The organism is Arthrobacter sp. EM1 (assembly GCF_029964055.1).
Classification (GTDB): domain Bacteria; phylum Actinomycetota; class Actinomycetes; order Actinomycetales; family Micrococcaceae; genus Arthrobacter.
In genome coordinates this window covers 690,094-747,764 of sequence record NZ_CP124836.1, presented here as the reverse complement: position 1 = coordinate 747,764, position 57,671 = coordinate 690,094, and the positions used below count along the sequence as shown (strand labels likewise).

The 57,671-nt window shown below is 66.3% G+C and carries 30 protein-coding genes, 1 tRNA gene and 1 pseudogene (2 of these 32 only partly in view); 8 read left to right on the top strand and 24 right to left on the bottom strand.

Features of this window, described 5'->3' with window-relative positions:
* A protein-coding gene (locus QI450_RS03335; RefSeq protein ID WP_226776250.1) for an O-antigen ligase family protein crosses the window boundary here: on the bottom strand, positions 1-1,085 show its 5' portion. The gene continues 223 nt to the left of window position 1, outside the view; only the first 1,085 of its 1,308 coding nucleotides appear in the window; it begins with the start codon at positions 1,083-1,085; its stop codon lies beyond the left edge, outside the window.
* A gap of 331 nt (positions 1,086-1,416) precedes the next feature.
* Here QI450_RS03335 and QI450_RS03330 point away from each other — a divergent pair, with 331 nt between their 5' ends.
* Complete coding sequence (locus QI450_RS03330) at positions 1,417-2,946, top strand: polysaccharide biosynthesis tyrosine autokinase (RefSeq protein ID WP_226776249.1); 1,530 nt, start codon at positions 1,417-1,419, stop codon at positions 2,944-2,946.
* Positions 2,947-3,297: 351 nt separating this feature from the next.
* Positions 3,298-13,833 carry a malectin domain-containing carbohydrate-binding protein gene (locus QI450_RS03325; RefSeq protein WP_282468100.1) on the top strand — a complete coding sequence of 3,512 codons (10,536 nt, stop codon included), beginning with the start codon at positions 3,298-3,300 and terminating at the stop codon, positions 13,831-13,833.
* A gap of 92 nt (positions 13,834-13,925) precedes the next feature.
* Here QI450_RS03325 and QI450_RS03320 read toward each other — a convergent pair whose 3' ends face one another.
* The 15 genes from QI450_RS03320 to QI450_RS03250 form a co-directional block, all read right to left on the bottom strand.
* Entirely contained in the window at positions 13,926-16,580 is a 2,655-nt protein-coding gene (locus QI450_RS03320) for an AAA family ATPase (RefSeq protein WP_282468099.1), read from the bottom strand.
* A 64-nt stretch (positions 16,581-16,644) separates the two neighbouring features.
* Positions 16,645-19,377, bottom strand: coding sequence for a LuxR family transcriptional regulator (locus QI450_RS03315; RefSeq protein ID WP_226773583.1), 2,733 nt, complete (start codon positions 19,375-19,377; stop codon positions 16,645-16,647).
* Between the two features lie 212 nt (positions 19,378-19,589).
* The gene (locus QI450_RS03310; protein ID WP_226773584.1) at positions 19,590-21,179 is read right to left on the bottom strand and encodes a sugar transferase; all 1,590 of its coding nucleotides are present in this window, start codon (positions 21,177-21,179) and stop codon (positions 19,590-19,592) included.
* 619 nt (positions 21,180-21,798) lie between these two features.
* Positions 21,799-24,510, bottom strand: a complete 2,712-nt coding sequence (locus QI450_RS03305) for a LuxR C-terminal-related transcriptional regulator (RefSeq protein WP_348994526.1) — start codon at positions 24,508-24,510, stop codon at positions 21,799-21,801.
* A complete protein-coding gene (locus tag QI450_RS03300) occupies positions 24,488-27,226 on the bottom strand; it encodes a LuxR C-terminal-related transcriptional regulator (protein ID WP_226773585.1) in 2,739 nt (912 codons plus the stop codon). The genes QI450_RS03305 and QI450_RS03300 overlap by 23 nt, the downstream gene beginning before the upstream one ends.
* A 180-nt stretch (positions 27,227-27,406) precedes the next feature.
* Positions 27,407-27,994 (bottom strand): aminoacyl-tRNA hydrolase, encoded by a 588-nt coding sequence (gene pth / locus QI450_RS03295; protein ID WP_226773586.1) that lies wholly within the window; start codon positions 27,992-27,994, stop codon positions 27,407-27,409.
* Positions 27,995-28,109: 115 nt separating this feature from the next.
* The gene (locus QI450_RS03290; protein WP_226773587.1) at positions 28,110-28,706 is read right to left on the bottom strand and encodes a 50S ribosomal protein L25/general stress protein Ctc; all 597 of its coding nucleotides are present in this window, start codon (positions 28,704-28,706) and stop codon (positions 28,110-28,112) included.
* Between the two features lie 258 nt (positions 28,707-28,964).
* Positions 28,965-29,945, bottom strand: coding sequence for a ribose-phosphate diphosphokinase (locus QI450_RS03285; RefSeq protein ID WP_226773588.1), 981 nt, complete (start codon positions 29,943-29,945; stop codon positions 28,965-28,967).
* Positions 29,946-29,950: 5 nt separating this feature from the next.
* A complete protein-coding gene (gene glmU / locus QI450_RS03280) occupies positions 29,951-31,441 on the bottom strand; it encodes a bifunctional UDP-N-acetylglucosamine diphosphorylase/glucosamine-1-phosphate N-acetyltransferase GlmU (protein ID WP_226773589.1) in 1,491 nt (496 codons plus the stop codon).
* A 212-nt stretch (positions 31,442-31,653) separates the two neighbouring features.
* Positions 31,654-31,725, bottom strand: a tRNA-Gln gene (locus QI450_RS03275).
* 320 nt (positions 31,726-32,045) lie between these two features.
* On the bottom strand, positions 32,046-33,875 hold the full coding sequence (locus QI450_RS03270; RefSeq protein WP_226773590.1) for an ABC-F family ATP-binding cassette domain-containing protein: 1,830 nt from the start codon (positions 33,873-33,875) through the stop codon (positions 32,046-32,048).
* Positions 33,876-33,974: 99 nt separating this feature from the next.
* Positions 33,975-34,937 carry a 4-(cytidine 5'-diphospho)-2-C-methyl-D-erythritol kinase gene (locus QI450_RS03265; protein WP_226773591.1) on the bottom strand — a complete coding sequence of 321 codons (963 nt, stop codon included), beginning with the start codon at positions 34,935-34,937 and terminating at the stop codon, positions 33,975-33,977.
* Between the two features lie 98 nt (positions 34,938-35,035).
* Complete coding sequence (rsmA, locus tag QI450_RS03260) at positions 35,036-35,875, bottom strand: 16S rRNA (adenine(1518)-N(6)/adenine(1519)-N(6))-dimethyltransferase RsmA (protein WP_226773618.1); 840 nt, start codon at positions 35,873-35,875, stop codon at positions 35,036-35,038.
* A gap of 232 nt (positions 35,876-36,107) precedes the next feature.
* Entirely contained in the window at positions 36,108-37,304 is a 1,197-nt protein-coding gene (locus QI450_RS03255) for a resuscitation-promoting factor (protein WP_253033368.1), read from the bottom strand.
* Between the two features lie 282 nt (positions 37,305-37,586).
* Positions 37,587-38,474, bottom strand: coding sequence for a TatD family hydrolase (locus QI450_RS03250; RefSeq protein ID WP_226773593.1), 888 nt, complete (start codon positions 38,472-38,474; stop codon positions 37,587-37,589).
* Positions 38,475-38,762: 288 nt separating this feature from the next.
* On the opposite strand from QI450_RS03250, the gene QI450_RS03245 reads away from it, so the two are divergent.
* The 3 genes from QI450_RS03245 to QI450_RS03235 are packed head-to-tail and all read left to right on the top strand — an operon-like array spanning position 38,763 to position 44,021.
* Entirely contained in the window at positions 38,763-39,863 is a 1,101-nt protein-coding gene (locus QI450_RS03245) for a MoxR family ATPase (RefSeq protein ID WP_226773594.1), read from the top strand.
* 13 nt (positions 39,864-39,876) lie between these two features.
* On the top strand, positions 39,877-41,391 hold the full coding sequence (locus QI450_RS03240; protein ID WP_226773595.1) for a DUF58 domain-containing protein: 1,515 nt from the start codon (positions 39,877-39,879) through the stop codon (positions 41,389-41,391).
* Positions 41,388-44,021, top strand: a complete 2,634-nt coding sequence (locus tag QI450_RS03235) for a DUF3488 and transglutaminase-like domain-containing protein (RefSeq protein ID WP_226773596.1) — start codon at positions 41,388-41,390, stop codon at positions 44,019-44,021. The genes QI450_RS03240 and QI450_RS03235 overlap by 4 nt, the downstream gene beginning before the upstream one ends.
* 25 nt (positions 44,022-44,046) lie before the next feature.
* Here QI450_RS03235 and QI450_RS03230 read toward each other — a convergent pair whose 3' ends face one another.
* Together QI450_RS03230 and rsmI are read right to left on the bottom strand one after the other, a co-directional pair.
* Positions 44,047-45,546 carry an NAD-dependent succinate-semialdehyde dehydrogenase gene (locus QI450_RS03230; RefSeq protein WP_226773597.1) on the bottom strand — a complete coding sequence of 500 codons (1,500 nt, stop codon included), beginning with the start codon at positions 45,544-45,546 and terminating at the stop codon, positions 44,047-44,049.
* Between the two features lie 191 nt (positions 45,547-45,737).
* Positions 45,738-46,559 carry a 16S rRNA (cytidine(1402)-2'-O)-methyltransferase gene (gene rsmI / locus QI450_RS03225; RefSeq protein WP_226773619.1) on the bottom strand — a complete coding sequence of 274 codons (822 nt, stop codon included), beginning with the start codon at positions 46,557-46,559 and terminating at the stop codon, positions 45,738-45,740.
* Between the two features lie 226 nt (positions 46,560-46,785).
* On the opposite strand from rsmI, the gene QI450_RS03220 reads away from it, so the two are divergent.
* Positions 46,786-48,498: a phospholipid carrier-dependent glycosyltransferase gene (locus QI450_RS03220; protein ID WP_226773598.1), complete on the top strand. Its 1,713-nt coding sequence runs from the start codon at positions 46,786-46,788 to the stop codon at positions 48,496-48,498.
* 58 nt (positions 48,499-48,556) lie between these two features.
* Positions 48,557-50,386, top strand: a complete 1,830-nt coding sequence (locus QI450_RS03215) for an AMP-dependent synthetase/ligase (protein WP_226773620.1) — start codon at positions 48,557-48,559, stop codon at positions 50,384-50,386.
* Positions 50,387-50,832: 446 nt separating this feature from the next.
* On the opposite strand, the pseudogene QI450_RS03210 reads toward QI450_RS03215, so the two are convergent.
* The 6 genes and pseudogenes from QI450_RS03210 to QI450_RS03185 form a co-directional block, all read right to left on the bottom strand.
* Positions 50,833-51,891: pseudogene (locus QI450_RS03210) on the bottom strand (TIGR01906 family membrane protein); the annotation flags it as partial.
* 183 nt (positions 51,892-52,074) lie between these two features.
* On the bottom strand, positions 52,075-53,274 hold the full coding sequence (locus tag QI450_RS03205) for an Ig-like domain-containing protein (RefSeq protein ID WP_226773621.1): 1,200 nt from the start codon (positions 53,272-53,274) through the stop codon (positions 52,075-52,077).
* 148 nt (positions 53,275-53,422) lie between these two features.
* Positions 53,423-54,649, bottom strand: coding sequence for an Ig-like domain-containing protein (locus tag QI450_RS03200; protein WP_226773599.1), 1,227 nt, complete (start codon positions 54,647-54,649; stop codon positions 53,423-53,425).
* 172 nt (positions 54,650-54,821) lie between these two features.
* A complete protein-coding gene (gene ahcY, locus QI450_RS03195) occupies positions 54,822-56,300 on the bottom strand; it encodes an adenosylhomocysteinase (RefSeq protein WP_226773600.1) in 1,479 nt (492 codons plus the stop codon).
* 123 nt (positions 56,301-56,423) lie between these two features.
* Positions 56,424-56,687, bottom strand: a complete 264-nt coding sequence (locus QI450_RS03190) for a Trm112 family protein (RefSeq protein WP_226773601.1) — start codon at positions 56,685-56,687, stop codon at positions 56,424-56,426.
* Positions 56,688-56,769: 82 nt separating this feature from the next.
* Positions 56,770-57,159: a DUF3499 domain-containing protein gene (locus tag QI450_RS03185; RefSeq protein WP_226773602.1), complete on the bottom strand. Its 390-nt coding sequence runs from the start codon at positions 57,157-57,159 to the stop codon at positions 56,770-56,772.
* A gap of 105 nt (positions 57,160-57,264) precedes the next feature.
* On the opposite strand from QI450_RS03185, the gene QI450_RS03180 reads away from it, so the two are divergent.
* A protein-coding gene (locus QI450_RS03180; RefSeq protein WP_226773603.1) for a metallopeptidase family protein crosses the window boundary here: on the top strand, positions 57,265-57,671 show its 5' portion. 130 nt of this gene lie beyond the right edge of the window; only the first 407 of its 537 coding nucleotides appear in the window; the start codon lies at positions 57,265-57,267; its stop codon lies off the right edge, out of view.

The following is a 57,671-nucleotide window of genomic DNA, read 5'->3' as shown; positions in this document are numbered from 1 at the left end:
ATCAGGTGGGCCGCAACAACGAGCAGCACGAGCACAAGGGACGCCCAGCCCAGCTCGACGGCCAGCTGCACGTAGGCATTGTGCGCGCCAAGATTGTTTCCGATCCTCAGCGATATTTCACCCCAGCCGATGCCGGTGGCTTCGTTGCCTTCGAGCAGCCGCAACGCACGCTGCCACTGGCCCAAGCGCCACGCGCCAGAGTTGGAGGCCGCAGCCGGCCCGGCCGCCGTCTGGCTGACAAAGTCCAGCCTGCTCAGCAGCGTCTGGCCAACGGTGGCCACAAAGACGCTCAAGACCAGCAGCCCGGCCATCAGCCGCTTGATGTTTCGGGCCAGGAGAATGCCGGCGGCTCCGAAGAGCATCATGGTCGCCGTGATGCTCCCCGTCGTGAGCACGGCTCCGCCGGCCATCAGGAGATATCCGACCCGCCAGGTGTTGAGCTTCTGGGACAGCACATAGAGGATGGACAGGGAGAGCGCGTAGGCCGCAAAGTTGGGATGGCCGAAAAGTCCGCCGTACCGAAGACCGGTGTTTTCGGTGTCCTTGAACGGATGAGGGTACCCAATCAGTGGCTGGGAAAACACCGTGAGGGCACCGACGGTCATAATTCCCAGGAAGATTCGCAGGTTGGCCGCTGAACTGCGCGGAGAATCGCTCGCCACCCAAGGCACGGCAGCCAGCGAAATGAACCGCAGGCAGGCCTCCCAGTTCGGTGACCCGTTAAGATTCCCGGTCACGAAGATGGCCGCGGCGAGAACCAGGGGAAGCACTGACCAGCGGTTAAAGGGCAGCTGGCGCCGGATGAGGGCAAGGATGGCGACCAGGCCGAGTCCGGCAATCACCATCACGTTGTCCAGGCTCACCGTTCCCAGCTTGAAGGTGGATGTCAGCAGCGGCCCAACGAGCAGCAGGAGCAGCGCCACCGGCTGCGGATATCGCAGGGTGAGCACCAGGGCCGCGAGGCCGGCAGGGATCACCAGGACGGTCACGTCCCAGACAGCCGCCCACGACAAAAGGACAACCGCGGCGAAAGCGGCGGCAACAGCCGCCGCACCCCTTACGTCAGTGATTCTGCGGGTCAGCACGACGACCGCGAGAGTATAGGAATCATGTGGTGTCGCTACCCCCCGGGCCGACTTATTCGCAGCAGAAACGGAACTTGTTAAGACCCTAGCGTCGGACCGCCGGCACAGCCATGAGTAGTTCGGCTGGTTTCTACTTGTTAGCGGACAAAACCACTACCTGTTTGTTGGCCCAACTCCCTGCTTTGTCCGGATTCCATTGCCACCTCGCTGGGCCTGCGGATAGGTTCTGAACATGCAGGTGCCGCACTCGCGACCGCCCCTCAGGGCGGCGGCCGAAGGTCTTCGCGGAGACACAACTGGTCTCGAAAAATCATCGACTTGAGGGGGAAAATTGGAATTAGGCGATTACGGTCGGCATTTGCGCCGCAACTGGATACTCATCCTGGTGTGCATTTCCTTAGGCTTGCTGTCTGCAGGTGCCGCCTCCGCGGCGATGGCACCGGTGTACAAGTCCACCACCAAGCTGTTCGTGGCGATTCAGAATTCCGGGTCCGTTTCAGAACTGCAGCAGGGAAACAACTTCAGCCAACAGCGCGTGCAGTCGTACGCCATCACCGCCGCGACGCCGCTTGTCCTGCAGCCGGTGGTCGACAGCCTGGCCCTTCCCATGAGCGCCGCCGAGCTCGGTTCCAAGGTGGCCATCACGGCAGAGCTGAACACTGTTGTCCTGACCATCACGGCCAGCGATGAATCCCCGGAACGCGCCACGGCAATTGCCCGTGGGGTAGGACAAAGCCTGATTGAAGCCGTTGATACCCTCGAGACGGCTGCTGACAACGGAAAATCGCCGTTGAAGCTTACGGTGGTGACACCAGCCGATATTCCGTCCGAGCCGGCTTCACCGAACACACGCCTGAATCTCGCCATCGGCTTTATTGTCGGGTTGGCCCTCGGGATCGGACTCGCCGTCCTCCGAACGATATTGGACACGAAGATCCGCGGCGAAGCCGATGTCCGCCGCATCAGCGACCTGCCGGTCCTTGGCGGAGTTCCTTTCGACAATACGGCCAGCAAAAAGCCCCTCATCGCCGCAACCGCGGGAAGTTCACCGCGGGCCGAGTCATTCCGGCAATTGCGGACCAACCTGCAATTTACCCACGTCAGCAATAAGTCCAAGACGGTGCTCGTGACCTCATCGGTGCCCGGGGAAGGCAAAACCAGCACCAGCCTCAACTTGGGCATGACCATGGCTCAGAGCGGCCAGTCCGTGGTCGTCGTCGACGCCGACCTCCGCCGTCCACGGCTGGCCGGCTATCTCGGTATGGAGCACGCAGCTGGCCTGACAACCGCATTGATCGGCAAAGCCCGGCTCGATGATCTCCTGCAGCCCTACGGTGAACACGGGCTGCATGTGCTCACATCCGGCCAGATCCCGCCGAACCCGAGCGAGTTGCTCGGCTCGGACGCCATGAAGGAGATCCTCCAGGAACTGGAGGCACGGTTCGACGTTGTGATTATCGACGCTCCCCCCCTGCTCCCGGTGACCGACGCCGCAGTTCTGTCGCAGGAAGTGGGTGGTGTGCTCCTTGTGGTCGGCGCCCGGAAAGCGCGTATAGCCGACGTGAAAAAGGCAATTTCTTCCCTGCAGATGGTCAATGCGGGCGTGCTGGGGGTAGTGCTGAACCGGATGCCGTCGAAGGGGCCGGATGCCCACCGTTACGGCTACGGAACCTATGGGCCAACACCCCGCACGCTCAGGGCCGCCGCTCGAAAGGAACGCCGGCGCAGCAAGGAAGCCGCCGCGGCGGCCCGTGCGCCAAGGCCGGTAAACGTGCCCGCACCCGGCACACCGCCGCAGGACACTATTCCAGTCCTGGTTGATGGCCAGCGGCGCGGAGCCAGGGCGGGCCGTACATCCTGAGACGGCGCCCTGTCCGACCCCCTGAAAGGGGCTGACCGGCACTAGCCGGTTGGCCCTTTTTCGTGCGCCCTTTTACTGCAGGGGACCGTGTATTACCTAGGTAGCTTCGTGATGCTACTTGCTTCAAAAAGCTCCTTACGTGTCTTTTCCAGCGGGTATGTTCAGCCGTCCGCAGGCCTGAGAGATTGTTGAAGTGAAGTGGGCCACGAATCGGCTGCAGTGACGTCAATGACGCCGGAAAACACACTGCCAGCCTTCCTAAAGCCGCTCTGCAGAGGTCTCGATTACTAGGATGGCCCGCCGCGCCTCGCGCCGGCCGGCCAACGAATGTTTTGTGGGGAAGGACAGCCTGTGTCTAGAAAAGCCGTCAATGCCGTGGACCCGCGGACCCGTGGGTGGCTCCACCGAGGAACCGCAGTTATCGCCACCACCGCAGTCCTCGCGGCGACGCTTTCAGCGACTACCGCGAGTGCAGCCCCGACGGCTGTGTACCCCGCCGATCCCGCACAGTGGGACAGCTCGCCTTACTCTCCGCTGCCCCCAAACGGGGTCGCTGCGGCCGGCAACACCGTATCCCTGGACTTCGCGGGGATATCAGGCGGCCTGCAGACCCCCGACGGCGCCGGGACCGGTTTTACGTCCGTGCTTCCCTCGGCTGCCACAGGCAGCACACCCTACTTCGCCCGTGAAAACCTCGCCACCGCGAACGGCGCCCTCAACGTCGTCGCCACACCGGGAACGGTGTCAGGAGCCGCGAACGACCAGGACAACGCGCTGGGCGTAGGACTCAAACTGACCACGAGGACACTTCGGCTATCCACCACTGTGATCAGTCCCGCGGATCTTGCCGGTGGCGCCCAGCTCGGCCTATGGTTCGGTCCGAACGACGATAACCTCGCGACCCTGATGTTGGGCGGCGGAGGAACAGCCGGCGAGCGCCGAATCGAGCTCAAGCGCGAACGGAACGGCGTGTCCGAGCCCGCCACCACGGCTGCGCCGACGTCCGCGGATCTGGTATCAGTCGGCACCAGCCAGAACCTCATCGGGAACCGTCCGGTTCAGCTGACCCTGGACGTGAACCCTGCCGAGAACTCCCTGATCGCCGCCTATCAGATCGGCGCTGACGCACCCGTTCCGGTGGGACGGCTGGACCTGCCGGCAAATTTCATCGACGGTTCCGCCCTCAAGCCGTCGCCCCTGACGGACGTCGCAACTTTCGCCGGGATCCTGGCCAGCCGGGGCGCGTTGCCCGCGTCCACCCCCATGACGGCAGTGTTCCAGGACTTCGCCTCGGCTGAACTGCCCGCAGCGGCCGCAACGCCGACCACCACCGCCACGCCGACGCCGACCGCAACGCCGACCACCACCGCCACGCCGACGCCGACCGCAACGCCGACCACCACCGCCACGCCGACGCCGACCGCAACGCCCACCACCACCGCCACGCCGACGCCGACCGCAACGCCGACCACCACCGCCTCGCCGGTGCCGACGCCGACGCCGACGATCAGCTCCACCCCTGTGCCAGAACCGGCCGCCGCCACCGCCGTGAACAACAGCTCGTGCCTCGCAGGCGAATGGCAGGTGCAGTATTTCATCGGTACCTCGTTGTCCGGGTCCCCGGTTCGCGCGGATTGTGATGCCGACATTGGCTTCAATTTCACCGCCGGCTCCGGACCTGCCGGCGTTGGTCCCGAGCAATACTCGGCCCGCTGGGCCAAGACGATCACCTCCGGTGCCGGGACCTACAGCTTCACCACCCGGGCCGACGACGGACTTCGACTGATAGTTGACGGCCGGACGATCGTTGACCAGTGGGTTCAGCAGTCCGCCTCTGCAGTCAAAACCACCGATGTTGTCCTGGCCGACGGTCCGCACCTGGTGACCGTGGAGTACTTCCAGGCCTACGGTGACGCTCTGATCTCTGTGGGCTACTCCAAGGACGGGGTGGACAGCGAGGCTCCCATTGCGCCAACGGAGCTCGTCGCCACCGGTGGGTCCGCTGGCGTCGATCTGGCCTGGACAGCCAGCCGCTCCCGCGACGTCACGGGCTACCGGGTCTTCCGGGCCACCAGCAGCGGCGTCGACCTGAAGGGACTGCCGCTGACCGGGACGGAAACCCTTGCAGGCACTTCCTTCAGCGACGTCTCCGCCGTTTCGGGGACGACCTACTATTACGCGGTGACCGCCGTTGACGGCGCCGGGAATGTCTCCGCGGGTTCGAACGAAGCAGCCGGACAGCGGACATCGTCGGCCCGTGCCACGATCCAGGCCCTGGACGTTACTCCGCCACCGGCGCCGGCGGCGCTTTCAGCGGTTTCCGGCGACACAAAAGTAACGCTGAGCTGGACCGCTTCCGCCGCCGCGGACCTTGCCGGTTACCGTGTCTACCGTTCGCTGCAGCCGGTCGTTGGCGATACCGGCTCCCTCCTGTCCGGCTCGGCGCTCGTCACGGGCACGGGCTACACGGACACCACCGCCACTAACGGGACCACGTATTTCTACGTGGTCACTGCCGTGGACCTGTCGGCGAACGAATCCGGCCCCTCCAATGAGGCCCACGCCGTTCCGGTGGTACCCAACACGACCAATATCAAGGTCGACTTCACCACCACATCAGGCCTTCCGGCACCCGGCTACGCCGCTGACTGGGGCGAATCCTTCGGTCCGCGCACCGGACCCAACCAGGGCACGGGCTTGACCTACGGCTGGAAGACCCCGGACGGAAATCCCTTGAGCCTGGTCGGCAATGGCCGTGACAGGGGCCGGGTAGGCATCGACGACCGGCTCGATTCCATCCTGCACATGCAGTACGGCGACGACCCAGGCACTAACGGTGTCAAAACCGAAGGCGTCTGGGAAGCCTCGGTACCGGACGGACTTTACCGGGTGACGATCGCGGCCGGGGACATGGCGTTCGCGGCAGGGTACAACTCCGTTCATGCCCTCAACGTCGAGGCGGGCGTCGGCATTGAGAAGTTCCAAGGCACAGCCGGTCAGGAGTACCAGACCACGACCGTCGTCGTCGGTGTTTGGGACGGCGCCCTCACCGTGACCGCCGCGGGCGGAACCAACACGAAGATCGCCTACATCGATATCGTCGGCATCGAGCGGGCGCCCCATGTTGACACGATGCGCCCGGACAACCGCTCAACCGGGCAGGATCCCACCGACGGCGTATCGGCAACCATCCGCGTCCCCTACGCCGGCGTGGGTGTGGATGCCACAACACTGCCCGGCAACGTGCACCTCTACGAAACATCCACCGGCGTCGAGGTGCCGTCATCGACCGGAACCTCCGGTGGCAATGATGTGATTTCCACCCAGGCAAGCAGCCCATTAAAGGCCAACACAAGCTACCGCTTCGTCGTGACCGGCAACGTCAAGGACAACTACGGTGCCGCATTCGTCCCTTTCACTTCTGTCTTCACCACCGGTTCCGGTGGAACGAGTACCGGGGCGAACTACTCACCCCTGACCGGGGTGTCCTTTGACAAGGTCGAACAGCCGGTGGCGGCAGGGAAATACTGGTCATCGATGGCGTTCGGCCCGGACGGCAAAATGTATGCGTCCACCATCGGACAGGGCCTCTTCCGGTTCACGGTTGCAGCCGACGGATCCCTCTCCAACATGGAGAGCCTGGGTTACGCGGGCCGTGCCATCATCGGCCTGGTCTTCGACAAAACCGGAACGGCAGCCAGCCCGAAGCTGTGGATCACGTCAACCAGTGCCAACACCTTCAACGAACAAGGTGAATGGATTTCGGGCGTCAGCATGCTCTCCGGGGCCTCGCTGCAGACCGAGTCCAAGGTCTTCACGGGTCTCCCCCGTTCCCAGGCTGACCACCTCACCAACTCGATGGCGTATGGCCCGGACGGGCGGCTGTACTTTATGCAGGGATCCAACCAAGGCGCCGGCGACCTGGACAACTCCTGGGGCCAGCGAGGCGAGAAACTGCTCACAGCGGCCACTCTGGTCTTCGACCCGGCCGACCCGGCCGTGCAGCAGGCCATCTCCACCGCGACGCCGATCAGCGTGCAGACCTCCGGAGGGGGAACCTACAACCCCTACGCGGCAGGTGCGCCACTGAAGATCTATGCCACCGGCATACGCAACGCCTACGACCTGGTGTGGCACTCCAACGGCCACTTGTACGTGCCCACGAACGGAACCGCCGGCGGCGCAAACTCCCCCGGTGTCATCAAGAACTCCAACGGCACGTACACCAGGGTGGCGGCGGCCGGGATTCCCGGATTCAGCTCCGTCAACGGTCTGGACGTAACCTCCCAGTGCCTGCGCCGGGGATACACCGGCGGCTCGGTTCCCGCGATCGGCAACCAGCCCACCCAGCGCGACTTCCTCTTCGACGTCGTGCAGGGAGGCTACTATGGCCATCCCAACCCGGAACGCTGTGAGTGGGTCCTGAACGAAGGCAACGACCCGGCGAATCCGCCGGTGTCCCCCGGCCAGGGCGGCACTAAATACCCCTCCGGCACCAAAGCCGACCCAAACTACCGGGGTTTCGCCTATGACCTCGGCTTCAACAAGTCGCCCAACGGGTCCATCGAGTACAAGAGCAGCTCCTTCGGCGGCCAGCTCAAAGGCCGGCTTATTGTGACCCGGTTCTCCAACAACAATGACCTCTTGTTTATGCAGGTGGACCCCGCCACCGGCAAGGTCCTCGGCGAACAGACCTCACTGGGAATCACCGGGGTTCCCAACTCCGCAATCGGCAACGTCGACGGCTTCAACGACCCCCTGGAAGTCGTGGAAGATCCCAAAACCGGCAACCTGTACGTCAACCAGTACGACCGCAGCGGCAGTAACCAGGCCATGTTCCTGCTTCGGGTACCGGCCGGCCAGCAAGCCGCGCCGCTCACCTCTTCGGCGCCCGAGATGGTCTTCTCGGCGGTCAAGAGCACCACGGGAGCCACGAAGTCCGTCACCATCACCAACACCGGGTCCGCTCCCGCGGCCTTGGGCACCAGCATCGCCGGGGCCAACCCGGGCGAGTTCACCACCACAGGCGGGAACGGGACCACGCTGGCTCCAGGCGCCACCGTCACCATCCAGGCGACCTTCAAACCAGGTACCACCGTCGGACAGCGCTCAGCGGTCCTTCGCATCACAGCCGGTGGCAACGCACTCGACGTCGGACTCTATGGCCTGACGATGAACGGCATTGAGGGGCTGAACGAACCAACCCTCCAGGACGTCGTCGGGACCCTCGGGTACAAAATCAACGTAGGCTGGAGCAACCTCGAAGGCGGCACCCAGGCCATTGCCAAGGGTGACGAGCTGCTGGAGCCGCTGTTCGTCAAGTCCGGCACCGGAGCCGTCTCAATGACGCCCCTGGCCCAGTACGCCCCCAAGGAAGACCTCCCGTTCGGTTGGTACACCGGGGATGGACGGCCCGCAGAGCTGCACAAGCTCGGCTCGATCGATACCGCCGGCTATCAGTCACTGCTTCCGCCGTCCTCGCCCGGAACGGTGAAGACTTTCGATCCGGGAAACCAGAGCTTCGGGCTGTACTACTACTCCAACGCATTCCTGCGGACCGGCTACACGGAGGACCGGCTCAACACCGGCGGCGTGGCCCACCGCGCCCGGGTGTACCCGGCGAAAGACCGCGCCGGAGTGGCCATCGCCAACAGCTACATTGTGGCTTTCGAGGACGCCAGCAACGGCGACTTCCAGGACTACGTTTTCCTGGTCACTGGTCTGCGTCCCGCCACCGCCGCTCCGGTCGGTAGCGGAGCCTTCAAGGTCAACTTCTCCAATCTGGCGGCCGGTCTGCCCACCGGGTACCTCCGCGACTTCGGTGAGCCGTTTGGCCCCCGGACCCGCACCGACCAAGGCACGGGCCTCAGCTACGGCTGGAAGAGCCAGGCGACAGGTTCCCCGATCGACCTTTCCACGGCCGGGACTGCGGGTCCCGGGAACGGCCGGCTTCGCAGCACCACCCAGCCGGACCTGCGCCTGAACACCTTGATGCATATGCAGTCGGCGGACCTGGCAGCCTTCAACGGCCTGTCCACCTACGCCTTCTGGGAGGCGGCGGTCCCCAACGGCGACTACGACGTGACGGTGGCTGTCGGAGATGCTGCACCGCAGACGGCGCCGGAGTTGCATTCCATCAATCTGGAAGGCAAAAAGGTCATCGACCGCTTCGCCCCGTCCGGTGCCGCAGGCAGCGACACCCGGCACAACACCGCTGTGACCCGGGTGACTGTGACCGACGGTTTTCTGACCGTTGACGCCCTCGGCGGTACCAACACCAAGATTGATTACATCGATGTCGTTCCGGCCCCTACCGATCCCGGTGGCGATCCGACGGTCGGCGCCCAGGTCAAGGTGAATTTCCAGACTGCCGGTGCTCCGACGCCGGCCGGCTGGACCGCTGATACCGGAGCAGCCTTCCAGGCCCAGCGAAAGTTCGGCTGGCTGGTCGGCACAACGCCCACTGACCGGAGCGCCGCCACCCGGTACCGGACTGCGGCCACACCCGGAATCGCATACCCGTCGGATCCGCTGCTGCAGTCGCTGAACACGATGGGCCCCGCAAGCAACGTGACAACCGGGATATGGGAGTACGAGCTCCCAAATGGCACCTACACGGTGGCAGTCTCGGCCGGCGACGCCGGCTACCTTGACTCGACGCACGGGATTGCTGCCGAAGGGCAGCCGCTGATCGCCACTTTCGTTCCCACCGGAACATCGCCTTTCCAGACCGGATCACGGCAGATTACCGTCGCAGACGGCAAGTTGACCTTGTCCTCCAGCGGCACTAACTCCAAGATCAACTGGGTGTCGATCAAGGGTCCGGGCCTGGACACCCAGCCGGCCACAGTTCCCACGGCCGCGTACAACTTCACCTTGCCGGGAGCCATCACCCCCAGCGGGTGGACCGCCGACACCGGTGGGATGTACGACGCCCGCGGCTTCGGCTGGCTGGTCAACGGCACCCCGACGGACCGCACGCTGGAAGCAAGAAACCGCACGACCGCGGCTGCAGGGATCACCTTTCCCTCGGATCCGCTGCTGCAGTCACTGATTCAGATGCAGACGGCCAGCAAGGGCGGCACCGATGGCGTGTGGCAGCGCGCGGTTCCCAACGGCAGTTACGAAGTCAGTGCCTCCGTCGGCGACGCGGGCTATCTTGACTCCACACATGCCTTGAATGTCGAAGGCACCGCACTCGTTGCACCGTTCACCCCCAGCGGCACGGCTCCCTTCAAAACGGGCACCACCACCGTAAACGTCACCGACGGTATGCTCACCCTTTCCCCGGCCGGAACCAACACCAAGATCAACTGGGTCACCATCAAGGGCGCCAACCTGCTGAACCCGGTGATCTCGGTGACGGTCAACGGGCAAACCCTTGCCGGTGACTACGCCGGGGGCCAGGCGACTGTTTCCCTGGGTGGACAAGCTTCCGCCGGTTCCCAGATCACCACACTGAGCTACGCAGTCGACGGCGCACCAGCCGCCGGCTACAGCGCTCCGTTTAGCATCGGCAACGGTACCCACACCCTGGTGGTTACCGCCGTCGACGATGCCGGCCGGACCTCAACCCGCAGCGCGTCCTTCGTGGTCCAAAATGTCGGCGGGACGCTGACACTCAGCAATACGCAGGCAACCCGCCGGGCCGGACAGCCCGTCCCCGGCTTCTACGACGACTGGCTCGTGATGCACCGGCTCAACAGCGGAGTCGTCCAGCATAAGGTGACGGACTCCGCCACGGTAGCCCTGAGCAACACCGGTGACAAGGATCTGGTCATCACCAAAGTGGCGATCACCGGAACCGGGGCCAGCGGATTCGTCCTCGCCGCACCCCCGGTATTGCCCCTGGTCATCGGTCCCGGCGGCTCAGCGCCGTTGACGGCGCAGTTCACGGAAACCGCCGGAAGCAAGGGAGTCCGTGTCGCCCAGCTGGAGATCAGCTCCAGCGACACCGTGTCCGCCGTCAAGACCGTCCAGCTGCGCGGCATCTTTATGACTGCACCCGAAGGAACGAACGAACTGACGCTATCCCAGATCAGCCAGGCCTTTGGGATCACCACCGCCTACGGGACCCTCGCGCCGGGCGCCCAGATTCCTAACTCTGCACTGAACGGAGACGAAGTCCGTTCCCCGTTCTGGAAGCGCGCGGACAGCACCAAAGCCGTGACCGTCCGTCAATTGGCGTCCTTCCATGGCTGCTGCAGTTCCGGCGAGAGGATCGACATTGACGGCACAGCCGCTGACGCCAGCGGGCTGTACGCCCAAACCATCCTGCCGCTCAACCTCGGGGTGACCGGTCCGCTCGAGTTCGATGCGAATCCGGCGGGCGCGTTCCCCCTCAAAATCGCGGGCCAGTCGACCAATAACAGCAATTACCTTGCCGTCAAGACCTGGCCGGTCAGGGACAGGGCAGGCCAGCTGGTCCCCGGATCCTACGTTGTAGCCCAGGACTACATGTACTCGGCGAACGACTGCACCGCGGGTTCAGCCAACTGCGACTACCAAGACAACGTTTATCTCATCACTAACATCATCCCCGCCGGTGCTCCGGACACCACGGCCCCGGCGGCCCCCGCCGGGCTGAGCGCAACCGCCGGGACCAACACCGTGAACCTGGCCTGGACCGCCGGGACCGAACCGGACCTCGCCGGATACCACGTCGAACGCGCCACCACCGCAGCCGGCCCCTGGAACCGCCTGACCGGAACCACCCCCACCACCGGGACCACCTACACCGACACCACACCCCCGGCCAACACAACCCTGCTCTACCGCATCATCGCCATCGACACCTCCGCCAACGCCTCGGCCCCCTCGGCCACCGCAACGGCCACCACCACAACCCCCGCCACCCAACAACCCATCCGCATCAACGCCGGCGGACCAGCCCTCACCACCGGGGGCGTGAACTGGCTCGCCGACACCTACTTCACCGGCGGAAAGTCCTACACCAACCCCCAAGTGACCGCCATCGCCGCAACCACCGATGACCCGCTCTTCCTCAGCGAACACAGCGGCGCCGGCGGCTTCAGCTACGCCATCCCCGTCCAACCCGGCAACTACACCGTCAAACTCCACTTCGCCGAAATCTGGCACGGAGCCACCGGCGGCGGACCCGGCGGACCCGGACAACGCGTCTTCAACGTCAACCTCGAAGGCGGCACCCCCGAAATCACCAACCTCGACCTCAACGCCACCGTCGCCCCGATGACAGCCCACACCATCACCCAACAACTGAACATCACCGACGGCACCCTCAACCTCGACTTCACCGCCACCACCGACGAACCAAAAATCTCCGCCATCGAAATCATCCCCGCCGGTGCTCCGGACACCACGGCCCCGGCGGCCCCAGCCGGGCTGAGCGCAACCGCCGGGACCAACACCGTGAACCTGGCCTGGACCGCCGGGACCGAACCGGACCTCGCCGGATACCACGTCGAACGCGCCACCACCGCAGCCGGCCCCTGGAACCGCCTGACCGGAACCACCCCCACCACCGGGACCACCTACACCGACACCACACCCCCGGCCAACACAACCCTGCTCTACCGCATCATCGCCATCGACACCTCCGCCAACGCCTCGGCCCCCTCGGCCACCGCAACGGCCACCACCACAACCCCCGCCACCCAACAACCCATCCGCATCAACGCCGGCGGACCAGCCCTCACCACCGGGGGCGTGAACTGGCTCGCCGACACCTACTTCACCGGCGGAAAGTCCTACACCAACCCCCAAGTGACCGCCATCGCCGCAACCACCGATGACCCGCTCTTCCTCAGCGAACACAGCGGCGCCGGCGGCTTCAGCTACGCCATCCCCGTCCAACCCGGCAACTACACCGTCAAACTCCACTTCGCCGAAATCTGGCACGGAGCCACCGGCGGCGGACCCGGCGGACCCGGACAACGCGTCTTCAACGTCAACCTCGAAGGCGGCACCCCCGAAATCACCAACCTCGACCTCAACGCCACCGTCGCCCCGATGACAGCCCACACCATCACCCAACAACTGAACATCACCGACGGCACCCTCAACCTCGACTTCACCGCCACCACCGACGAACCAAAAATCTCCGCCATCGAAATCATCCCCGCCGGTGCTCCGGACACCACGGCCCCGGCGGCCCCAGCCGGGCTGAGCGCAACCGCCGGGACCAACACCGTGAACCTGGCCTGGACCGCCGGGACCGAACCGGACCTCGCCGGATACCACGTCGAACGCGCCACCACCGCAGCCGGCCCCTGGAACCGCCTGACCGGAACCACCCCCACCACCGGGACCACCTACACCGACACCACACCCCCGGCCAACACAACCCTGCTCTACCGCATCATCGCCATCGACACCTCCGCCAACGCCTCGGCCCCCTCGGCCACCGCAACGGCCACCACCACAACCCCCGCCACCCAACAACCCATCCGCATCAACGCCGGCGGACCAGCCCTCACCACCGGGGGCGTGAACTGGCTCGCCGACACCTACTTCACCGGCGGAAAGTCCTACACCAACCCCCAAGTGACCGCCATCGCCGCAACCACCGATGACCCGCTCTTCCTCAGCGAACACAGCGGCGCCGGCGGCTTCAGCTACGCCATCCCCGTCCAACCCGGCAACTACACCGTCAAACTCCACTTCGCCGAAATCTGGCACGGAGCCACCGGCGGCGGACCCGGCGGACCCGGACAACGCGTCTTCAACGTCAACCTCGAAGGCGGCACCCCCGAAATCACCAACCTCGACCTCAACGCCACCGTCGCCCCGATGACAGCCCACACCATCACCCAACAACTGAACATCACCGACGGCACCCTCAACCTCGACTTCACCGCCACCACCGACGAACCAAAAATCTCCGCCATCGAAATCATCCCCGCCTGAAACCCGGCAGTAGTAGCGCCGGGTCTGCACGACAGCGCAGCAGGTGCCGCCCTTGGCGGCACCTGCTGCGCTGTCGTTCGCGCCAAGCCGGTTTATCGCGGAACGGAGCCCGGGCCCGGAAGATCGAGAGGCCGGCTGACGCCGAGCCGGGCGAAGATCCTGTACAGATGCCGTTCGATGCTGCGCTCCGAGACCCGAAGCAACGCAGCAATCTCGGCATTGCTGGCGCCGCCGGAGACCAGGCCACGGATCTCGGATTCGCGGGCCGTCAGGGCCGGGGCAGGCTCGGGATCGACGAACCCCAGCTGCGGGGACATCCCCAGAGCCGCCAACCGTTGCTGGACCTGTGCCCGGACAGCAGGCAGGCGGCGATGGTCCGCTTCCTGCGTCAGGCACCATTCGGCCTGCTGCGCGGATTCGAGCGCCAGACGCAGGTAGCCTGCGGCCAAGGCGGCATCGCCGGTCCTCATCAAGCCGGTCGCATCGGACCCTGCAACCGCGCGCGCAAAATCATGCACCAGAGCAGACTCCGGCCCGTCAACTGCGCTGCTGCATATGGCGAGGGCGGCAGCGCCTGGGATATCGCCCGGGACCAGCGCCAGCCTCCGTATTTCCGTTTCGATCCCGCGCAGGCCCTGGCCGCGGGCCAGCTCCGCCAGGGCCGTCAGGGTACTTTGGCTATCCCGTCTGGCAAGAGTGCCGGCGGCGACCGTGGAATACGCTTCGACGAGGAGTCGCAGGACCAGTGGTTCGCCGCCGGGAAGCCGTCGGAACGCCGCCAAATGTTCGTGGCCGGCGTCCCGGTCCCCTGCCGCGGCAGCCGCATATGACGCGACCGAGTAGACGAAGCAGCGCAACTGCCAGGGATCCGCTACCTTGAGTTCTTCTGCGGCGAGTGACATAGCTGCCAGGGCCTCAGGCATCCGGCCTTGTCGGATCATCGAGAATCCACGCATCGCCTGGAGCATGCCGCCGCTTCGTATCAGCCGCGGGGGGTACGCCCTGGCGTAGTCGTCGATGGCGGCTGCGGCGGGATCCCATTCCCCCGCCAAGGTGAGAACCAGGCAGTGCCGCATCAGCAGGTCCTCGTCGATCAACGGCAGACCCAGCTCGTGGCACTTCGCGTCTTGCCAGGCTTGCTGGTCCAGGGCGCGTCCCGCGAGAACACGCCCCTGGGCGCTCCAGATCAGGGCGAGCAACGAAGAAGCCGGAATGCGGATCGTTGCCGGTGCCCCTGTCCCTTCGATCACAACGCGGAGTCTGCCCTCGACTTCGGTTAAGGAACCGCTCGGGTCGAAGACGTTGATGTCCCCGACCCCATCGCGGGCAGGCTGCGCAGGCTCCGGCAGCAGCGCCGGGCCGAGGTTTAGCGGCGGTGCGTGTCCGCTGCCACGCTCTGCTGCGACCGCCTTGAGCCGGGCAGCCAGCAGGGCCGAGAGGTAGGGCTCATCGGGTCCGTGCAAACCAGTGGCCTGCTGGAGCAGGCCACTGGCGATCCGGGGCCGGCCCGAGGTGAATTGAGCGTAAGCCGCCTGAAGACGGGCCTGCGGCAAAAAAGACTCGTCGCCGACGGCAGCAGCTGTTCGCAGCGCGGCGTTCGGGTCGAGAGCAACATTGGCCAGGCGGGCTGCCCGGAGAAGATCGGCTGCGGGGACGCGGGCACCGCAATCCATTGCCCAGCGGACCTGGTTCCGGAACGCTTCCGGGCGAAGCTGCCCGCCGCCGGGAAGGGCCAGTAGGCTCCCCCGCAGGCGAGCGCTGCGTCCGGCCGGAATCTGTCGACGCACAATTTCACCGATCAGCGGACTTGCGGGCCGAACCCGCCGGTCTCCCGAACGGGAGACCTCGATGATGCCGGCCCGTTCCAGGGCGTCGACGGCCTTGGGATTGCTGAATCTCAGGAGCTGGCCGACGCTCAACGGCCCGGCCAATGCCACCAGGGCGGCGGCAAGATTGGCCTCCGAGGAAAGCCTCTGGAGTTGATGGTGCACGAGGTCTGCTTCCGGGAATCCGGCAAGCACCGGCTCAGCGACCAGCAGCCATACCCCGTGCCGCAGCGCGAGCGCCCCGGTCCGCCGGCAGTGTTCAATCAAGGACAGCACCATAAACGGGTTCCCCGCGGCGAGATAGGAAAAGCTCGCACTGACCCACGGTGAAACGTCGCAGCGCAGGACTTGTTCGCATAGCTGGTGGACTTCCGACCGGTTCAGCGCTGCAAGCTCGTATTTCGCGACGATTCCGTCGTCCCAGAGTGCCAGGAACTCTTTGGGGATCAATGTTCCGGGTCCGCTGGTGGCGAGGAGGCCTGCTGCGCCGGTGGCCACTGCCTGCGCCACCAGGTGCAAGGTCCCCCGGTCCAGGCTCTGGGCATCGTCGACCACAAAGAGCGGCCGCCCGGACCTGGACCTGAGTCTGCTGGTCATGGCTTGGAGAACGGCGGGGTAGGAGTCGAGGTCCCGTGCCGGCAACTCGGCCAGATGCGGCGCCAGCACCCCGAAGGGGACCGCCGCGAGCGCCGGTGTCGCGGCCAGACGGATATAGGGCGGGTGGTCTCGAAGTTCGTGCAGAACAGCCGTGGTCACGGCGGTTTTGCCGGTGCCGGCGCCTCCGACGATCAAAGCCCCGGATGTGCCTGCGTCGTTGAGGGAGCCCGCAACCGCCTTAACGAGCCTGGCACGGGCAACGAGCATGGCGGGTTGGTTCAGGCTTTCCACATTCCCCACCTTTCCTCCGAACTGCTGGGTCACTGCCTCATCCCCGGTGTGCGGGTCCGGCTGTTAGCGCAGCCGGAACTAACAGCGCCCGCGGCGGTCAGCCGAGACGGACATTGTCCACCGGGCCGGACATCACTTCTTTGAGCTCGGCCCGGCTTGCAACATGCAGTTTCGCGTACACCTGGTACAGATGGCCCTCCACGGTCCGGACCGAAACGTGGATCTGTTCGGCGATCTTCCGGTTGGAGGTTCCGCTGGCTGCCCGGACGGCGACCTCGATCTCCCTGGCCGTAAGCGTTGACGTCGTCAAGGAATGCAGCCCATTCTTCGGACCGCCGATCCGGTCTTCCACGGACTGTTGCATACGCTGGGCAATCCTCAGTGAAATCCGGTTGCCGGCATCGTGGGCGCAACTAACCGCCTTGCGCGCCGCATCCCTTGCAAAGATGGTGTGGCCCAGCTCTTCGGCATCCTTGGCAGCCCCAAGCAGCTGCTCGCTGTCGGACTTCTTTAATCCCTCTGCCAGCCGGAGGCACAGTGCTGCGAACCGTCCATTGACCTGGGTTGCAAGGCCGGCCAGTTTCTGGCCCACCTGCCGGTCCCCCAAACGGGCCGCCGCAGACAAGAACAGCAGGCCGGTGCTCAGAGCGCCCGCGGCCTCATCGATGTCGGCTTCTGCCGTCAGGAACCGAATGGCGGCCGTCCGTTGTCCGAGCTCGGCACGGGCGGACAGCTCGTAGTACCTGGTCATCCGCTCGGCGATCCAGGCCCCCTTGGCGTCCTTCTTACCGAGCGCTGACAACATGGCCTCGGCCTTGTCTTCCTCCCCCTGCAGGCAGGCTGCATAGGCGCCCGCGGACGTGGCAAGTGCCCAGAGGGATTCGTGATCCTGGACCTTAAGCTGCAGGAGGCCGGCCTGGAGCTTGGGCAAGGCCTCGCTCAGCAGCCCTCGATGCAGATCCACAATCCCTTGCCCGATCTCGAAAATGCCGCCCAGCCGGGCCTGCGGCTCGGCGGTCGCCGCGGCCGCAGTCAGGCACGCGCTGGCCTCGCCAAATTTTCCGCAGAGCAGCAGCAGCAGCAGGAAGCGGCAGCGGATCTGCCGGATCGATGTGTCCGAAATTCCGCTGCGGACGGCGGCGGCCATCACCTCCCGGCCCAGTGCTGTCGCTGCCAGGACATCGCCGGTGGCAGCCATCGCCTCGCAGACCAGGCTGGCGGCCACAATCTTCCTTTCGCTGCCTAAATCGCAGGTGTCCACGTCGGCAAACATCGTCAGGACATCCTGGTAGCGGCCCTCAAAAACGGCCAATTCCGCGCTGGCGCTCCGCAGCTTTTCGCGGAGATCCGCCACGTTCGCCTCCAGTGGCTGCGCCTCAAGCCGTCGTCCGATTTCCAACAGCCTGGCGCCTGCCTGGGCGGCTGTCGCGGGCTGGCGCTTGTCCAGTTCTGCGCGAAGAAACTCAATGGCAGCCCAATCAGCGAACTCAGCATCCTTTTCGAGCGTGTGGCCCAGGACCTGCAAAACCCGCCGGGCCGAATCCTCGTTATTGACGTTGAGGTGAGCACGAGCAGATTCGATCGCGGCCCCGACCATGGATTCCTGTCCGTCAATCTCCTGAATGAACCTCAGCGCAGCGGTGGGATCAGACTCATCGTTTGCCATCTTCGCTGCCGAGAGTGCACGTCCGGGCCGTACTTCCTCGCCGCAATCCAGCGCCCACGCAACTTCCTTCGAGCCCGCAGCGTCTGCCCGTTCCGATTCCTCCATCCCCGCGCCGAGGCGCCGCCGGAGTTCGGCGCTGCGCCCTGGCGGCACGACGCTGGCCACAATGCTCGCCACTACCGGGTTGGCAATACTGACAGTCGGCGGATGGTCGTGGCTGACCCGGATCATGCCACGCTCCTGGAGTGCGTCCATGTCCTGGGAATTGGCAACATTCATTAGGGTCTGCAGCGGCACGGAACCGGCGAGGGACAGCAGCTCGAAGACATCGCGCTGGCCGCTGCTCAGACGGTTGAGCCGGGCCCTGACGACGTCCCGGATTTCTCCGGTCAGGGAAACCGGCCGATCGCCCAGGATCCAGGTGCCGTCCTGACGGACAATGGTTCCCAGCTTGATCTGCTCCCGGGTCAAAGAGTGCAGGAACAGTGCGTTGCCGCCGCTGGCGTTCCACAACGCCCGGGCGGCAGCGTGCGAGAAGTGCCCGCCGTATTCGTGCTGCAGGGTGGTGGCGGTTTCGGTGAAATCGAACGGGCCAAGGTCCACCCGGCGCAGCATGTCATCCTTCCACAGCCCCATGATGTCGCCGCCGACATTGGGCAGGTCCACACATGCTGCCAGCAAGGACACATGGCCGCCGGCGCTTAACTGGGCAACCATCATCGTCGAGAGCTCGTCGAGGTCGTGGGCGTTGTCGACAAACAGAACAACCCGGCGTCCCTTGGCTTTGCTGTGGAGCAGCTGTGTCAGCCCGCGGAGGACCATCAGCGGATGCTCGAGGTGCGAGGCATCGAGGTCATTCAAGAGCACACTCAGGGCACCGTAGGGAAGCTTCGAGGAGATGGAGCTGCCCCGTACCTGGACCACAAGATGGCCGTCCCCGAGCTGTTCGACCGCGCGCTGGGCCAGGAAGGACTTGCCCGCGCCGTGCTCCCCCACCAGGACAACGCCGCAGCCTGAACCGGATTGCAGCCCGGCGAGAATGTTCGCGACGAGGTCCCGACGGGCATATGGCCTGTCGTGCCACCCCGGATGTGAGTGTTGGCTGGAAGGAACTGGGACTGTAGTGCCGCTGCCCGCGGGCAAGCTACCGCTGTGCTGAAACATGTGAGAGACCTTCGCAATCAAAGTGTGACCAGTGATAAATCAAACCTATGGAGGCTGGACTACTTCAACATGCGTAAGAACTACTCGAATCCAGGGGCGGAGATTGGTTCCATCTACGTAGGTGTACTCAGATAGGACCGGCGAAGCGGCGACGCCGGGTAAGTAGTCCCGACGGGCCTAACCGGTTGCCGCCATGGGGGCGGTATCCCCGGCTAGTAGGCCCCTTCGGGACTGATCACTACCTTCAAGGTCCGCCAGAGAATGACCACGTCTCCCCACATGGACCAGTTCTCCACATAGTAGAGGTCGAGGCGCACAGCGTCCTCCCACGGCAGATCCGAGCGTCCGCCAATTTGCCAGAGTCCTGTAATCCCGGGCTTTGTCAGCAGCCGGCGGTTGATATTGCGTTCGTACAGCTCGACTTCCCGGGGCAACGGCGGCCTCGGGCCAACCATGCTCATGTCGCCGCGGAGCACATTCCAGAACTGCGGGAGCTCATCGAGGGAGTACTTGCGCATCCATCGACCGCACCGGGTGATCCGTGGATCGTGTTGGATCTTGAACAGCACTCCCGCGGCCTGGTTCTGTGCCATCAGCGCGTTCAGGTCGTCCTCCGCGCTCTCCACCATCGAACGGAACTTGAGCATGTAGAAACGTTTCCCGTCCTTGCCCACGCGTTCCTGCCGGAAGAAGGACGGTCCCGGGCTGTCCGAGCGGACGATCAAGGCCAGGACGAGGAAAACCGGTGCGAGGGCCAACAGTGCGCCGGCGGCGAGGACCACGTCCATCGCACGTTTTATCCGGTGCTTTCCACCGGCGTACCGGGGCAGGTCCACATGCATCAGGGGAAGTCCTTCCACCTGGCGCAGGTGCATCCGGGGACCGGCAACGTTGGTGAGGTTTGACGCCAGCACCAGCTCCGCCTGATGCTCCTCCAGCATCCAGCCCAGCTCACGGAGCCCGTTGTTTCCACCCGGCATCGGCCCCGCCACAATAACCGCCGTCGCGCCGGCTTCCTGGACGGCCGGGACGATGTCGTTCAGGCCGCCAAGGATCGGGACTTCGCGGTTATCAATACGGAGCGACGTCCCTGCCGTCCCCCCGGAGACCAGTGTTCCAAGTACTTCGAAGGTTGCACCGGACTTTCGATTCAACTGCCGGATGACATACCTGACATCCTCAGGTTCCCCGGAAACCACAACACGGGAAAGGTAGTGGCCCCGGAGCCGCTGGGAGTTAATCCATTGCCGCCAGATCCACCGGCTTCCCGCCAGCCCGAGGATTCCCACCGGCAGCCCCACAAGAAACATTGCCCCTGCAGCATTCCACTGGGTCAGCACGGCAACCATGGCGGCCAGCCCGAAAACGTTCAAGGTCGCGGCCACAACGCGTTTGTATTCGTCCGACCCTACGCCCAGAATGGTCGAGTCCCGGGTCCGGTACACAACGAGGAACGCCGCCCACAGCAGTGCGACGCCGGCGGCGAAAACCACGGAGCCGCCGCCGCCAAGGGGTACTCCGGCGCCGGCGGAGAGGTCAGCTGACGCCTCGGCCTCGATACCGGAGGCCGTAGCCAGCAGTACAACGAGTATGTCGGTGCAGCGCAGGCCCCGCCGATAGAACTTGACCCAGGCCCGGCCGGAAGTACTTGGTGCGCGGGCCGCCAGCGGCACCGCGGCCGGCTGCAGCAACGGCAGGGCTGCGGCTGCTTGCCCCCCGGAACGCCACGCCGTTGCGGCGGGTATCCAACGGGTTTGCCAGCTCCGGTGTGAATGCCTTGGCTGGGCCTTGGTGCTGCTCATAACACCCACCGGCCGTGGGCCGCTGTCTGCAAAGGCAGACAGCGGCCACGGGTGGAGGCTAGGGAGCCGACGGCGGCTGGGGGGGGAACCTCGGTCTCAGAAGGTTCCGACGCCGTCGGCTCCGTCAAGGGGGTCAGCACACATCGTGCGGACCGTTGAGGAGACCGGTTAGGGAAGAATATTTGACCCGGAGCACCATGCCGGACAGTCTCGACGACCCGGATGGTTCCGCGCGGATCATGGCTCGAAGCCGCAGCTAGCAACGGTTCCGCCCGGGACATGGGCTTACTTGTTTCATCAGGATTCCACATTTGAGACCTTCATCGAGGTTGTCCGTCTGGTGCCTGAAATCAATTAAGCCGGTCCCCGGGCCCGGGCACACCGGTAGTCCATACTCGATTTACGGCCCCGGCCCGGCGGGTGTGTGGCGGTGCCTACTTGGAAACGCAGGCGCTCGGGATCCGGTGCCGCATTCAACTACGTGGTCGCCTACGCGGCGCCGGGAGTGCTTACCTAGGCCACCCGGCCGAGCAGGCATGGCACTGCCCCGGCAGCCGTGCGCCCGGACAGGGACGGGATGGAGGTGCAGCCAGGGATGGCCCGGAAGGAACCTGGCGGCTTAGCTGCCGGCCGAACCGGGGAGTTGGTCGCGGCCTTTGATGTTGAGCTTTGCATAACTGCGGTAAAGGTGGCCCTCAACGGTCCGGACGGATACCTGCAGCTCCGCGGCTATCTGCCGGTCACCCAGGCCACGTACCGCCAGCGCTACGATGTCGCGTTCACGACGGGTCAGCAGGCCCAGGGCGTCGTCCTCAGCTTCCTCGTCCTGTGCAGCGACACCGTCTGCCCTTTCCAAGCACCGCTTCCGCTGGGCCATCGCCATCCGCTCGCGCAGGGTATCACCGGTTCCCCGGTATCCGTCAGCAGCGGCGTCGTAGGCAAGCGCCGCGAAACCCCACAGCTCAGCCGCTTCGCAGCTCTTCCCGGCTTCCAGATGGTCGGTGGCCCGGTCGGAACTGATCGCCGCCGCATAGTGGCAGATCGCAGCCGGCCTGGGGCCTTCCAGCCCGGGTCGGAGCTCAAGCAGCCTGGTCGCCGCGTCCCGGTCTCCGAGGGACAGGCAGAACGCCAGCGAGTCCAGTTCCAGGCCTGCGGTGGAACCGTCGCCGGGTGGCCGGCCCAGTGCGCGCAGCTCCGTAACGGCGCCCGGGTAATTACCGAGCCGAGCCTTGCCGTAGGTGACTGCCATCTGCGAGAGAACGCGCAGGTACCGGGACACCGGCCGCGGCGCAGCTTCATAGTCGGCGAGGAATGCTGCGGCTTTGTCGGTGGCACCGACGTCGGCGGCTGCGGCGAACGCCATCGAGGCAGTCAGGGCGAAGAGCTGCTGGGGATCCGTAAGCCGCAGCGACTCCAGCGCCACACTGAGCGTCGTCAGCGCCTGCGACGCTTTGCCTTGATACAGCTGGATAATACCCTGCGCGGCGTGGACTCCCCCGCCGAAGGAGATGAGGTTGGGTCCCTGGCCTGCTGCCAGTCCGGCGAGGAGCTTTCCGGCAGCTGCCCAGTCGCCGCCATGGACCACGGCGGCCACCGCCCGTGCAACGAGGAATTCCGCGAGGAAATACAGTTCATCGACCCCCGTGCCTGCGGTTTCCAAGGCTTCGGAAATAACAGCGAAGGACTGAACGGCCTTGCCCTGGACCAGGAGCCGCTCCGAGGCCAGCGCCAGCCTGAACGCTGATTCCAGGGTGTTGGCCGGGGCGGCTTCGTCGGCCGCGTCCGTATCGGCACCCTGCCGGTATTCCCCCGCAAGTGCATACACCATGGCGTGCATGGTGGCGTACCGCTCCCGGGTGGCACCGAGGATTTGTTCGGCGTCATCCGGGTTGGCCCTGGCCAGCCGCTCCCCGGCAGCCAGGAGTGCCCGGGCCCGGTCCATGATGTCCGCCGGCGCGTGGCCCAGGGCTGCCTGGACAGCGGCCCACATCAGCGTTCCCGTCAGGAGGACAGCTACGCTCTGTCCTTGGGCGAAGTCGACCTCCAGGATGTCCCGGGCTGCGGCATAGTCCGAGGTATTGAAGTAGGTCCGTGCCGTCACTGCCCGTGCTGCCACCTGCAGTTCAGGGTCCTTGACCAGCGCAGCGGCCCGGCGGGCCAAATCATCCTCGTAGAGCCGGCTGGCCAGGGCGGCTGCCCGCAGCAGCTGGCGGTCTTCGACTTCCACTCCGCAGTCCATCGACCAGCTCACCTGGCGAAGCAGGCCTTCTGCCGACGTCGGTTCACTGCCCATCAACCGGAGCAGGCTCTGCCGGAGCTGCAGGCTGCGGGCCGGCGATATCAGGTTGCGCAAGGCGTCCCCGTACGTCGAGTGCCACAGGCGCAGTTGAGGGTACGGTGCCGGCGTCACCCGGATCAATTCATGTTCGATCAGGGCCGCCACCGGATCTTCGCCCACAGCGGATTCGATAGCATCCCGGGTCACGGGCTCCGCCAGGGCAATCAGGTTCAGTGCCTGGCGCTCTGCCGGTGAGCGCCGGAGCAGTTGCCGGCGCACGACGTCCGTCAACCGGGCCCCGTGGCTCTTGAGCGGACGCAAGAGCAACCAGACCCCGTTACGCTGCAGCAGCGTGCCATCGGCCTTCGCATCGGCGATGAGGCCACTGAGCAGCAGCGGGTTGCCCGCCGAGGCTTCCCAAAGGATCTCCGCAACGCTGGGCAGGACCTGCGGCCCCAGCGTTGCTTCCAGCATGTGGCTTGTCTGCTCGCGGGTCAGCGGGCGCAGGTCGAGGCGTTTCGCGATGCCCTCAAACCACAGCTGCAACAGCGGTTCCGGCAGGCCGGGCCGCGTCTGCGCTGCTACGAGCATTTTTGCCCAGCCGGCAGCGGCAAGTTCCACCAGGATGCCCGCCGTCGACTCGTCGAGGTCGTGGGCGTCGTCCACCACCAGCAGCAGGGGCTTTTGGGAGACGCGGCGCTCTTCCTCCAACCGGGACCAGAACGTCCTGAGTACCGCGAGTTGAGAAGTGGCTTCCTGCACCGGCAACCCGACGATAAAAGGACCCAGCACGCCGTAGGGGACATTGGCCAGCGAGGCGCTGCCATGAATCCGGACCGGCGTTACGGCATGCTGAAGTTCGGCGACCACGGCTTCCACGAGGGTCGACTTGCCGATTCCGCTGTCGCCGAACAGGAGCACAGCGACGTGGTCGGGGCCGAGGACCGACTCCACCGCCAAACGCGCCTCCTCCGTCCGCCCGATCGGGACTCCGGCTGCAGCGGCTGGGCGCGGCCCGGCCCGGCGCTTCCTAGATGAGTCCAAGGAGATCACTTCGTGACGAAACTCCCAGCTTAGTGAACACCTGGTAGAGGTGTCCTTCCACTGTTCGGACGGAAATGCCGATGGACAGCGCGATGTCCTTGTTCGATTCGCCGTTGCCCGCGAGGGCGGCAATCTGCCGTTCCCTGTCCGTGAGCAACGGCCCCCTGCTCCTGGGCATGATCGGCAGGGCCGGCAGGGAATCGGCGAGGCTTTCAAGCATGGCGTGCGCGGCGCTGGCCTTGCTGCTCAGCCCTGCGGCCTTGGCGAAGTCGAAGGCCAGAGCGGCGCAGCGGGCCTGGACCGCATCGAGTTCCATGGCCGCCGCCTGGCTGGCGGCCGCCATGATGATGGCAGCGTCCTTCTTGCGGCTGCCCTCGGCAATAGTCCGGGTCAGCTCCGCAAGGGGCCCCTGGCGTAACTTCGCGGTCTGCTCCAGGAACTCGAAATCCTTGGTCGTGCCGTGGACGGTCGCACCAAGCATAGAGATGCCGGCCAGGGTGAATCGGCCCGCCCGGAAGTGTGCCTCCGCCGCGTGCACAAGCCTGTCCTTCGCCTCCGGTTCCCCCAGCCAGCGGGAAGCCATGTCCATGCAGAAGTCTGCGGCACTTCGGACCGCGAAACGGGCGGAAGCGTCCGCTGAGCGTGCCCGGGCCAAGTAGCTGGTGGCCTCCACGGAATGCCCGGCCTGGGCGTATGCGAAAGCCGTTGCCGCGTAGGCCTGCCGCAGCGATTGCAGGCTCGCCCGAACTTCCAATTGCGCGACGGCTGCCAGGAGCGGCTCGATGGCCAGGTAGCCGCGGCCCGCGTACACGTAAGCGAGCCCGGCGGCCAGATCAGTCGGTGCGCTGCCGGAATGCTGCCCATGGCCCGCCCGGCCACCGGCATCCTTGAGGATGTCGATGCTCTGGCGCCACTTCCCGGACAGCAGGAGCGCGTTAAAGGCCCGCCATGCGAAGTTTTCCCGGATCCGCGGCACATTGGACCATTCCCCAAGCTGGCCCTCAATCTCGCGCATCAGTTTGAGAGCCTCTATTTCCTTGCCTGTCATGCACAGGGCTTCCATCAGGATGATGCGGCACCTGAGCCTGTGCAGGGCGCTAACGTCTTCGCCTTCCGCGGAAGCCGCTGACCTTAGCCGGTCCATCATGGGCTCATAGTCACCAACAAAGGAGAGGTAGCCGAATTCGCAAAGGTCCAAACGCAGTTGTGCGCCCGCCAGCTCCCGCAGCTGGTCCGCGCTCTGGCCTCCGCCGGGTACCTGGAGCCGCTCCCGCGCCTGCCGGACCAGGCCAGGGACCTGATCGCTCCGGTCCTCGAGCCAGGACATACAGTCCACCTTGGCGACAATCAGCTCCGTGTACGCTTCTGCCCCGAGCTCGTCAAGCTGATCCCCGGAGACGTCGTCCAAGGCAGCCATGGCCTGCAGCGGCAACCCCAGCTGAAGGTAGGCTGCGGACTTGGGCAGCTGCCCCGCGGCCCATTCCGGATCCTCAGGGGTCAAGTTGCTGACGCATTTGAGTGCAAATTTTGGGTCAAAGAGCTTAACGGCGGCGCCGGCAGCCGCCACGGCGTGGGCCGGTGCCAGGGCGCTGTCGCAGTCGTGGGTCCACGCCGCGTAGGCCAGCAGGTCCTCCACAGTCAACTCGTTCAATTCGTCCGGCTGGTGCCCGGGCACCTTGTCCCGCAATTCCAGCCTGCGCTCCACGCTCAGCCAGTTGCGGACGATATCGCCGAGGTAGCGGTCGCCCAGCGACACAAGATGGCGGCCCGCCCGGTCGACGACGATCTGGCCGGCGTCTTCCATGTCGGCGACAAGACCGGGGCCGTACATTTGCGCGAGCCGGGCCAGGGGCAGCGTCCGGGCGCACGACAGTACTTCGATGAGTTCACGCGCCAAGGGTTTTTCACGCGCGTACCGGGCCCGGACGATGTCTTCAAGTGCGGTGCGGCCGTCAAGGACCACCTCATCCACCAGGGTCCAGACAGAGCCCGAGAGCACGAGGTTGCCGCGTTCGATCTGCTCGGAGACAACTGCCTGCAGCAGGGTCGGGCTGCCGCCCACAATTCGATGCAATTGGCTCGCCAGCGCGGTGGACACCCGGTGACCGAGGGCGGCCTGGAGCACCTCAAGCGTCTCAACCTCGGTGAGGTTCGCGAGCCGGACTTCGGCAAGCCGCCCGGCAGTGATGAGCCAGTAGAAGTCCGGCGGAAGGTCGGCCGTACGCTGCGCGGTAGCAACGAGCCGTGCAGTCCCGGTCTGCACAAGGTTGAGCAGGACACCAGTGCTCAACTCGTCAAGTGCGCCCGCGTTGTCCAGCAGGATGACACACCTGCGCCCGGCCGCGTCGTCGCGGATCAGGGCCGTGATGCCCTGCAGGATGGCCGTCGGCGACCCCAGGGAGCTTTGTGGAAGGCGGGCGAGCGTAAAAGCCAGGCACCCGTAGGGAGTAGTGGACCCGGAACTGCGCAGCTGAAGGGTGTAGACGTCGGGTCCGAAGCCCGAGACCACTGTTCGACCGACGAGGGTCTTGCCGACACCGCGGTCCCCGGTGATGACAACCCCCACGTGGTCGTCGGCGAGCAGGGCACTGCGGACCCGGTCGGCGTCGGCACGGCGCGCAAGACCGGACCACCTCTGCCCGTCCAGCGGACCGGTGGGAAGTTCTTCTGCGGCGGGTACCCACGTAGTGGAAACATTCCCCCAGCCCAGCGTTTCCCTCGACATCTTGTTTCCTTCGTACCGCGTTGCGGACAGCAAAACCTGAGACCGGCCGCTTCGACGTGGCGTATCCCTACATGAGAGTAGAGCGATCATATAGGCATTTCAGGAGGTGCGGAAGCAATTGGCTGGCTTTCCCCGGCACGTGGCGAATGCGCTGCAGCGCAATGGCCGGTGAGTTTTCGGCTAGGGGGCCTTCGCCGGGTGGAACTGCTGCTGCGCGGCCGCCAGACCGTCACGGACCAAAACTTCAACGGCATCGGCCGCCGCGTCGATCAGGAAAGGAAGTTCCTTCTTCTCTACGCCGGAAAAGTCCTTCAGCACAAAGTCGGCGGTGTCCATCCTGCCCGGCGGGCGCCCGACGCCGACCCGGACACGCAGGTAGTCCTTGGTGGCGAGGGCCTTGGAGATATCCCGCAGTCCGTTGTGGCCGCCTTCCCCGCCGCCCAGTTTCAGCTTTACCGACGTAAAAGGCAGGTCGATTTCGTCGTGCACGGCGATTACGTGGCCGGGCTCGACGTCGTAAAACCTGGCCAGCGCCGAGACCGGGCCGCCGGATACGTTCATATAACTCAGCGGCTTGGCCAGTACCACCCGGGGGCCGCCGATTCCAAAGCGACCTTCCAGGACCTGGGCCCGGGACTTGTGGGATTTGAAACCGCTCCCGATCCGGGCTGCGAGTTCATCGAGGACCATCTGCCCCACGTTGTGCCGATTGTGGGCATACTCCGCTCCGGGGTTGCCAAGCCCTGCGATCAGCCAGGTGTCAGTCATGGGTCAGTCCTTCGGTAAGGCGGGCCGGTTCCGGAAGCGGGAGGTGGCGCTGCCGGGCCGAGACAACGGCGGCCGGGCCCCTGCAGGGACCCGGCCACCGGAGACTTCGCGGGAACTACTCGGCTGCGGCCGAGGAGCCTTCGGTGGTGTCGGCTGACGCCTCTTCCTCGGAGACCTCGGTTGCTTCGGAGATGTGGACGACGAGGGACTCGGCGTCGGCCAGCAAAACGGAGCCCGTGGGCAAAACGAGGTCGGAAGCGTGGATGTGCTCACCGGCGGTGCGGCCCTCGATGCTGACCTCGACGGACGTCGGCAGGTGGGTTGCCTCAGCTTCAAGGGAAATGAGGGTCATTTCCTGGTTGTACACGTTGCCGGGCGCCAGTTCGCCGGTCAGGTGCACGGGAACGTCGACGGTGACCTTTTCGCCGGTACGCACGGTCAGGAGGTCGAGGTGCTCGATGATCTGCTTGATCGGGTCCCGCTGGATGTCCTTGACCAGGGCAAGGTGCTGCTCGCCGTTGATGTCCAGGGTCAGCAGGGCGTTCGCCGCGCGGACGGCCAGGGTGGTGGACTTGGCCGGCACCGTGATGTGGATCGGCACGGCACCGTGGCCGTAGATGACGGCCGGGATCAGGCCAGCCATACGGGCCCGACGGGCGAAGCCCTTGCCGAATTCGGTGCGGACTTCAGCTGCGATTTTGTGCTCGGACATGGATATCTCCTAGGGACTAGCGGCGGTCAGCAAGGGCGGAGGTCTGTTTGCGACCTTCAACGCCGGGCGGCCATGCGGCCGCCCTTCCGAAGGGAGATTCAGACCCAGTCGATAACGGAGACCAGCAGACCGGTTTCCATAGATACGGATGACCGGCGCTCTCCCTCGCCAAGGTTTCGGTACAAGGTTACCAGTGCGGGACCCGGATCGTAAAAACGGTCCCGCACCGGCTGCCGCGGAGCGGCCTCGAACGGTGGTTCAGGCGTTGCCGTCAAACAGGCTGGTGACGGAGCCGTCGTCGAACACTTCGCGGATGGCGCGGGCGATCAGCGGCGCGATCGAGAGCACTGTGAGCTGCGGGAAGTGCTTGCTGGGGTCAATCGGCAGGGTATTGGTGACGACAACCTCGCGGGCCCCGGACTCGGACAGCCGCTGGGCTGCGGGATCGGAGAAGACGGCATGTGTCGCGGCGATAATAACGTCTTTGGCGCCGGCGTTCTTGAGCACCTGGACCGCACCGGAAATTGTTCCCCCGGTGTCGATCATGTCATCGATCAGCACGCAGGTGCGGCCCTCGACCTGGCCAACGACAGTCTTGGAGACTGCCTGGTTCGGGACGGTCAGGTCGCGGCTCTTGTGCACAAAGGCCAGCGGCGCCCCACCGAGGCGCTCGGCCCACTGTTCGGCGACCCGGACACGGCCGGTGTCCGGGGAAACCACAGTGATGTCGTCGGAGCCGACGCGGGTACGGATGTAGTCCGCGAGCAGCGGAATGGCCATCAGGTGGTCCACCGGACCGTCGAAGAAGCCCTGGATCTGCGAGGTGTGCAGGTCCACGCTCATGATGCGGTCGGCGCCGGCGGTCTTGTACAGGTCGGCGATCAGGCGCGCAGAGATGGGTTCGCGTCCGCGGCCCTTTTTGTCCTGCCGGGCGTACGGGTAGAACGGCGACACAACCGTGATGCGCTTGGCGGAGGCCCGTTTGAGCGAATCGATCATGATGAGCTGCTCCATCAGCCAGTTGTTCAGCGGTGCGGGATGCGCCTGGATAACGAAGGCATCCGTCCCTCGCACACTTTCTCCGGCCCGGACGTAGATCTCGCCATTGGCGAAGTCGTAGGCGTCCAGTGGCAGCAGTTCGGTTCCGAGCTCCCTGGCGATCTCCCTCGCCAGCTCGGGATGCGCGCGCCCAGCGGCAAGCACCAGCTTCTTCTCGCCGTGTGCCGTAATTTCGCTCATTTTTGCTAGCCCTCTTCTGTAGATGCCGGAGTACTGGAGGAAGTTGTGGCGGCGCCGGCGGTCCGGGCCAGGGAGGCGGAAACGGAGTCCGGGCGGTGCTCGAGCACCCAGCCCTCGGCGTTCTGCTGTTTGGCCACGGACAGGACCAGGGCCCCCGGCGGAACATCGCGGCGGATGACCGCCCCGGCTCCGCTGTAGGCACCGTCACCGACCTGCACGGGAGCCACGAACACGGTGTTGGAGCCGGTACGCACGCCCGAGCCGATCACTGTGCGGTGTTTCTTCTCGCCGTCGTAGTTCGCGGTGATGTTTCCGCAGCCAATGTTGGTGTCCTCGCCGATTTCCGCGTCACCGGCGTAGCCGAGGTGGGAGAGCTTGGAACCGCGGCCGATCGTGACGTTCTTGGTTTCGTAGAAGGCGCCGATCTTGCCGGTCTCGCCGAGGACCGTACCGGGGCGCAGGTAGGTGAACGGCCCCACGCTGGCCATGGCGCCGATTGTGGCGCCGGAACCGTGTGTCCGGATCACCGTGGCGCCCTCCCCCACCTGAACATCGGTGAGGGTGGTGTCCGGGCCGACGGCGGCGTTGCGCGCGACAGTGGTGCTGCCGTGGAGTTGTGTGTTGGGCAGCAGCCGGACGTCCTCGTCGAGGGTGACGGCGGCGTCGATCCAGGTTGTGGCCGGATCCACGATGGTGACACCGGCCCGCATCCAGGCCTCGACGGTCCGGCGGTTGAGTTCGGCACCGAGGGCCGAGAGCTGAACCCGGTCGTTGGCGCCCTCGACCTGCCAGCGGTCTTCGGTCACCACCGCTGCCACCCTGCCGCCGGCGGCGCGGGCGAGCCCCAGCACGTCGGTGAGGTACATTTCGCCCTGGGCGTTTTCGGTGGTGACGTGGGCCAGCGAATCGCGGAGCACGGCAGCGTCGAAGGCGTAGATTCCGGAGTTGATTTCGCGGATTTCGCGTTCGGCGTCCGTCGCGTCCTTGTGCTCCCGGATCCCGGTGACTGTTCCGTCCGTGGCCCGCAGGATGCGGCCGTAGCCGGTGGCGTCCGCGAGGACGGCGGTAAGCACGGTGACGGCGTTGTGGCCGGCCTCGTGGCTTGCGACGAGTTCGGCCAGCAGGCTCCCGGTGAGCAGGGGAACGTCGCCGTAGGTCACAACTACCGTTCCGCTGACCCGGCCTGCAGGGTGGAGTCCGTCGAGGGCCGCGAGTGCCGCTTGGACGGCGCGGCCGGTGCCTGGGATCTCGTCCTGGTCGACGACCAGCGCGGCCGGGTCAACGGCGGCGATGTGGGCGGCCACGAGGTCACGCTCATGCCGGACGACCAGGGCCAGCTCCTGCGGCCGGATGGTGCGGGCCGCATGCAGCGCGTGCGCGACGAGGGAGCGGCCACCGATCTCGTGGAGAATTTTGGGGGTACGGGACTTCATCCGGGTACCGGCACCTGCAGCTAGGACGATAACGGCGGCCGGGCCGGTCTTCTCGGGGCTCACGTACGGGCTCTCCTTGCTCAGTGGCTTAGCTCAGGCCGCTGCTTGGTGGATCTGGGTGGCCGGCGGCCGAGGCCAGCTGGTGCACCTTGGTTGCCGGATTCGCGCGGTTTCGGCTGACCAGACTCCGGTCGTGGCGCCAGATTCATCCTACTGGACCCACACCGGGCCGCGCCCTGCGGTGGCCGTTTACCGGCCACCGCGATGCGCAGCAGTTCCGCCCATAGGACTCGAACCTATACTCCACGGCTCCAAAGGCCGGGGTGCTGCCATTACACCAGGGCGGACCGTACCAAGGCGCTGGGCCTGTGGCACGAGAGTCAATTCTGCCATACTGCGCTCCGTGCACGCGCTGGCCCGGCTCCGGGGCCCGCAATGTCCTACCGGCGCACGCTCCCGGGCACGCCGGCACACTGAACGGCAGCACGGGAATTCAGGGCCACCGGGCCCCGTGGGACATGCCCGCCGCTGGCCCTGGCGGGTGGACATAACAGACCGGGTCCACTCCTGGCCCGGCCCGAGGCACATGTCCTGCGGGATTTAACTGACCCACGGGACATGTCCACTCCTGGCCCGGCCCGAGGGGCATGTCCGGGGGGCTGGGCGGTTACTCCCCCAGCACCTCGAGGGCACCGAGCCATTCAAGCTCGAGGGCTTCGCGTTCGACGGCGAGATCCTTGAGCTTTTTGTTCAGGGCACCAAGTTCGCCGACGGCCGAGGTGTCAGCGGCAGCGGCAGTCATCTGGGCGTGAATCTTATCTTCCTGCTGCTTGATTTTGCCGAGCTGGCGGTCGATCCGGTTTTTGGCCTTGCGGGCATCCCGCTTCTCGGCTTCGGACGGGCCTGTCGCTGCCGGGGCCGACGAGCCGCCTGCAGCGGTAACCGGGTTGCCTCCGCCGGTGATGGTGGACCCGGCCAGGGCCCCTTCGCGCAGTTCCAGGTACTGGTCCACACCGCGCGGCAGGGCTCGGATCTTGCCATCACCGAGGAGCGCCATCTGGTGGTCCGTGACGCGTTCGAGCAGGTAGCGGTCGTGGCTGACGACTACAAGTGTGCCCGGCCAGCCATCCAGGACGTCTTCGACGGCGGCGAGGGTATCGGTGTCGAGGTCGTTGGTTGGTTCGTCCAGCATCAGCACGTTGGGTTCTCCCACCAGCAGCCGCAGGAGCTGCAGCCGGCGGCGTTCACCACCGGAGAGGTCCTTGACCGGGGTCCACTGCTTCTCGTTGGTGAAGCCGAGTTGTTCCACGAGCTGGCCGGCGGTGAATTCCTTGCCCCCGACGTTGAAGGAGCGCTTCTCCCGCTCGATCACTTCGATGACGCGCAGGTCCGAGACGTCGTCGAGCTCCTTGACCTCCTGGGTCAGGACCGCGGTGACCACCGTCTTGCCGCGCTTGACTTTCCCGGCGGAGGGCTCGATCTCACCGTTGAGCAACTTCAGCAGGGTGGTCTTGCCGGCGCCGTTGACGCCGACGAGGCCCAGCCGTTCGCCGGGGGCGAGCCGCAGGGTGATGTTGTCGAAGAGCTTTTGGCCGGGTTCGCCGCCGAGGAAGTCCAGTGAGACGTTTTCGAGGTCCAGGACGTCCTTGCCGAGCCGGGCGGTGGCCATCTTGCTCAGTGCCGTCGAGTCGCGCGGTTCGGGGACGTCGGCGATCAGGGCGTTGGCTGCCTCGATCCGGAATTTGGGTTTGGCGGTGCGGGCCGGGGCGCCACGCCGGAGCCACGCGAGCTCCTTTTTTACCAGCTGCTGGCGCTTGCTTTCCACCACGGAGGCGGAGCGGTCACGTTCGGCTCGGGCCAGCACATACGCGGCGTAACCGCCGTCGAACGGGTCCATAATGCCGTCGTGGATTTCCCAGGTCTTGGTGCAGACTTCGTCCAGGAACCAGCGGTCGTGGGTGACGACGAGGAAGGCGCCCTGGTTGGCCCGCCAGCGGGTCTTCAGGTGCCGGGACAGCCACGCGACGCCTTCGACGTCGAGGTGGTTGGTGGGCTCGTCGAGCATAATAACGTCGTGGTCCTCGATCAGCAGCTTGGCCAGCGCCACACGCCGTTTCTGCCCGCCGGAGAGCGCGTGCACGTTGGCGTGCCAGTCGACGTCGGAGACGAGTCCGCCCATGACTTCGCGGATCTGGGGGTTGCGGGCCCACTCGTAGTCGGCCTGGTCCCCCACGATCGCAGCGCCGACGGTGAGGTCGCCGTCGAGCACGTCGCTCTGGTCCAGGTAGCCGATGTTGACTTCGCTGCGTTTGGTCACCCGGCCGGAGTCGGGGGTGGAGCGCAGGGCCAGCAGCCGCATAAGGGTCGATTTGCCGTCACCGTTGCGGCCCACCATGCCGATCCGGTCGCCCTCTTCAAGGCCGAGGGTAATGCCATCGAGGACGGTACGGGTTGCATAGGAGACCGTGAGGTTCTCGCCGCCGAGCAGGTGTGCCACTGGGAACTGCTTTCCTAGAGAAAAAGTAATGTCGAGCAAATATGGTCAGGCGTGATGGGGCCACGCCACTCCGCCGCGCGGAGGACAGCGCCGACCCTATTAAAGGAGCGTATCGGAGATGATGCGCGCCCCGTGAACCGGGCCGTGCACGGCCAGGGCGTCAAGGCCGTGGTGCCGGAGGTCACCCGCCAGCCCCTCGGCCGCCGCCGGGCCGTGAACCAGAAGTGCCACGGTGGGGCCGGAACCGGAGACGATTCCGGCGATCGCGCCCAGGGCCTCGCCGAGCCCGAGGGTGTCCCGGAGGCTCGGTGCCAGCGCAATGGAGGCGCGCTGGAGATCGTTGACCAGCACCCGGCCCAAGGCTTCAGCGTCGCCACCGCGCAGGGCTTGCAGGACCATCGGGTCCACAGCGGTGGGTTCCTCGATCACTACCCCTTCGGCCTCGCGGAGCCGGTCCAGGGTCCGGAAGACCTCCGGTGTGGGCAGGCCAAAATCAGCGGTCACCAGGACCCAGTTGGTCTGGGCCTTAACGAGGGCCGGCGAGAGTTCGTCGCCGACGCCGAGCCCGACGGCGGTGCCGCCGAGCAGGGAGAACGGCACGTCTGCGCCGAGTTCGGCGGCCAGATGGGCGAGTTCGTCGCGCGAGAGCCCGCTGTTCCACAGTGCGTCGCAGGCGAGCAGGGTGGCTGCCGCGTCGGCCGATCCCCCGCCCATGCCGCCGGCCACGGGGACCCGTTTGGTGATTTCGAGGTGGAGACCGGTGGAGTTCTCCGAGACGTCGGCCATAATCGCGGCGGCCTTGTAGGCAAGGTTCCGCTCGTCCAGGGGGATGTCAACGCCGTCGAGGTCCAGGGTGCTTGCCGGACCGATGCTGACCGTAATCTCTCCGGTGTTTGTGCTGGTGGCGGCGACTTCCTCGTAGAGGGACACCGCGAGGTAGACGCTGGCCACCGAGTGGTAGCCGTCTGCGCGCAGGGGTCCGACGTCCAGTGAGACGTTGACTTTGCCGGGCGCCTTGACCCGGACGGTCCTCGCGCCGAGGCGCCCTCTCACTGCATTCATGGCTCCACGCTATTCATGGCTCCACGCTATGGCATGGCGGGGTCCGGCTCCAAGCACGGTCCCGGACCTGCTTCATCTTGTCGGAGCCGCCGCCCGGGTCATTGCGCCGGCTGTCCGCGCTGTTCCGCGATCCGGGAAAACGCCATGATGTCAATCACTTCGCCTCGCGCCGTGGGATCGACACCGGCGGCACGCAGGCACCGCTCAGCCTCGGCCGCGCCGCCGGCCCAGCCGGCAAGGGCAGCACGAAGGGTCTTCCTGCGCTGGGCGAAGGCTGCATCGATGACCGCAAACACCTCTTCCCGGGTGGCCGTGGTGACGGGCGGTTCCCGGCGGGTGAATGCCACCAGGCCGGAGTGGATTTTCGGGGCGGGCCAAAAGACATTCATGCCGATGACTCCGGCCTTGCGCATGCTGGAGTACCAGGCGGCCTTGACCGAGGGGACACCGTAGGTCTTGGACCCGGGACCGGCGGCAAGTCTGTCGGCCACCTCGTCCTGGACCATCACCAGGCCGTGACGGAGGCTGGGGAAATGCTGGAGCAGGTGCAGGACCACCGGGACGGCGACGTTGTAGGGCAAATTCGCCACCAACGCTGTCGGTTCCACCGGCAGCTCGGTGACCCGCATAGCGTCGGCGAGGACAAGGTGGAAGTCCCCAACGGCGGCCGGCCGCCACCGGGCAACCGTGGCAGGGAGCTTCCCGGCCAGGACAGGATCGATCTCGACGGCGACAACCGAGCGGGCAGCGTCCAGCAGGCCCAAGGTCAGGGACCCGAGCCCCGGCCCGACCTCCAGGACCGTCTCGTCCGGGTGGACGTCCGCGGCGGCCACGATCCTGCGAATCGTGTTGCCGTCAATGACGAAGTTCTGACCGAGAGTCTTGGTGGGGCGGACGCCGATCTCCTCGGCCAGCCTGCGGATGTCGGAGGCGCCCATCAGGGGTGCAGGGGAGCTTGCCGGCTTGCTGGTGGGCTCACTGGCGGGAGCGGAAGAGGTCGGTTCAGTCACCTTGGTATCCTATCCCGCGGACCGGCCCGGGCATGGCGAGGGCCGGGTCCGAAAATCGGACCCGGCCCTCGTGGAATTCCGCTGCCGTGGTCAGCCGCTGCGGACACCCGTGCTACTCGAAGTGCCGGTCACCCGGAGCTCAGCCTCCGGTGTGGCCCCGCTAGCGCGAGGCTGCCCAGCCGCAACCCCACGGCGACAGGCCGCGCTGCGCGTAGACGCGGTTGGCGATGTCGATCTGCTGGGCTTTGGTGGCACCGGCTGCATTCGGTGCGTAAGCGCCGCCGCCGGCACCGAGCCAGGTCCGGACGTCGAACTGCAGGCCGCCGTAGTAGCCGTTGCCGGAATTGATGGACCAGTTGCCGGTGGACTCGCACTGCGCAATCTTGTCCCACATGGCTTCGTTCATCATGGCGGGGGCTGCGGCGCCGGTGTTGGCCCCGGCGGCGGCAACTGCCGCCTGGGGTGCCGGTTTGGGCTTCTCCTTGGTGCCAACCGTGATCTGTTCGGTGACCGGCTGGGCACTGACGGACTGGGACACCAGGGTGCGGGAGGCTTCGCGACCATCAACCATCACCAGCTTGAAACTCTTGTTGATGGTGCCCGCCACGCCTGCCTGGGTCACCTGCTTCTCACCCTTGATCATCCCGGCGTCCTCCGTGGTGAGGGTTTCGAACGGTACCGCTTCGGTGGACTCCGCCGTCTGGCTCACGTCCACCCGGGAAATCTTGATCACCATGTCACTGACAACCGGGGCGTTGCCGGGCTGCGAGAGCCTGTCGCTGGCGGCCAGGGAGATGCCGGCGTCGGACAGCAGCGCAGAGACATTGGCAGCCGTGGTCGTGGTCTTATTGGCCTTGCCGTCCGCGACGATGCTCACGGTCTTGGGAGTCGAGATGGACACGAACGACCCCGAGACCGCAAGCTGGGCATCCTTCGGGGCGGACAGCTCCGAGGAACCGGCAACGCCGAGTTCCGTGACGAGGCCTTCGACTGTCGGCGCAGTGGTGTTGACGGTCCGCTCGGCGCCGTCCAGGCTGACCTTGACGGCCTTGGCGAGGTTGACGTTAATGACTGTGCCGTCCTGTACATGGGAAGCAGCGGCAGGCGTCACCCGGTCCGCGGACTGGAGCTCAAGGCTTGCTCCCTTGACGACCTGGCCGACAGTGCCGCCAAAGGTCTGGACCGAGCTCACTTTGCCGTCCACGTTGAGCGTGACTGTCTTGTTGTTGCCGACGAAGGCAACCAGCCCCAGCACCAACGCGACCAGCACTACAAGTTGCGTACCGACCTTGACGAAGCTGAATTTGCCGTCCGATGTAAAAAACTTGACCACGATTGCCCATATCTTTTGGACCATCCGGGCACGGGGAAAAGTGCGAGGGCAACGCACCGCAGACAGCCCAAAGGCAGCACCGGAAACGGTGCGGTGTGTCCGCGGCGGCCCTGTGCACCGCCACACTCATAAACGAGAGCGCGCCCATGGTTCGTTGGCCACGATGCGCGCCCTGCAGGAGTGAAATTATCCGAAGGCCTTCCCCGACCCCGGCTAATAGTTCTCCACTGTAACCGGAGCGTTATAAAGCAACCAAGAAATTATGCATACGCGGTATCTAACCCAGGGCGGGGCGACCCAGTGTCATCAGTCCCAGGATCCGTATGCCTGCACCGTATTGCGGGCAATCCGGGAACACATCTCCGAGAGCTCCCAGCCAGTCAATTCGGCCATGGCCCTGACGGTGTAGGGGACCATGTAGCTAGCGTTGGGGCGTCCCCGGTGCGGGTGCGGGGTAAGGAACGGGGCATCGGTTTCGACGAGGATCCGCTCCGGCTCCGCGATGGCCAGCGCAGCCCGGAGGTTGGCGGCGTTTTTGAAGGTCAGTGTCCCGGCGAAGGACATGTACCAGCCTTCCGTATTGCAGATCCTGGCCAACCGGTCATCGCCGGAGAAGCAGTGGAACACCACCCGCTCGGGGGCGCCTTCCTCCCGCAGCACCTGGACGACGTCCTCGTGCGCGTCCCGGTCATGGATCTGGAGGGTCAGCCCGAGACGTTTGGCGATGTCGATGTGCCGGCGAAAGGAATAACGCTGGTGCGCCAGCCCGTCGCCCTCCGTTCGGAAGAAATCCAGTCCGGTCTCGCCGATGGCCCTGATCCGCGGGTGCGCCGCCAGGGCCTCGATCTCTGCCAGGGCGTCCTCCAGTTCGCCGCGGGCGGCGTACTCCGGCGCATCGTTGGGGTGCAGGGCGACGGCACCGAGCAACCTCGCATCCAGTTCGACTGCCTGAACGGTAAACCGGGACGATTCGAGGTCGCACCCCACCTGCACGGCGCCTTGCACCCCCACCGCCGCGGCGGCGTCCAGTGCGTCAGCGATGCTGACATTGAGCTCGTTGTGCGGGAAGTCCAAGTGCGTGTGGTTGTCCATAACCGGCACCGGAAGCGGTTCCGGCGCCGGCGGATAACCCTGCCTCCCGGCGCCGTCGCTGCCGGGCGCACGAAACGGAACGGGAGTCAGGGGGGTCGTCATCCGTCCACCTTATCGGCGGTCCTTCGGCCGGATGAAACCGGCGAACTCCCCGAATTAACCCAGGCGCACTATATCCGACCCGACGCTGGTCCGATATTTCCGCGGAACTCTCTGTCAGGCCCGGCAGTTCTGTTAGTAGTCTGTTCTCAAGACTGGATGCCGGCGGGCGGTATCCAGGCTCAGGCACAGACGGCTAGGAATCAACGGTCAGGAACACAGGCATACCCCAAGGAGTGACCCGGCCAGCACCAGCCGAACCGGGGCACCGCCAGGGCTGAAAGGCTACCGATGGACTACCAGCGCATCTCCCTGGACGAAGGACACCCTGACGGGCCGGACCGCCGGGAGGACTCGGCTGCGGCCGGGCTCCCGCCTGCCCTGCGCCCCGCGCCGCCGGCCGCGGCGATGGACGCGGCAGCCTTCCGCTCCGCCAGCGGACGCATCCTGACCGCCATCAGCACCGTGATCGACGGGAAAGCGGAAGCGGCCAAACTCGCCTTGACCGTGCTCTTGGCCCAAGGCCACCTGCTCCTCGAGGACGTTCCCGGTGTCGGCAAGACCCTGCTGGCCAAGACGCTCGCCCGCACCATCGACTGCTCCGTGAGCCGCATTCAGTTCACCCCCGATCTGCTCCCCTCCGACGTCACTGGCGTGTCCATCTACAACCAGGCTTCGCGCTCCTTTGAGTTCCGGCCCGGGGCGGTTTTTGCCAATATCGTCATCGGTGACGAAATCAACCGCGCCTCAGCCAAGACCCAGTCCGCCCTGCTGGAATGCATGGAAGAACACCAGGTCACGGTGGACGGCACGTCCTACAAGCTCGACGAGCCGTTTATGGTGGTGGCCACGCAGAATCCGATCGAAATGGAGGGCACCTACCCGCTCCCGGAAGCGCAGCGGGACCGCTTTATGGCGCGGATCTCCATGGGTTACCCGGACCGGGAGGCCGAAATGGAAATGCTTGAGACCCACCAGGCGACGTCCCCGCTGGCCAAGGTCACCGCCGTCGTCACCGCCAGTGAGGTCGCGGCAATGATCGCTACGGTGCGGCAAGTCTACGTCTCCCAATCGATCAAGGAATACACCGTGTCGCTGGGGCGTGCCACCAGGGAAAGCGGAATGCTCCGGCTCGGAGCCAGCCCCCGGTCCATGCTCCAGCTGCTGCGCGCGGCCAAAGCCACGGCAGCACTGGAGGGCAGGGACTTTGTGCTGCCGGACGACGTGGTCAGTGTGGCAGAACCGGTCCTGGCCCACCGGATCATCCTGGACCGCAAAGCCGTGAGTGCGGGAGAAACCGCCCAGAGCGTGATCCGTGCCGTCCTGGCGAAGATTCCGGTCAATCCGGACGTTGCGTCCGCCCCGGCTGCAACCCTGCCGAACCGCCGTTAGGGGTGGCTCCGCAGTGGCGCTGACCGACCGCTTCCCGAGGCACATCTTCACCAGCAGGGGGTGGGGACTGCTGGTGGCGGGTATGGTCTTCCTGCTGGCAGCCCAGGTGATGGGTCGCCGGGACCTGCTGGCGTTGGCAGTCCTGTTGCTTGTCCTGCCGCTGCTCTCGCTAGCCGGAACCCGGCTGCTCAAGCCCAACTTCAGCGTCTACCGGGAGTTCACCCCCGCCAGCGTGGAAGCTGCGGCCACCACCACCGTCCGGTTGGCTGTCGCCCGGACAGGCGTCGGCTCCGGCCACGCGCTGATGGAAGAGCACCTGCCCGCCCGTTTCGGCGAATCCCCCGTTTTCCGATTTCCGGCGCGTTCGGCAGCAGGCGGGAGCAGCCGCTACGAATACCATTTGCGCTCCGGAAAACGCGGCCAGTTCCTGATCGGGCCGGTCACGGCTGAGTTCAGCGACCCCTTCGGCCTCTCCCTGCACCGCCACGCCATCGACGAAGGCGCCATCCTCACTGTGACCCCGGCCGCCGTCGAACTTCCCGTCACGGGACTCGCCGGCGCCAGGGGGCACGACGGCGTTACCGCCACGCGCGTCCGGGGCAACCCGAGCGACGACGACGTGATGACCCGGGAATACCGGCATGGTGATCCGATGCGCCGGGTGCACTGGGCGGCTACGGCACGCCACGGGGAGCTGATGGTCCGGCAGGAGGAATCGGTCACCACTCCGGAGGCGACGATCATCATGGACCAGCGGCTGCAGGCCTTTAGCCGTGGCGCCTTTTCGGCCGGCACCACATCCTCTGCCCGCCACCCGTTCGGCGGTCCGCGCGGAGCGGATGGCTACCGGAGTGGACACGGCGGCGCCGCTGCCGGGGACGGGCGGGAACTCCTGACCAGCGACGCCTTCGAATGGGCCGTGACGGCCGCGGTATCCATCGGCGCCCATCTCGCCGAACGCAATTACGCGCTGCGCTTCCTCGATGCCACCGGCGAGCCCGCCTTCCGGAATTCACCGTCCGCGCCCGAGCCGGAGGCTGAAGAGTACCTCGGCGAGTCGGGGCTGCAGTCCATCGCCGAGAGCCTGGCCGCGATCCAGCTCACCGGCCCGCACCCCAACCGCCGGGACGAAACCGCGGGTGCGGCCCCGAGGCTTCCCGGCCGCAGGTATCCGTCGGCACCCGAAGCCGGCCCGCAGCCGTTCGACGACCGGCTGCTGGACAAGCTGGCCGCGCACCGGATGCGGGGGCCGGTGCTGGCCATCCTCGGACACCTCACGCCGGCCGAGGCCAGGTCACTGGCCCCGGCGGCCGGCTTTGCGGCAAACGCGTTTGCACTGGTGATCACCGGCCGTGCCGGGCAGCCCCAGGAAGCGCTCGAAATCCTCCGGCTCGGCGGCTGGCGGACAGTGCCGGTCTCCCCCTCGACGCCGCTGCCCGCAGCGTGGACGGCCTTCGACGAGGACGGTGCCACGTCACCGCCGGCCATGGCCGCTGATCTGGGACGTGGTACGGGGGTCCGGCGATGACCCTGACACCGCAGCGAAATACCGGCGCACCGGCCGGCGGTTCCGGGGTGGCCGCGGCGCACGGGCCGGATTCGGCCGCCCGTCGGTTTCCCCCGGCCAACCAGACGCCGCGGCCTGGAGCGGGCGCACAGCCATGGCTGATGGCCCTCGCGGTGGCAGTCGCCGTCGCAGGTGCGGCGCTCAGCCTCAACGGGGTGCTGCGGGGATGGTCCTGGTTCTCCCCCGTACTGTCCACGGTTTTCGCCGTGGCCTTTACGATGGCCGGGCTCCGCACGCTCCGCTGGCGCAGCGCCGTCGTGACGGCCGGTTCGCTGGCGGCACTGGTGCTGGTACTGACGTTTACCTTTTTCCGTGCGCAAAGCATCGCCGGCTTTATCCCCTCGGACACCACTGTGACGCAGCTGGGGCGGTACGTGCGCCGGGCCAGCGAGACGGTTCTGTCCGAAAGTGCCCCGGTGGCTCCGAATGCGGGCATCGTCCTGGTGGTGTGCGCCGCCCTGGGATTGATGGTGATCCTGGTCGATGCCCTCGCCTATCCGCTGCGGTTGCCGGCCACCAGCGGGCTCGGGATCCTTGCCATCCTTATCGTTCCCGCCATGATCAAGCCGCAGAGCGTCGGCGCGCTGGGCTTCGCGGCGGCAGCGGCCGGCTACCTGATGATTCTGGGGTGCAGCCACTGGTTCACGCCCGACCCGCGCACCGGGGCGGACACCGTCCGCAGCTCTGGGCAGTTACGGCGCGGCTCCCTGACTGCCGCGGTTGCGCTGACCGTTACGCTCCTGGCCCAGGTGGTGATTCCGGGTTTCGACCAGGGGACGTTCCCGCAGGGCTCGCGGCTGAATCCTTTCGGTCCGGCTTCGGGACTGAACCCCATGATCAGCCTGGGCAACAGCCTCCGCAGCCCCGCCGGTGACGGCCGGATCACCTTTGCCACCAATGCGTCCAGCACGCCGTACCTGAGGTCCGTGACGGTCGACAGTTTCGACGGCGACAACTGGACACCGGATGACCGCGCCGAAACGCGCCGGCTCGGCACGGGGAGGATCGAATCGGGCCTCGAATCCGCCGCAGCCGAAGTCAGGGTGGTCACCGCGGTGAACACCGGACAGTTCACCAGCCCCTACCTGCCGGCGCCGTACGCGCCGGAGGCAGTGAACGGCCTCACCGGCCGCTGGAGCTGGGATCCTGCCACGCTGAGTATCAAAGGTGTTGACACGAACTCCCGCGACCAGCAGTACGTAGTGCTCTCCGCCGCGCCCCAGCTCACCCCGGATCTGCTGGCGCAGTCCGGTGGGCCGGTGCTGGGAATCCCCGAGGAGTTCACCCGAGAGCCGGCGAACGTTCCGGAAATCGTGCGCACCACCGCCGACGCTGTGACCGCCGGAAACAACACCGCCTATGCCCGGGCCATCGCCATCCAGCGCTACCTGCGTTCCGCAGAGTTCACCTATTCGCTGCAGTCCCCGGTCCAGGGCGGGTATGACGGCAACGGCCTGTCTGTCCTGGCTGACTTCCTGACCCAGAAAAGCGGGTACTGCATCCATTTCGCCTCGGCCATGGCCGTGATGGCACGGTTGGAAGGCATCCCCAGCCGGATTGCGGTCGGTTACGCGCCGGGCCGGCCCACCGGGGCCACTGTGTCGATCGGAGGCCAAGGCGCCCTGCCGGAATATGAGGTCGACGCCCGCGACGCCCATGCGTGGCCCGAACTCTATTTCCAGGGCCTTGGCTGGGTCCCCTTCGAACCCACCCCCTCGCGCGGAGTCGTTCCCGCCTACGCCAGGGACAGCTCGGCCCCCGGCGGCGCCAGTACCAATGAAAATAACGACGGCCTCATTCCAAGCTCGAACCCCAGCACGTCACCGGTGCCCACTGTGGCTTCGCTGCCGCTGCCGGACGCCGCCGCCGGGGCGGGCGCGGCAAGCGTGTTGGTGCCAGCGCTCTACGGCACCGGCGCGTTGCTTGTCCTGGTGCTGTTGCTGGCCTCACCGCAACTGGCCCGCGGCGCCGTGCGGCGCCGCCGATTGAACGGTTCCGGGGGCGGCACGGCGGCAGCGCTGCAGGCTTGGGCAGAATTGCGCGATCTCAGCACGGATTACGGCCTGCCGCCGCAGACCAGCGAGACTCCGCGGCATTTCTCAGCCAGGCTGCGGTCCTCGGGTGCACTGGGAGAGCCAGAGGGCATCGATGCGGACGGCCACATCGCCGTCAGGTCCCTGACGGCCGACTTCGAACGCCGTCGCTACGGCCGCCCGCCCGCCGGGAACGACGGTGACGTCGTCCCTGCCCGCCCCGCAAGCCCTGCCGGCAACGGGAGCCCGGCCGGCAACGGGAGTCCGGCCGGCAACGGGAGTCCGGCCGGCGGAACCAGCCAGGACGGCAGCGCCGCAAGCTCCGCTGCTCCCCTCATTTTGGCCGTCCGGACGTCCCTGCGCGCCCACGCGGGACCGCTGGCGCGCTGGCGCGCGGTCTGGCTGCCGCCTTCCATCCTGGGTCTCTGGCGGCGAGCCGCGGCGGCGCCTTTTCACGCCAGCCGCCGGACAGCACAACGCACCCGGCACGGCATCGCACGGGCCTGGTTGGGGACCCGTGAAGCGCTGCGCCGGGTGCGTTGGCTGCGCCGGAGCTGAAGCGTCCCGGCCAGCGGACGTGGTACTAGCCGGCGTACGGGTCGGCGATGCCGATGTACTGGGTGTAGAGGTATTCCTCGATGCCTTCCAGGCCGCCTTCGCGGCCCAGGCCGGACTGCTTGACCCCGCCGAAGGGTGCAGCCGCGTTGGAGACGACGCCGGCGTTCAGGCCCAGCATGCCGGTCTCCAGGCGTTCGCCCATCCTGATGCCCCGGTTGAGGTCCTTGGTAAAGACATAGGCCACCAAGCCGTACTCGGTGTTGTTCGCGAGGCGGACGGCCTCGTCCTCGGTGTCGAAGGTGATGATCGGGGCGACGGGTCCGAAGATTTCCTCGGACAGGATCCGGGTGCCCTCGGTGACGCCCTTGAGGATGGTGGGCTGGTAAAAGTATCCCGGACCCTCGACGGCGGCGCCGCCGATCACTGTGACCGCACCGGCCGCCACGGCATCGGAGACCAATTCGTGGACCTTGTCCCGGCTCTTCGCATCGATCAGCGGGCCGACCTTGGAGTCGGCTTCCGTACCGCGGGCAGTGGTCATATCCGCCATCGTCGCGGCGAACTTCTCTGCGAACTCGTCGGCGACGGACTCGTGCACAATGAACCGGTTAGCGGCCGTGCAGGCCTCGCCCATGTTGCGCAGCTTCGCCAGCATCGCCCCGGTGACGGCTGCGTCGACGTCGGCGTCCTCGAAGACCACAAACGGGGCGTTGCCGCCGAGCTCCATCGAGGTCCGCAACACGTTTTCGGAGGCATCGGCGAGCAGCCGGCGGCCAACTTCAGTGGAGCCGGTGAAGGAAAGCTTCCGGAGCCGGGAATCCTTGATCAGCGGACCGGTCGTGGCCCCGGCAGTGGAGGTGGGGATAACGTTCAGGACACCGGCGGGCAGCCCGGCTTCCATCATCACCGCGGCGAACAGCTGGGACGTCAGCGGCGTCAGGTTCGCGGATTTGAGCACCATCGTGCAGCCCGCGGCGACGGCGGGGGCCACCTTGCGGGTCGCCATCGCCAGCGGGAAGTTCCACGGCGTAATCAGCAGGCACGGGCCCACCGGCTTCTTCGTCACCAGCAGCCGGGACTTTCCGTCCGGGGAGACGGAGTAGCGGCCGAAGGCGCGGACAGCTTCCTCGGAGAACCAGCGCAGGAACTCCGCACCGTAAGTGACCTCGCCGCGGGCCTCGGCCAGCGGTTTGCCCATCTCCATCGTCATCAGCAACGCAAAATCATCAGCCCGTGCGGTGACCAGCTCGAAAGCCCGGCGCAGAATCTCCCCGCGCTCCCGGGCCGGGACCTTCGCCCAGGAATCCTGTGCCTCAGCCGCGGCGTCGAGGGCGGCGGCCCCGTCTTCGGGCCCGGCATCGGCAATGCTCAGCAGGACCTTGCCCGTGGCGGGGTCCTCCACGTCAAAGGTCTTGCCGGAGGCAGCCGGGCGCCACTGGCCGCCGATCAGCAGGCCGGTCGGAACAGAAGCCAGCAGGGCGCTCTCACGCTCGGCGGTAACAATGGGCTGGGTAGTTGCAGTCACGGTTGACTCCCTCGTCAGCAATTCGGTTGGATGGGTTCGGTTCAGCGCCGTTCGAAAAACCATACGCAGGGCGCTGCATTTACTGCCACGGTACTGCCGTGCTCTGGAGACTGTCTACGCTTGTCCGCACTACGCCGAGCGGGGTTCGCTGTGCAGCTGCACAGCGCTAGCCCGGGCCGGCGACAAGGGCGCTACCGGGCCGCAAGCACCGCGGAATAGAGTTCCCGCTTGCTGACCCTGGCGTCCTCCGCCACAGCCGCGACGGCCTCCTTGAGCCGGATTCCCTGCGCCATCAGCGCATTCACGTCGGCGACCAGATCTTCCGGCCGCCCCGGAGCCCGCTCCGGGGCGCCGCCCACAACGACGGCGATCTCGCCACGCACCTCGTTGGACTCGGCCCACTCGAGCAGTTCGCGCAGGGTGCCCCGGATGACTTCCTCGTAAGTCTTCGTCAGTTCCCGGCAGACCGCCGCCCGGCGGTCCGCGCCGAACCGCTCACGCAGCGCCCGAAGCATCGGTTCGAGCCGATGCGGGGCCTCAAAAAACACCATCGTGCGCCGTTCTGCGTCGAGATCCGCGAGACGCGAGGAGCGTTCGCCGGCTTTGCGGGGCAGGAAGCCCTCGAAGCAGAAGCGGTCCGTAGGCAGCCCGGAGAGCGCGAGTGCGGTGAGGACTGCTGACGGCCCGGGTGCTGCGGTGACAGTCAGGCCGGCGGCGACGGCTCCTTCGACGAGGCGGAAGCCGGGGTCCGAGACGGAGGGCATACCGGCGTCGGTCACCATCACGAGGGTCTTGCCGGCGCGTACCTGGTCAAGGAGTTCGCCGGTCTTGGCGTCCTCGTTGTGCTCGTGATAGCTGATGATCCGCCCGGAAACAGTGATCCCCAAAGTCTGCACCAGCCGGTGCAGCCGCCGGGTGTCCTCGGCGGCGACGATGTCCGCCGTTGTCAGCAGCTCGACCAGCCGGTAGGTAGCGTCCCCGGCGTTTCCGATCGGCGTTGCCGCCAACACGATCCGTCCCGGGCCGCCGGTTTGCGGTACCGGCCCCGTTCCGGGGTTTTCCCCGGGCCGGGGACCGGAGCCATCCTCGACGTCGTCCGAGCGGACCAGCTTGTCGCCGGGAGGGTTCGGGGAAATGCTGAATATAGGGTCCACACGACCAGCCTACTGCCGGGGAGCGGCGCATGGAGACGACTCCCGGTCCGTGCGCCGGGCCGGACGCCGGGCCGCAAAAGGTAGCATGGGCTTCGTGACGCAGACCCCCACGCGGACCGTAGAAGCCGGTTCCGCCGGATCGGCCCCCCCAGCCCCCCGCACCGGACGCAATCTGGAGGGGCACCGCTGGCTCAGCCGCCCGGCGGAGGCGTTTACCGTCGACGCCCTCCAGGAACGCCTGATCGGCAGCCTCCGGAGCTGGCGGGACTATCCGCCGTCGCTCCGGCTGTGGTTCTGGCTTGTCCCGTCCATCAGCGCGGCCCTGGGCGGAATTCTGCGGTTTGTCCGGCTGGATTCCCCCCGCAGCCTGGTGTTCGACGAGACCTATTACGTCAAGGACGGCTACTCGCTGTTGGTCAGCGGCTATGAACGCGCGTGGCCGGACAAAGCCAACGATTCCTTCGTCGCCGGAAATCCCCAGGTGCTGCTGGACACGCCCGAATACGTGGTCCACCCGCCGGTCGGGAAGTGGATGATTGCCGCCGGCATGTGGCTCTTTGGCCCGGACAACCCTTTCGGCTGGCGGTTCGGGGCGGCCCTGACCGGCACGCTGTCCATCTTCTTGCTGGCCCTGATCGCCCAGAAGCTTTTCCGCTCCCTGACCCTCGGAGCCGTGGCCGGTGTGCTGCTGGCGGTGGACGGACACCACCTGGTGATGTCGCGGACCTCGCTGCTGGACATCTTCCTGATGTTCTGGGTCCTTGCCGCGTTCGGCGCCCTGCTGATGGACCGCGACGACGGCCGCCGCCGGCTGGCCGTGCGGCTGGGCCGTCAGGCAGGCGCCGCCCCGGACGGACGGCCCGACCTGCTCCAGCTGGCGTCGGGCCCCTGGCTGGGGATCCGCTGGTGGCGCCTCGCCGCCGGCGTGTGCCTGGGATTGGCGGTTGGCACTAAGTGGTCCGGGCTGTTTTTCCTGGCCGGTTTTGGGCTGCTGACCGTCTTCTGGGACCTGAGCGCACGCCGGATCGCCGGAATCCACGGCTGGATCAGCGGCGGGATCCTCAAGGACGGAATCCCTGCCTTCCTGGGCATCGTCCCGGTCGCCGCACTGGTGTACACCGCCACGTGGACCGGGTGGTTCCTGTCCAAGGACGCCTACTTTCGGAACTGGGCCGCGGCCGTGCCCTCGGCGGAATGGGGCTGGCTGCCCAACGCCGTCCGGTCGCTGGCGCACTACCATCTGGAGGCCTACAGGTTCCACCAGGGCCTCAGCTCGGAGCACCCGTACGAGGCCAGCGCCTGGAGCTGGCTGGTGCTCGGCCGGCCCACGTCCTTCTTCTACGAATCCCCCAAACCGGGCAGTCCCGGCTGCGATACCGCCAGCTGCACAACGGCAATCCTGTCGGTGGGCAACCCTGTGATCTGGTGGGGCGCCGCCGTCTGCCTTGGTGTGCTTCTCTTCTGGTGGGCCGGGCGGCGGGACTGGCGTGCCGGGGCCGTGCTCGCGGCCGTGGGCGCCGGCTACCTCCCCTGGTTCCTCTACCCGGAACGAACCATGTTCTACTTCTACGCCGTGTCCTTCGAGCCCTTCCTGGTGCTGGCCCTCGTCTACTGTCTGGGGCTTGTCCTGGGCCAGCGCACGGATCCGCTGTGGCGCCGTCGTTCCGGACTGTACCTCGTGACCCTCTTTGTGGTCACGGCGATCGTCGTCTCGGCCTTCTTCTATCCCGTCTGGACCGCCGAGACCATCACCTACCAGGATTGGCGGTTCCGGATGTGGATGCCGTCCTGGATCTAGGGCAGGATTGCAGGTGACGTCCACCGGCACCAGGCGGACCCGGAACGGAGACATGGCTGTGAGAGAAGCAAGCACCGGACTGCTGGTCAACCTCGACCCGGGGAGCAACGTAACCGACCTGCTGCTGGCACAGCATGCCAAGGATCCCGTGCATGCGCTCTACTCCCGCAAAGGACCGGCCGGTTGGGCCGACGTCTCCGCAACGCAGTTCCTGGACCAGGTCCGGGCACTGGCCAAGGGCCTGATCGCCGGCGGCATCACTCCCGGCGAAACGGTAGCGGTGATGTCCGGCACCCGCTACGAGTGGACCGTGGTGGACTTTGCCGTCTGGTTCGCCGGCGGCGTCCCCGTTCCCATCTACGAGACGTCCTCGGCCAGCCAGATCGAATGGATCCTGCACGACTCCGGGGCCCGGCGGGTCTTCGCGGAGAACGAGCTCCGGGCGGGGCTTGTGCGTGAGGTCCTGGACAGCTCAGCGGTGCTCGGCGACGCGGTGCTGCCCGTAGTGCGGATGGACTACGACGGCGACGCCCCTAACCTTGCCAGCCTGGCGGCGGCAGGCAGCGGGGTTGGCGACGCCGAACTCGAACAGCACCGGACCGCGGCCGGCCTTGCCGACGTCGCGTCACTCGTCTACACCTCCGGAACGACGGGCCGGCCCAAAGGCTGCGAAATCACCCACGGAAACTTCGCCCTCGTCGCCAAGAACATCGTGCCGTTCCTGCCCGAGATCCTCTTGCAGCCCCGCACCCGGACCCTGATGTTCCTGCCGCTGGCCCATGTCCTGGCCCGCGCAGTCCAGGTGATCTGCCTGAGCGCAGGAACCACACTCGGACACACCGCCAGCGCCAAGGAACTGCTCGCGGACCTGGCCAGCTTCAAACCGACCTTCCTGCTTGTTGTGCCCCGAATCTTCGAGAAGATCTACGCCGGGGCCGCCCACAAGGCGGCCGTGGCCGGGAAGGAACGCCTGTTCCTGGCTGCCGCCGCCGTCGCGGTGGACTACTCAAAACAACTCGACGCCGCGGCCCGGGGCGAGGGAACCGGGCCCGGGCTGGTGATCCGGGCCAAGCACGCCCTCTTTGACCGGCTGCTGTACCCCAAACTGCGGCAGGCATTCGGCGGACAGTTGGGCTACACGGTTTCGGGAGCCAGCCCGCTGAGCCCCCACGACGCGCACTTCTTCCGGGGCGCAGGAGTCCCTGTCCTGGAAGGCTACGGCCTCACCGAAACGACGGCACCCTGTACGGCCAACACTCCGACCCGGACCAAGGTGGGGACGGTTGGCATACCGGTACCCGGAACCACCATCCGGGTCGCCGAAGACGGCGAGATCCTGGTCAAGGGCATCGGCGTCTTCAAGGGTTACCACAACAACGCCGCGGCCAACGCGGAGGCGTTTGTGGACGGGTTTTTCCGCACCGGCGACCTGGGGTCACTGGACGCGGACGGCTTCCTGACCATCACCGGCAGGAAAAAGGATCTGCTGGTGACCGCCGGCGGCAAAAACGTCGCCCCCGGGCCGCTTGAGGAAAAGATCCGCGAACACGAATTGGTTCTGCAGGCTGTGGTGATCGGCGACGGCAGGCCCTTCGTATCAGCCCTGATCAACCTGGACCCGGAGGGCCTGGAAAACTGGTGCGCCGCCCACAAGGTTCCGGCGATGAGCACCGCCGTGGCCCGCGGCAGCGATCTGGTCCGGGTGGCCCTGCAGAGCGCCGTGGACGACGCGAATGCCCTGGTTTCCCAGGCCGAGTCCATCCGCAGTTTCGTGGTCCTGGACGCCGACTTTACGGTGGAGTCCGGTCACCTGACACCGTCCCTGAAGCTCAAGCGCGCCGCCGTTGTGCGTGACTTCCAAGCGCAGATTAACGGCATCTACGGCTAACACCGCAGGATCGGCCCCGGATGCAGGAAAGCGGCCGGCACCATGGGTGCCAGCCGCTTGCCGTGCCTGTCCGGAGTCGCCGGCCAGTGCCGCTACCCGGTGCTGGAGCTTCCCCGCGCGGGGGTGTCCAGGGTTCCGGCGCCGGCTGTCCCGGCCGCAGCGGCGCCGTGCGGGGCGGCGGAACGCGGGACAGAGCCTCCGGCAGCCGAATCAGCGGCAGCTTCTTGAGCGGCTGATGCGGCGTCGGCTGGTGCATCGGCCTTATCGGCTTTGTTCCGGCGGAAGAGCGACCGCTTGGGCTTGTCCGCTTCGCTGGCAGGGTTCGCTTCGCCGGCAAGGTTCGCTTCGCCGGTAAGCTTCGCCGGGGCGCCAGGGACACCATCGCCGGAGGCAGTCTTCGCGCCCACCGCCGCGTCCGGCTCCGCGTTCTTGGCGCCGCGTTTCGGCAGTCCCCGGCGCTTGCGGGTCGGCCAGGTAAGGATCAAGGTGAGGAGCGAGACGATCAGCACCAGGGCGGCGATCACGATCCCGCCGTCGACCCAGAACTGGGCCGGGAAAAGCCTGATCAGGGTGTCCTGCAACGAGAAGGTCCAGGTGCCGCTGGCAAAGAAAACACTGTGGAATTCGGTGAAGAACTGTTCCCAGCCGAGCGCACCCAGCACGCCGAGGCTGGTGACGATAACGAGGGAGATGATGGAACCTGCAAACAAGCCACGCCGAACCCCGCCGGCCGTGCGGCGGCGCAAATAGATCACGGCGATCAGGCTCAGCAGGATCAGCAGGGCACCGGCGCCGAAGGCCGAAAGGATCACAAGCTTGACGTCGGCCATGTGGCTGACCTCGCCGTCCCGGAAGAGCTTGTCGCCGCCGCGGTGGACCAGTTCGCCGAGGTAGCGGGGTCCGGCCCAGTTGCTCAGGTAGTCCACGGCGTAGGAGCCGTAGGTCAAGCGGTCATCGGTGCTGAAGCCGTAGCCGTCGCCCGGGAAGCCGGGGCGGTTGTACTCCACCCAGAGGAACAGCGGGCTGGCGATCGCCCGAACGGCCAGGACCAGCAGAATGACCGGGAAGCACACGGCGAGCAGGACCTGCATCACCCGCGGCGCCACGGGCTTGGCGTTCGCCGCGTGTTCCCGCTCGGCGTTTCGGCGCTGCACCTCTTCCTCCGGGGGCCGGAGCTGCAGCGCCGAAGTGGGCAGCGGCTCGCTGAAGTGCGAGCCCTGGCCACGCGGGGACGGTTCGACGGCGGCTTCGGCAGCTTTGCGGTCGGCGCGGGTTCCGGCCTGGCGGCGCTCCGAAGCTACTGCCACCGGAGTTGCTGCCACGGGCGTGGTGGCCGCGGCCACCGTGGTGCCGGCGGCAGCCACCGGGGTGCGGTCAACGGCTGCTGAAGAACGCTGTTCCGCGGACTTTGGCTTCATCCAGTCGAACGCCGGCTCGTCAGAGTCATCGGCCGGATCCAGCGGCGGATCCTGTCGGTTCGGAGGGGTGGGACTTGAGTCAGTCACTGCAGCTTCGCTTCCGTAGGCGGCCGCGCCGCCGGGCTCGGCCCGGCAACGCTACATATCTGCCTCCGAGCCTACCGCCCGCGCCCGGCTGCGGGCGAGATGCCACCCCGAACGGGACGGGGTTTCGACGGAACGGCTACTCAGGCTGCAGGGCCGGTGCCCGCCGGTTTCCGGGCCGGCCCGTCAGCGTTTGGCGTACTGGGCCCAGGGGATGTTCCAGTCGCCGAAGCCTTCGAGCGGTTCCACGGCCGGGGCACCCGTATTGAGGGTCTGGACGACGTCGCCGGTCTTCATGTTGTTAAAGAACCAAGCGGCGTCAGCCGGGAGCAACCCAACACATCCGTGCGAGACGTTGTACTTGCCCACCGCACCCCACGCCGACTCTAGGGCCTGGTGGACGTACACCCCGGAGCTTGTCAACCGGTTCGCGTACTCCACCGTCAGCGGAGGATAGTAGCCCTTGTCGCCGGGCTTCAGCCCGATGCTGCCGGCATTGAACTTGGAGTTGCGTTCCTGCTCCATGATCACGGCGAACCCGGTGGGCGAGAGCCACTCAGCATCGCCCAGCGTAACCGGAGCGGTCCTGACCAGCTGGCCGTCGAAATAGACGTTCATCGTTTTGGTGATGTCATCAACAACTGCCAGACGCTGCGGGCCAACCTTAAACGAGACCTTGGTGTCGGCGTTGCCGATCATCTTGTTGCCGAAGTCGACGCCGAAAAGTGACAGGTCCACGGTAATCTCGCTGTTGGCGGCCCAGAACGCCTCGGGGCGGATCCTGACGCGCCGGTCCGAATACCAGCGCCACGCCACCGCCTGGCCGGAGGACGACGTGACGGTGACGGCCTGCTCCAATGCCTCCTTGTTCAGCACAGGTTCGCTGAAGACGATCTCGATGGGCTGGCCCGCGCCGACGGTGCTGCCGCCGAGCGGATACACGGCGGCGTCCGCCTCATTGGCCCGGGCAACCGTCGCGAAGGTCTGCGCCTTTTTAGTTTCACGGCCGGCCTGGTCGACAATCGTGAACCTGTACCTGTACTGCGTGTCGAATTCAAGCGGGTCCGCGGCCGTCCAGGTGGACCCGTCCGGGCTCGTGGTACCCGGGATGCCGCCGCCGCCGGAGGCACGCTCGAGCACAACGTCAGTTACCGTGCCGTTGATTGCTTTGACGGACGTGGGTGCAGCGGGGTTGACGGCTTTGGCCCCGTCGCTCGGAGTCACGCCGAGCTCCACGGCTTTTACCACCGGTGCCGCGAGTCCGGCGACGTTTCGCATCGGGGCTGCCGCCTCTGAGGGCATTTCCGCTTCGGCCCTGCCGGGCCCCGCAGCGATGCCAATGCCGCCGGCTCCGACTACAGCGCAAACTGCCAGCACGGCCAGCATCTTGCCGCTTTTACTGCCAACTGGCAGCCGGCGGACCTGGTGCCCGCCGCGTCCGCGCGGCGCTGCCCGGCGCCTCAAGACCTTGCCCATGCCCTGCTCCCCCAAAGATAATCCTGCCGCCACCGGTCAATCGCTGGCGGGCGTTCGCTCAGTTCGCGTACTCCGCCCAGGGAATGTTCCAGTCCCCGTAGCCGTCGTCTACGGCGGCAAAGTCGCCGTCGGTGTTGACCACCTGGACAACGTCACCGGTTGTCATGTTCTCGAAGACCCACTTTGCGCCGTCGGGCCCCAGTCCGATGCAGCCGTGCGAGAGGTTGGCGACGCCAAGATAGGGCATCGCGGAATCCGTGGCCTGATGGATGAACTCACCGCTCGGGGTCAGGCGTGTGGCGTAGTTGACGTCGAGCTGGCCGTAGTAAGCCGGGTCCCCCGGCTTCAGGCCGATCGTGGACGCATCCATGTGCTCCACGCGGTACTTCTCCATAAACACAAGGTATCCGCGGGCCGACGGGAACCGGGTGTCGCCCATGGTCGCGGGCCACTGGCCGAGCTGCTGGTCGTTGACGCTGGCCGTAAAGGTGTGCGCGGTCGCGTCCGCAATGGCGACCTTCTTGTCGCCGATGTGGACGGTGACCTTTTTGTTGAAGTTACCGATCTGCCCGTTGCCGAGGTCGACGCCGAAGAGCTGCATGTCCATCGTGATGGTGCTGTTTGCGGTCCAGAAGTTTTCCGGTCGGTACCTGACCATGGTGTTGCTGAACCAGTGGAAGTCACCGGCCTGACCGGAGGTGGAGCTGATCTTGATGGCCTTTTCGACGGCGTCCCGGTTCAGGACTGGCTCGCTGAAGGTAATTTGCAGCGGTTGCGCCACGCCCACTTTCATCCCGTCCAGCGGGTAGATGGCAGCGTCGGCCTCGTTGGCGGTGGAGACGGTGGTGAAGCTCCGCGTCGAGGTGTCCTTGCGGCCGGCTGCGTCCACCACGGAGAAGGTGTAGTTATAGCGGGTGTTGAACTTCAGCGCGGCGGCTGCCGTCCAGCCGGTGCCGTCAGCGCTCAGGGTTCCATCGACGGCGTCGCCGGATGCGCTCGTCAGGGACACTCGGTCGATGTGGCCGTTGCTGACCTTGAGGGTCACCGGCGCGGCGGGGTTCACCTGTTTGGCCCCGTTCGCGGGCGCAACGTTCAACTCCGCGGGCGCCACCACCGGGAAAGCGAGTCCCGGCGTCGAGCGTTCCGGCGAAGCGGCCTCGGAAGCGAAGGATGCATGGGCCAATCCGGGCCCCGCAGCGAACACTCCGCCGGCCGCGGCAAGCGCGCAGACCGCACCGATCACGGCAAGCTTGCGGCCGGTGCTCCGGCTTCTCGGGGCGTTCAAAATACTCGGTTCCTTCCAGACGTTACCTAGAAAGCATAAATGACTTTCCTGCCGGCCCCGCCCTCGGCTCCGCCACGATCAGGTCACGAAGAAGGCCCCGAACGGACGTCCGGAGCCTTCTTCTCAGTCATCTGCCGTTGCTGCGCCCTGGTGAAACGGCGCCGGCCCGGTCCTAGTAGCGGTAGTGGTCCGGCTTGTACGGACCGGAAACCGTAAGGTCCAGGTATTCGGCCTGCTCCTTTGACAGTTCGGTGAGTTCGACGCCCAGGGCGCCGAGGTGAAGCCGCGCCACCTTCTCGTCGAGGATCTTGGGCAGCACGTAAACCTGCTTGTTGTACTCCCGCTCCTCTGCCGGCTGGTCCCGCTTGGTGAAAAGCTCGATCTGCGCGATGGTCTGGTTGGCGAAGGAGTTGCTCATCACAAAGGACGGGTGCCCGGTGGCGTTCCCGAGGTTCAGCAGGCGGCCTTCGGACAGCACGATGATGGAGCGCTCATCCGCGGTCCCGGCGTCGAGCACCCACTCGTGGACCTGGGGCTTGATCTCGACCTTTGTGATGCCCGGGATCCGGGCGAGTCCGGCCATGTCGATCTCGTTGTCAAAGTGGCCGATGTTGCCGACGATGGCTTTGTCCCGCATCCCGGCCATGTGCTCGGCCATGATGACGTCTTTGTTGCCAGTGGTGGTGATGAAGATGTGGCCCTCGGCCAGCACGGATTCCAGTTTCGCGACCTGGTAGCCGTCCATTGCGGCCTGCAGCGCGCAGATCGGGTCGATTTCGGTGACGATGACGCGTGAACCCTGGCCCCTGAACGCCTCGGCTGCACCCTTGCCCACGTCCCCGTAGCCGCAGACGACGGCGACCTTGCCGCCCATCAGCACGTCGGTGGCGCGGTTGATGCCGTCCGGGAGGGAGTGGCGGATGCCGTACTTGTTATCGAATTTGCTTTTGGTGACGGAGTCATTGACGTTGATGGCCGGGAACAGCAGTTTTCCCTGCTCCGCAAGCTGGTAGAGGCGGTGCACGCCGGTCGTGGTTTCCTCGGTGACACCCAGCAGCCGCGAGCCGATCCGGGTCCATTTCTGCGGATCGGCCTGCAGCGAAGCGCGCAGCACCTCAAGGAAGACGCGGCCCTCCTCGGACTCGTCGTCAGCGGTGGCCGGGACAGCGCCGAGCGCTTCGAAGTCGACGCCCTTGTGGACCAGCATGGTGGCGTCGCCACCGTCGTCGAGAATCATGTTCGGTCCAAGATCCGGGTTGCTGTCCGCGCCGGGCCAGGTGAGGATCTGCTCGGCAGTCCACCAGTATTCCTCGAGCGTCTCGCCCTTCCAGGCGAACACGGGAACACCCTGCGGATCCTCAGCGGTTCCGGTGCCGACCACCACGGCTGCGGCAGCTTCATCCTGGGTCGAAAAGATGTTGCAGGAAGCCCAGCGGACCTCGGCGCCAAGCGCCGTGAGCGTCTCGATCAGCACGGCCGTCTGCACCGTCATGTGCAGGGACCCGGCGATCCGGGCACCCTTGAGCGGCTGGCTCGCGCCGAATTCCTCGCGCAGGGACATCAGGCCGGGCATCTCGTGCTCCGCGAGGCGGATCTGGTGACGGCCGGCCTCGGCCAGGGAAATGTCCGCAATCTTGTAATCGAGAGTCATCTGAATCCTTTGTTGTGGCCGGCGGGCAGGTCCTGGACCTGGCCGCCTGTGAAGTCGATAGTTGTGCTTATCGGTGGCTGAAAAGTACTTCGGTGCCGAACGTCAATACGATGGGGCTGGAGGCTAAGTGTCCGCGGGCCCGGAAGCGGCGGTGGAAAGGCCTGCGGCCGGCTGGCCGCCGTCGTGCTGGGAAGCCGGGGCAGCAGCGGCGGCCGGCAGCAATTCCGGCGGCAGCAACAGGGGGATGCCATCCTCGATCGCGTAGCGCAGTTTTTCCCCGTCGGGACCGGCCGCGGTGGTGACGAGTTCCTCGCCGTCCTGTACCAGCGGGGAACCTGTTACGGGGCATCTCAGGACAGACAACAGTTCGGGACTGATCTTCGGCATGGTGAACGCTCCCTGGTGGGCGCCGCAGCAGACGCGGCTAGCTTACGGATTTTGCAGTTCCCAGCCTACCGCCAGTTGCGCACTAGGAAGGTTCCCGCAGCACACGCAGATGCCCCCGGCGGGTGCCCTCGGAGCCGGCCGGAGCTTCCAGTGCCGGATGGACGCCGCGCCGGCTTTGCCCCGGTTCCGGTGCGGCCGGCCGGGAGGCCGCCTCCCGGACGGCGTTGGCAAGGGCGAGGAGGTCATCTGGACCGGGCCCTGCCGGGGTAGCCGGCATAGCCAGCCGCAACACTTCCCAGCCGCGCGGGACGGTCAGGGACCCGGCATGCTGTTCACACAAGTCGTAACAGTGCGGCTCGGCATAGGTTGCCAGTGGTCCCAGGACGGCCGTGGAGTCGGCGTACACGTACGTCAAAGTGGCCACCGCTGAATTGCGGCAGGCTGACCTTGAACAAAGACGAATGGCACCCACGACATCACAGACTACTCCCCCGGACCGGGAGGGGGCGCCCGGCACGCTGACGGCGGGTCGGGCGCCCGTGTCGCGTAAACCTTTCGCCGGGTTTAGAGTCGAGATATGCAGTCATCGCACCACGATCCGGGTTTTACGGTCCGCTTGGCTGAAAGCGACTCCGGACGTTCCGACGCCGGGTCCACAGCAGGCGCTTCCGGGCGCGCCGCGCCGGCGCGGGGCTTCCGCCAGCGGCGGAGGAACCGGCACGGCCGGGGGCTCCGCGGGGAGCTTATGCTGCCCACACTGCCCGGCTACCGGACCCGTTCGGATCGCTTCGACGACTTCGTCCTCGACTCAGCGGAGCGGCTCCATGACATTTGGGGCAAACCGCTGGACGGTGTCCGTTTCGCCGTCGATGAGATTCCGCCGGGCCTGGAACAGATCGTGGCGGAGCGCACTCCCGCACCCATGGGGTCCTGCTCCCCCGCTACGGCGGAGGAGGGGCCGGTCATCACCTTGTACCGGCGGGT

Bases quoted from the DNA above. Each gene is read 5' to 3' on its own strand.
- QI450_RS03315 (WP_226773583.1), bottom strand. From the start codon at position 19,377: ATGTTTCAGCACAGCGGTAGCTTGCCCGCGGGCAGCGGCACTACAGTC.
- QI450_RS03310 (WP_226773584.1), bottom strand. From the start codon at position 21,179: ATGAGCAGCACCAAGGCCCAGCCAAGGCATTCACACCGGAGCTGGCAA.
- QI450_RS03300 (WP_226773585.1), bottom strand. From the start codon at position 27,226: ATGTCGAGGGAAACGCTGGGCTGGGGGAATGTTTCCACTACGTGGGTA.
- pth (WP_226773586.1), bottom strand. From the start codon at position 27,994: ATGACTGACACCTGGCTGATCGCAGGGCTTGGCAACCCCGGAGCGGAG.
- QI450_RS03290 (WP_226773587.1), bottom strand. From the start codon at position 28,706: ATGTCCGAGCACAAAATCGCAGCTGAAGTCCGCACCGAATTCGGCAAG.
- QI450_RS03285 (WP_226773588.1), bottom strand. From the start codon at position 29,945: ATGAGCGAAATTACGGCACACGGCGAGAAGAAGCTGGTGCTTGCCGCT.
- QI450_RS03265 (WP_226773591.1), bottom strand. From the start codon at position 34,937: ATGAATGCAGTGAGAGGGCGCCTCGGCGCGAGGACCGTCCGGGTCAAG.
- rsmA (WP_226773618.1), bottom strand. From the start codon at position 35,875: ATGGGCGCCTCCGACATCCGCAGGCTGGCCGAGGAGATCGGCGTCCGC.
- QI450_RS03255 (WP_253033368.1), bottom strand. From the start codon at position 37,304: ATGGTCCAAAAGATATGGGCAATCGTGGTCAAGTTTTTTACATCGGAC.
- QI450_RS03250 (WP_226773593.1), bottom strand. From the start codon at position 38,474: ATGACGACCCCCCTGACTCCCGTTCCGTTTCGTGCGCCCGGCAGCGAC.
- QI450_RS03245 (WP_226773594.1), top strand. From the start codon at position 38,763: ATGGACTACCAGCGCATCTCCCTGGACGAAGGACACCCTGACGGGCCG.
- QI450_RS03235 (WP_226773596.1), top strand. From the start codon at position 41,388: ATGACCCTGACACCGCAGCGAAATACCGGCGCACCGGCCGGCGGTTCC.
- QI450_RS03220 (WP_226773598.1), top strand. From the start codon at position 46,786: ATGGGCTTCGTGACGCAGACCCCCACGCGGACCGTAGAAGCCGGTTCC.
- QI450_RS03205 (WP_226773621.1), bottom strand. From the start codon at position 53,274: ATGCTGGCCGTGCTGGCAGTTTGCGCTGTAGTCGGAGCCGGCGGCATT.
- ahcY (WP_226773600.1), bottom strand. From the start codon at position 56,300: ATGACTCTCGATTACAAGATTGCGGACATTTCCCTGGCCGAGGCCGGC.
- QI450_RS03190 (WP_226773601.1), bottom strand. From the start codon at position 56,687: ATGCCGAAGATCAGTCCCGAACTGTTGTCTGTCCTGAGATGCCCCGTA.